This is a genomic window from Reyranella sp., assembly GCF_017305915.1.
In the GTDB taxonomy this organism is placed as follows: domain Bacteria; phylum Pseudomonadota; class Alphaproteobacteria; order Reyranellales; family Reyranellaceae; genus Reyranella.
This window is the reverse complement of sequence record NZ_JAFKJN010000014.1, coordinates 56,774-111,972: the sequence shown is the minus strand read 5'-3', so window position 1 is coordinate 111,972 and position 55,199 is coordinate 56,774. Positions and strand designations below refer to the sequence as shown.

Annotated in this window: 57 protein-coding genes (2 of these 57 running past the window's edge); 32 read left to right on the top strand and 25 right to left on the bottom strand. The window is 68.6% G+C overall.

All coding sequences use genetic code 11. The annotated features are described in order from the left end of the window. On the bottom strand, positions 1 to 445 hold the start of the coding sequence (locus tag J0J01_RS12965) for a D-glycerate dehydrogenase (RefSeq protein WP_296381161.1). 551 nt of this gene lie to the left of the window's left edge; 445 of the gene's 996 nt are visible here — the first part of the coding sequence; it begins with the start codon at positions 443 to 445; the stop codon falls past the left edge of the window. A gap of 121 nt (positions 446 to 566) precedes the next feature. Here J0J01_RS12965 and J0J01_RS12960 point away from each other — a divergent pair, with 121 nt between their 5' ends. Continuing rightward, positions 567 to 1,088 (top strand): SH3 domain-containing protein, encoded by a 522-nt coding sequence (locus J0J01_RS12960; protein WP_296381159.1) that lies wholly within the window; start codon positions 567 to 569, stop codon positions 1,086 to 1,088. Positions 1,089 to 1,139: 51 nt separating this feature from the next. Next, positions 1,140 to 2,267: an energy transducer TonB gene (locus J0J01_RS12955; RefSeq protein WP_296381157.1), complete on the top strand. Its 1,128-nt coding sequence runs from the start codon at positions 1,140 to 1,142 to the stop codon at positions 2,265 to 2,267. A 4-nt stretch (positions 2,268 to 2,271) separates the two neighbouring features. Here J0J01_RS12955 and J0J01_RS12950 read toward each other — a convergent pair whose 3' ends face one another. From J0J01_RS12950 to irrA, 4 genes are all read right to left on the bottom strand, one after another. Continuing rightward, the gene (locus tag J0J01_RS12950) at positions 2,272 to 2,859 is read right to left on the bottom strand and encodes a DUF3501 family protein (RefSeq protein WP_296381156.1); all 588 of its coding nucleotides are present in this window, start codon (positions 2,857 to 2,859) and stop codon (positions 2,272 to 2,274) included. Further along, a complete protein-coding gene (locus tag J0J01_RS12945) occupies positions 2,840 to 4,213 on the bottom strand; it encodes a heterodisulfide reductase-related iron-sulfur binding cluster (protein WP_296381155.1) in 1,374 nt (457 codons plus the stop codon). Before J0J01_RS12945 ends, J0J01_RS12950 begins: the two co-directional genes overlap by 20 nt. A gap of 66 nt (positions 4,214 to 4,279) precedes the next feature. Then, positions 4,280 to 4,699 carry a rubrerythrin family protein gene (locus tag J0J01_RS12940; protein ID WP_296381153.1) on the bottom strand — a complete coding sequence of 140 codons (420 nt, stop codon included), beginning with the start codon at positions 4,697 to 4,699 and terminating at the stop codon, positions 4,280 to 4,282. A gap of 122 nt (positions 4,700 to 4,821) precedes the next feature. Further along, complete coding sequence (irrA, locus tag J0J01_RS12935) at positions 4,822 to 5,235, bottom strand: iron response transcriptional regulator IrrA (RefSeq protein ID WP_296381151.1); 414 nt, start codon at positions 5,233 to 5,235, stop codon at positions 4,822 to 4,824. Between the two features lie 139 nt (positions 5,236 to 5,374). On the opposite strand from irrA, the gene fabA reads away from it, so the two are divergent. The 3 genes from fabA (at position 5,375) to J0J01_RS12920 (ending at position 8,024) form a co-directional block, all read left to right on the top strand. Continuing rightward, a complete protein-coding gene (fabA, locus tag J0J01_RS12930; RefSeq protein WP_296381149.1) occupies positions 5,375 to 5,908 on the top strand; it encodes a 3-hydroxyacyl-[acyl-carrier-protein] dehydratase FabA in 534 nt (177 codons plus the stop codon). Positions 5,909 to 5,910: 2 nt separating this feature from the next. Beyond that, on the top strand, positions 5,911 to 7,146 hold the full coding sequence (gene fabB / locus J0J01_RS12925; RefSeq protein WP_296381147.1) for a beta-ketoacyl-ACP synthase I: 1,236 nt from the start codon (positions 5,911 to 5,913) through the stop codon (positions 7,144 to 7,146). 86 nt (positions 7,147 to 7,232) lie between these two features. Then, positions 7,233 to 8,024, top strand: coding sequence for an SDR family oxidoreductase (locus J0J01_RS12920; protein ID WP_296381341.1), 792 nt, complete (start codon positions 7,233 to 7,235; stop codon positions 8,022 to 8,024). Between the two features lie 122 nt (positions 8,025 to 8,146). Here J0J01_RS12920 and J0J01_RS12915 read toward each other — a convergent pair whose 3' ends face one another. Together J0J01_RS12915 and J0J01_RS12910 are read right to left on the bottom strand one after the other, a co-directional pair. Beyond that, on the bottom strand, positions 8,147 to 8,779 hold the full coding sequence (locus tag J0J01_RS12915; RefSeq protein ID WP_296381145.1) for a protocatechuate 3,4-dioxygenase: 633 nt from the start codon (positions 8,777 to 8,779) through the stop codon (positions 8,147 to 8,149). 42 nt (positions 8,780 to 8,821) lie between these two features. After that, a complete protein-coding gene (locus tag J0J01_RS12910) occupies positions 8,822 to 9,628 on the bottom strand; it encodes a helix-turn-helix transcriptional regulator (RefSeq protein WP_296381143.1) in 807 nt (268 codons plus the stop codon). A gap of 113 nt (positions 9,629 to 9,741) precedes the next feature. Between J0J01_RS12910 and J0J01_RS12905 the strand changes: the two genes are divergently transcribed. Continuing rightward, entirely contained in the window at positions 9,742 to 10,074 is a 333-nt protein-coding gene (locus tag J0J01_RS12905; RefSeq protein ID WP_296381141.1) for a hypothetical protein, read from the top strand. A gap of 46 nt (positions 10,075 to 10,120) precedes the next feature. On the opposite strand, the gene pnp is transcribed toward J0J01_RS12905, so the two are convergent. The 8 genes from pnp to rimP all read right to left on the bottom strand — a co-directional run bounded on the left by pnp (position 10,121) and on the right by rimP (position 19,700). Then, positions 10,121 to 12,262: a polyribonucleotide nucleotidyltransferase gene (gene pnp, locus J0J01_RS12900; RefSeq protein ID WP_296381339.1), complete on the bottom strand. Its 2,142-nt coding sequence runs from the start codon at positions 12,260 to 12,262 to the stop codon at positions 10,121 to 10,123. A gap of 212 nt (positions 12,263 to 12,474) precedes the next feature. Further along, entirely contained in the window at positions 12,475 to 12,744 is a 270-nt protein-coding gene (gene rpsO / locus J0J01_RS12895) for a 30S ribosomal protein S15 (protein ID WP_296381139.1), read from the bottom strand. A 16-nt stretch (positions 12,745 to 12,760) separates the two neighbouring features. Then, on the bottom strand, positions 12,761 to 13,666 hold the full coding sequence (gene truB / locus J0J01_RS12890) for a tRNA pseudouridine(55) synthase TruB (protein WP_296381137.1): 906 nt from the start codon (positions 13,664 to 13,666) through the stop codon (positions 12,761 to 12,763). Then, a complete protein-coding gene (rbfA, locus tag J0J01_RS12885; protein ID WP_296381135.1) occupies positions 13,663 to 14,073 on the bottom strand; it encodes a 30S ribosome-binding factor RbfA in 411 nt (136 codons plus the stop codon). The genes truB and rbfA overlap by 4 nt, the downstream gene beginning before the upstream one ends. 60 nt (positions 14,074 to 14,133) lie before the next feature. After that, positions 14,134 to 16,941: a translation initiation factor IF-2 gene (gene infB, locus J0J01_RS12880; RefSeq protein WP_296381133.1), complete on the bottom strand. Its 2,808-nt coding sequence runs from the start codon at positions 16,939 to 16,941 to the stop codon at positions 14,134 to 14,136. 31 nt (positions 16,942 to 16,972) lie between these two features. Further along, on the bottom strand, positions 16,973 to 17,602 hold the full coding sequence (locus tag J0J01_RS12875; protein WP_296381337.1) for an RNA-binding protein: 630 nt from the start codon (positions 17,600 to 17,602) through the stop codon (positions 16,973 to 16,975). 24 nt (positions 17,603 to 17,626) lie between these two features. Beyond that, complete coding sequence (gene nusA, locus J0J01_RS12870; RefSeq protein WP_296381131.1) at positions 17,627 to 19,165, bottom strand: transcription termination factor NusA; 1,539 nt, start codon at positions 19,163 to 19,165, stop codon at positions 17,627 to 17,629. 25 nt (positions 19,166 to 19,190) lie between these two features. Beyond that, positions 19,191 to 19,700 (bottom strand): ribosome maturation factor RimP, encoded by a 510-nt coding sequence (rimP, locus tag J0J01_RS12865; protein ID WP_296381128.1) that lies wholly within the window; start codon positions 19,698 to 19,700, stop codon positions 19,191 to 19,193. Between the two features lie 210 nt (positions 19,701 to 19,910). On the opposite strand from rimP, the gene J0J01_RS12860 reads away from it, so the two are divergent. Next, positions 19,911 to 21,128 (top strand): MFS transporter, encoded by a 1,218-nt coding sequence (locus J0J01_RS12860; RefSeq protein ID WP_296381126.1) that lies wholly within the window; start codon positions 19,911 to 19,913, stop codon positions 21,126 to 21,128. Between the two features lie 51 nt (positions 21,129 to 21,179). On the opposite strand, the gene trmB is transcribed toward J0J01_RS12860, so the two are convergent. Together trmB and J0J01_RS12850 are read right to left on the bottom strand one after the other, a co-directional pair. Next, positions 21,180 to 21,917, bottom strand: coding sequence for a tRNA (guanosine(46)-N7)-methyltransferase TrmB (gene trmB, locus J0J01_RS12855; RefSeq protein WP_296381124.1), 738 nt, complete (start codon positions 21,915 to 21,917; stop codon positions 21,180 to 21,182). Positions 21,918 to 22,032: 115 nt separating this feature from the next. Then, complete coding sequence (locus J0J01_RS12850) at positions 22,033 to 23,580, bottom strand: acetolactate synthase large subunit (RefSeq protein ID WP_296381122.1); 1,548 nt, start codon at positions 23,578 to 23,580, stop codon at positions 22,033 to 22,035. A 127-nt stretch (positions 23,581 to 23,707) separates the two neighbouring features. On the opposite strand from J0J01_RS12850, the gene J0J01_RS12845 reads away from it, so the two are divergent. After that, positions 23,708 to 24,034: a hypothetical protein gene (locus tag J0J01_RS12845; RefSeq protein WP_296381120.1), complete on the top strand. Its 327-nt coding sequence runs from the start codon at positions 23,708 to 23,710 to the stop codon at positions 24,032 to 24,034. A gap of 79 nt (positions 24,035 to 24,113) precedes the next feature. After that, positions 24,114 to 25,676: an ABC transporter substrate-binding protein gene (locus tag J0J01_RS12840; protein ID WP_296381119.1), complete on the top strand. Its 1,563-nt coding sequence runs from the start codon at positions 24,114 to 24,116 to the stop codon at positions 25,674 to 25,676. A gap of 42 nt (positions 25,677 to 25,718) precedes the next feature. Here J0J01_RS12840 and J0J01_RS12835 read toward each other — a convergent pair whose 3' ends face one another. Next, a complete protein-coding gene (locus J0J01_RS12835; RefSeq protein WP_296381117.1) occupies positions 25,719 to 26,915 on the bottom strand; it encodes a M20 aminoacylase family protein in 1,197 nt (398 codons plus the stop codon). A gap of 69 nt (positions 26,916 to 26,984) precedes the next feature. Between J0J01_RS12835 and J0J01_RS12830 the strand changes: the two genes are divergently transcribed. From J0J01_RS12830 to hutU, 19 genes are all read left to right on the top strand, one after another. After that, the gene (locus J0J01_RS12830; RefSeq protein WP_296381116.1) at positions 26,985 to 28,565 is read left to right on the top strand and encodes an ABC transporter substrate-binding protein; all 1,581 of its coding nucleotides are present in this window, start codon (positions 26,985 to 26,987) and stop codon (positions 28,563 to 28,565) included. 100 nt (positions 28,566 to 28,665) lie between these two features. Next, a complete protein-coding gene (locus tag J0J01_RS12825; RefSeq protein ID WP_296381114.1) occupies positions 28,666 to 29,664 on the top strand; it encodes an ABC transporter permease in 999 nt (332 codons plus the stop codon). Then, a complete protein-coding gene (locus J0J01_RS12820) occupies positions 29,661 to 30,569 on the top strand; it encodes an ABC transporter permease (RefSeq protein ID WP_296381113.1) in 909 nt (302 codons plus the stop codon). Before J0J01_RS12825 ends, J0J01_RS12820 begins: the two co-directional genes overlap by 4 nt. Then, complete coding sequence (locus J0J01_RS12815) at positions 30,566 to 31,528, top strand: ABC transporter ATP-binding protein (RefSeq protein ID WP_296381111.1); 963 nt, start codon at positions 30,566 to 30,568, stop codon at positions 31,526 to 31,528. Before J0J01_RS12820 ends, J0J01_RS12815 begins: the two co-directional genes overlap by 4 nt. Positions 31,529 to 31,539: 11 nt before the next feature. After that, entirely contained in the window at positions 31,540 to 32,016 is a 477-nt protein-coding gene (locus J0J01_RS12810; RefSeq protein WP_296381109.1) for a nuclear transport factor 2 family protein, read from the top strand. After that, a complete protein-coding gene (locus tag J0J01_RS12805) occupies positions 32,013 to 32,486 on the top strand; it encodes a nuclear transport factor 2 family protein (protein WP_296381107.1) in 474 nt (157 codons plus the stop codon). Before J0J01_RS12810 ends, J0J01_RS12805 begins: the two co-directional genes overlap by 4 nt. Next, positions 32,483 to 33,481, top strand: coding sequence for an oligopeptide/dipeptide ABC transporter ATP-binding protein (locus tag J0J01_RS12800; protein WP_296381105.1), 999 nt, complete (start codon positions 32,483 to 32,485; stop codon positions 33,479 to 33,481). The genes J0J01_RS12805 and J0J01_RS12800 overlap by 4 nt, the downstream gene beginning before the upstream one ends. 92 nt (positions 33,482 to 33,573) lie before the next feature. Continuing rightward, on the top strand, positions 33,574 to 33,846 hold the full coding sequence (locus J0J01_RS12795; protein WP_296381103.1) for a hypothetical protein: 273 nt from the start codon (positions 33,574 to 33,576) through the stop codon (positions 33,844 to 33,846). A gap of 523 nt (positions 33,847 to 34,369) precedes the next feature. Continuing rightward, positions 34,370 to 35,101, top strand: coding sequence for a 1-(5-phosphoribosyl)-5-[(5-phosphoribosylamino)methylideneamino]imidazole-4-carboxamide isomerase (hisA, locus tag J0J01_RS12790; protein ID WP_296381101.1), 732 nt, complete (start codon positions 34,370 to 34,372; stop codon positions 35,099 to 35,101). Next, complete coding sequence (gene hisF / locus J0J01_RS12785; protein ID WP_296381099.1) at positions 35,101 to 35,874, top strand: imidazole glycerol phosphate synthase subunit HisF; 774 nt, start codon at positions 35,101 to 35,103, stop codon at positions 35,872 to 35,874. The genes hisA and hisF overlap by 1 nt, the downstream gene beginning before the upstream one ends. A 59-nt stretch (positions 35,875 to 35,933) precedes the next feature. Continuing rightward, complete coding sequence (locus J0J01_RS12780; RefSeq protein ID WP_296381097.1) at positions 35,934 to 36,314, top strand: phosphoribosyl-ATP diphosphatase; 381 nt, start codon at positions 35,934 to 35,936, stop codon at positions 36,312 to 36,314. A gap of 5 nt (positions 36,315 to 36,319) precedes the next feature. Next, on the top strand, positions 36,320 to 36,724 hold the full coding sequence (locus tag J0J01_RS12775; RefSeq protein WP_296381096.1) for an HIT domain-containing protein: 405 nt from the start codon (positions 36,320 to 36,322) through the stop codon (positions 36,722 to 36,724). Positions 36,725 to 36,740: 16 nt separating this feature from the next. Next, positions 36,741 to 37,097 carry an HIT domain-containing protein gene (locus J0J01_RS12770; protein ID WP_296381094.1) on the top strand — a complete coding sequence of 119 codons (357 nt, stop codon included), beginning with the start codon at positions 36,741 to 36,743 and terminating at the stop codon, positions 37,095 to 37,097. Continuing rightward, a complete protein-coding gene (locus J0J01_RS12765; protein ID WP_296381092.1) occupies positions 37,094 to 38,125 on the top strand; it encodes an alpha/beta fold hydrolase in 1,032 nt (343 codons plus the stop codon). Before J0J01_RS12770 ends, J0J01_RS12765 begins: the two co-directional genes overlap by 4 nt. Before the next feature lie 66 nt (positions 38,126 to 38,191). Next, positions 38,192 to 39,055, top strand: coding sequence for a TauD/TfdA family dioxygenase (locus J0J01_RS12760; RefSeq protein WP_296381091.1), 864 nt, complete (start codon positions 38,192 to 38,194; stop codon positions 39,053 to 39,055). After that, positions 39,052 to 40,644, top strand: coding sequence for an FAD-binding oxidoreductase (locus J0J01_RS12755; RefSeq protein WP_296381089.1), 1,593 nt, complete (start codon positions 39,052 to 39,054; stop codon positions 40,642 to 40,644). The genes J0J01_RS12760 and J0J01_RS12755 overlap by 4 nt, the downstream gene beginning before the upstream one ends. A 168-nt stretch (positions 40,645 to 40,812) precedes the next feature. Then, complete coding sequence (gene hutI / locus J0J01_RS12750) at positions 40,813 to 42,009, top strand: imidazolonepropionase (protein WP_296381087.1); 1,197 nt, start codon at positions 40,813 to 40,815, stop codon at positions 42,007 to 42,009. Then, positions 42,006 to 43,520: a histidine ammonia-lyase gene (gene hutH, locus J0J01_RS12745; protein WP_296381085.1), complete on the top strand. Its 1,515-nt coding sequence runs from the start codon at positions 42,006 to 42,008 to the stop codon at positions 43,518 to 43,520. Before hutI ends, hutH begins: the two co-directional genes overlap by 4 nt. A 7-nt stretch (positions 43,521 to 43,527) precedes the next feature. Then, positions 43,528 to 45,189, top strand: coding sequence for a urocanate hydratase (gene hutU, locus J0J01_RS12740; RefSeq protein ID WP_296381083.1), 1,662 nt, complete (start codon positions 43,528 to 43,530; stop codon positions 45,187 to 45,189). On the opposite strand, the gene J0J01_RS12735 is transcribed toward hutU, so the two are convergent. The 7 genes from J0J01_RS12735 to J0J01_RS12705 are packed head-to-tail and all read right to left on the bottom strand — an operon-like array spanning position 45,186 to position 51,777. Further along, complete coding sequence (locus J0J01_RS12735) at positions 45,186 to 45,965, bottom strand: ABC transporter ATP-binding protein (RefSeq protein ID WP_296381081.1); 780 nt, start codon at positions 45,963 to 45,965, stop codon at positions 45,186 to 45,188. The genes hutU and J0J01_RS12735 overlap by 4 nt on opposite strands. Before the next feature lie 13 nt (positions 45,966 to 45,978). After that, positions 45,979 to 46,758, bottom strand: coding sequence for an ABC transporter permease (locus J0J01_RS12730; RefSeq protein ID WP_296381079.1), 780 nt, complete (start codon positions 46,756 to 46,758; stop codon positions 45,979 to 45,981). Further along, positions 46,755 to 47,711 (bottom strand): ABC transporter substrate-binding protein, encoded by a 957-nt coding sequence (locus tag J0J01_RS12725; RefSeq protein ID WP_296381077.1) that lies wholly within the window; start codon positions 47,709 to 47,711, stop codon positions 46,755 to 46,757. Before J0J01_RS12725 ends, J0J01_RS12730 begins: the two co-directional genes overlap by 4 nt. Positions 47,712 to 47,750: 39 nt before the next feature. Continuing rightward, a complete protein-coding gene (locus J0J01_RS12720) occupies positions 47,751 to 49,064 on the bottom strand; it encodes a YncE family protein (protein WP_296381075.1) in 1,314 nt (437 codons plus the stop codon). After that, positions 49,064 to 49,840 (bottom strand): creatininase family protein, encoded by a 777-nt coding sequence (locus J0J01_RS12715; protein WP_296381074.1) that lies wholly within the window; start codon positions 49,838 to 49,840, stop codon positions 49,064 to 49,066. The genes J0J01_RS12720 and J0J01_RS12715 overlap by 1 nt, the downstream gene beginning before the upstream one ends. Positions 49,841 to 49,868: 28 nt before the next feature. Beyond that, positions 49,869 to 50,156: a hypothetical protein gene (locus J0J01_RS12710; protein ID WP_296381071.1), complete on the bottom strand. Its 288-nt coding sequence runs from the start codon at positions 50,154 to 50,156 to the stop codon at positions 49,869 to 49,871. Positions 50,157 to 50,199: 43 nt separating this feature from the next. Further along, on the bottom strand, positions 50,200 to 51,777 hold the full coding sequence (locus tag J0J01_RS12705; RefSeq protein ID WP_296381070.1) for a YifB family Mg chelatase-like AAA ATPase: 1,578 nt from the start codon (positions 51,775 to 51,777) through the stop codon (positions 50,200 to 50,202). Between the two features lie 37 nt (positions 51,778 to 51,814). Here J0J01_RS12705 and J0J01_RS12700 point away from each other — a divergent pair, with 37 nt between their 5' ends. The 4 genes in view from J0J01_RS12700 to J0J01_RS12685 are tightly spaced (at most 30 nt apart) and all read left to right on the top strand, a layout consistent with a single transcriptional unit that may run on beyond the window. Beyond that, a complete protein-coding gene (locus J0J01_RS12700) occupies positions 51,815 to 52,762 on the top strand; it encodes an AraC family transcriptional regulator (protein WP_296381068.1) in 948 nt (315 codons plus the stop codon). Positions 52,763 to 52,771: 9 nt separating this feature from the next. Beyond that, positions 52,772 to 54,106: an MATE family efflux transporter gene (locus tag J0J01_RS12695; protein ID WP_296381066.1), complete on the top strand. Its 1,335-nt coding sequence runs from the start codon at positions 52,772 to 52,774 to the stop codon at positions 54,104 to 54,106. Positions 54,107 to 54,136: 30 nt separating this feature from the next. Continuing rightward, positions 54,137 to 55,093, top strand: a complete 957-nt coding sequence (locus J0J01_RS12690) for a tripartite tricarboxylate transporter substrate binding protein (protein ID WP_296381065.1) — start codon at positions 54,137 to 54,139, stop codon at positions 55,091 to 55,093. After that, a protein-coding gene (locus J0J01_RS12685) for a flavin-dependent oxidoreductase (RefSeq protein WP_296381063.1) crosses the window boundary here: on the top strand, positions 55,090 to 55,199 show its beginning. The gene runs 1,144 nt beyond the window's last position; 110 of the gene's 1,254 nt are visible here — the first part of the coding sequence; the start codon lies at positions 55,090 to 55,092; the stop codon falls past the right edge of the window. The genes J0J01_RS12690 and J0J01_RS12685 overlap by 4 nt, the downstream gene beginning before the upstream one ends.

Sequence of the window (55,199 nt, the reverse complement as noted above, 5' to 3'; positions counted from 1 at the left end):
CGCCCAGCATCGCGGTCGGGCTCCAGCCGGTCCATTTGCCGGCACGCACCAGGCGCTCGCCCGCGCCCATGCGCCGCGCGGTGGCGAGCACCAGCGCCATCGACATGTCGGCAGTGTCCTCGGTCAGCACGCCCGGCGTGTTGGTGACGATGATGCCGCGCTGGCGGGCGGTGTCGAGATCGATGTGGTCGACGCCGGTGCCGAACGAGGCGATCAGCTTCAGCCGCGGCCCGGCCTGGCTCAGCACGCGGCTGTCGATGCGGTCGGTGACGGTCGGCACCAGCACGTCGGCGGTCTTGACCGCGTCGATCAGCTCGGCGGCGGTCAGCGGCTTGTCCTCGGCGTTCAGCCGGGTATCGAACAATTCCATCAGCCGCGTCTCGATCGCACTGGGCAGGGTGCGGGTGACGATCACCAGCGGCTTTTTCTTCGCGACGGTCGGCATTCCTGCCCGGATACCGTTCCGTTCCCCGCTTGTCCAGACGACGACTGGGGGTTCGCGCCAAAAGCGCCGGCTTTTCAAGTGGTTGTCGTCGGGTGTGCGGAAATGCGGTATAAACGTGGCAATGCGAATTCGACCGTCCGCTCCCCTCTGGGCGGCCTGCGTTGCGTTGGTGCTGTTGGTTGGCCCCGTGCTGGCGGCCGAGCCGCCGGCGTCGGCCCAGCGCAAGGGCTCGGGCCTGCCGCTGCCACGCTTCGCCACGCTGAAGTCGGACGAGGTCAATGTCCGGGCCGGACCGGGCCCGCGCTACCCGATCGACTGGGTATTCAAGCGCAAGGGCATGCCGGTCGAGATCGTCGCCGAGTTCGAGAACTGGCGGAAAATCCGCGACTTCCAGGGCGCCAGCGGCTGGGTCTACCAGGGCCTGCTGACTGGCAAGCGTTCCTTCGTCATCCCGACCAAGATGGCCAGCCTGCACAAGACCCCGGCGGCGTCCGCCGAGGTGATCGCCAAGCTCGAGCCCGAGGTGATGGGCGAGATCCGGTCGTGCGTCGGCGACTGGTGCCGGGTGAAGGTCTCGGGCGTCAGCGGCTGGCTGGAGCGCGGCGAGATCTGGGGCGTCTATAAGTCCGAGCCGATCAACTAGGTGCCTTCAGAGGCGCTAGCGGGTGCGGACGGGGGCGCTTAGAACGGTTCCGTGGCCCACGCCGTCAGCGCCTCCTACCAACGCTCCGACCACATGCCGCCGGTGGCCGCGCTGCTCGCTGCCCTGCTGCATGCCGCCACGGCGCTGGCGCTGTTCCTGGTCTCGCCGCTCAACCGGCACGACCTCGCCGACAACGCGATCACCGTGACCTTCGAGGAGCCGAAGGAAGAAGCCAAGCCCCCCGCCCCGCCGCCGGCCGAACCGGTACAGGAGGCCGCCAGGCCGCCGGCCCCGCCGCCTCCACCGGCCGCCGAAGCAGCGCCGCCCCCGCCACCGCCCGCCGCGGCGGCCAAACCCAAGCCCGAGCCCAGGCCGCAGGAACAGCCCCGGTCGAAGATACCCGTCGGCATCTCACCGCCCGCCCCGGACTCGCCAGACCCGCCGGCGCAGAAAGAGACCGCCAAGCCCACCATCCGGGAAGCGGTCGAGCCGCCGAAGCCGGCCGAGCCCGTGGACGCCAAATCCGAACCGCCGCCGGTCACGCCCGAGCCCGAAAAGCCCCCGGAAAAACCCGTCGAGCCGGCGCAGCAGGCCGCCGCCGCGCCGGCGCCCAAGACGCCGCCGCCCGAGCCACCGCTCGAGAAGGCCGTGCCCCCGGTCGAGACACCGCCCGCGCCGCTCACCATGCGCGACTTCGTCAAGGTCCTGCCGCCGCCGCCTGCACCGGCGCCTGCACCGGCCCACCCGCCGCAGCCGCAGCATCAGCAGCCGGCGCCGAGCCAGACGCTGCAGCATTCGCCGCTGTCGACGGCGCCGCCCCCGCCGGTATCGCAGAGCTCGTCGAGCGCATCGGTCTCGACCTTCGTCAATCCGTCCGCCGTCGTTGCCCGCAATCGCACTTTCGACATCTATCGTCTGCAGGTCGCGTCTCGAATCTCGCAGCAGCGCGTCTTCGCCGCGAACAACAGCGAGGAAGGGGCCGTGGAGCTCAGTATCTCGATCGCGCGAGACGGCCGCCTGCTCGACGTCCGCGTCAGCCGGTCGAGCGGCTTTCCCCGGCTCGACTCGGCGGTGCTCGAAGCGGCGCGGGCGGCATCGCCCTATGCGCCGCCGCCGATAGAAATCTCGGGCAATCCGGTGTCGTTCGTTCTGCCGATGGGCTATCGCAAGACGAACTGAGGCGTCAGGCGAAGTCCTGCGCCAGCGCCTGCCGGACCGCGTTGGGCATCACTGCCATGTGACCGTAGTTCGGATGATCGAAGCCGACGATGACGTCGCCCGTGCCACCCTTGAAGGCCGCGATCTGCGCCACGGCGAAGGGGAAGCGGATGAACTGCACCGACGAGGCCTTGCCGTCCTCGCGGCTGCGCTCCTGGTCCTCCTCGGCGACGCCGCGCACGATCTCGCTGCCGACGCGGATGAAAGCCTTGTCCTCGACGCCACCCAGGTTGGCGAGCACGCGGGCGCGGCGGATCGGATCGTCGATCTCGAACATCACCGTCGCCACCAGCTCGGCCCCCTGCGGGATCAGCGGATTGTAGGCCGCGAGCTCGTCCGGCAACTGCTCGGCGCCGCCCTTCTCGATGAAGAGCATCTCGTGCACCTGGTGCAGCATGGTGTCGTAGCTCTCGAAGTAGAAGGTCGCGAACGGCCCGACCTCGAGCCGACGGTTCTTCTTGATCTCGCTGATGCGCTTGCGGCGCTCGGCCCGCTGCGGCGCGTAGTCCTTCAGCGGGATGATGACCGAGGGCTCAATCTTTCGCGGCGTCATCGGAGTCCTCCTTCGGCCTGTAGGCACGCGCGAAGATCTCGATCGGATGATCGGCGCGGAGCGGCTTGGGCCTGGTCTCGCCCGCTTCCTTTTCCATCACCTGCAACAGGTGCTCGGCGGCAAGCGGGCATTCCGAGGCGACGTGGCCGGTGTTGTTCTTCAGCGCCGCCTGCGCCGCCGGCCTGCCGACCTTGACCGCGATGTCGAAGTTCTCGGTGCGGGCGCCCCAGATGCCGCCATGGCCGCTGCAGCGCTCGATCACCGCGACTCGGGTCTTGGGGATCAGGCGCAGCATCTCCGCGCCCTTCGGTCCCATGTTCTGCGCCCGCGCGTGGCAGGCGAGATGCAGGCTGATGCCGCCTTCGACCGGGTTGAGGCCCTCGGCGAGGCCGTGCTTCTTGGCGATGTCGACCACGTATTCGGAGAGATCGAAGGTCGCCCGCGACAGCCGCTCGATGTCGGGATCCTTCGGCAGGATCAGCGGCCATTCGAATTTCAGCATCAGCGCGCAGCTCGGCGTCAGCGCCACCACGTCGTAGCCCTTGTCGACCCACGGCAGCAGCGCCGCGGAAACGGTGCGCGCGGCAGCCGCAACAGTTTCCAGGTCGCCCAGCTCGAGCTTGGGCATGCCGCAGCAAGCCGGATGCACGACCTCGGTCTCGACACCGTTCTGCGCCAGCACGTCGAGCGTTGCCTTGCCGATCTCGGTGTTGTGGAAGTTGACGAAGCAGGTGGCATAGAGCACCGCCTTGCGCTTGCCGAAGGCCGGCGCCGCCGCATTCAGCTCGACCGGCTCGCGATGCGCCATCGCCTCGAAGGTCTCGCCGGCCTGCCTGGGCAGCCGCGCGCCGTGATGGATGCCGGCGTACTTCTCGAGACTGCGCCGCATCGGCTGGTTGGTCTCGTCGGTCGCCCAGTTGATCAGCTCGGCGGCGAAGGTGCCGAGCCGGCCGGCGCGATCGGTGTCGGCGAGCTGGCTCTCGACGAAGCCGATGCCCTTCTTGCGCGCCTGCACCGCGCGATGGCGCAGCATCAGGTGCGGGAAGTCGAGATTCCACGGATGCGGCGGCACGTACGGACACTTGGTCATGAAGCACATGTCGCAGAGCGTGCAGGCCTGCTCGACCTCGGCGAAACGCTCCTTCGGCACGCCGTCGAGCTCGCCGGTCGGGCCGTTGTCGATCATCTCGAACAGGCGCGGGAAGGAATCGCAAAGGTTGAAGCAGCGCCGGCAGCCGTGACAGATGTCGAAGACGCGCTCCATTTCCTTCTCGAGCGCGGCCTCGTCCCAGAACCACGGGTTCTGCCAGTCGAGGGGGTGACGGGTCGGGGCTTCGAGGCTGCCTTCGCGCATGGATCGCTCTGTCGATGGGACGAAAAAGGGGACCCGCAGGTCCCCTTTGCCTGTTCAGGCGGGTGATCAGGCCATCGTGTCCAGGGCCTTCTGGAAGCGCCCGGCGTGGCTCTTCTCGGCCTTGGCGAGGGTCTCGAACCAGTCGGCGATCTCGCTGAAGCCTTCCTCGCGGGCGGTGCGCGCCATGCCTGGGTACATGTCGGTGTATTCGTGGGTCTCGCCCGCGATCGCCGCCTTGAGGTTGGCCGAGGTCTCACCGATCGGCAGGCCGGTCGCCGGGTCGCCGCTCACCTCGAGGAACTCGAGATGGCCGTGCGCGTGGCCGGTCTCGCCCTCGGCGGTCGAACGGAACACGGTCGCGACGTCGTTGTAGCCTTCGACGTCAGCCTTCTGTGCGAAGTAGAGGTAGCGGCGGTTCGCCTGGCTCTCGCCCGCGAACGCCGCCTTCAGATTGCCTTCGGTCTTAGACCCTTTGAGGTTCGCCACTGGTCACTCCTCCTCGGAAATTGCGAGGCGGATACTGGGGACCTGGCACTAAACCGTCAAGCAGTTTAGAATATTTCTAATAATTGAAAACGATTCGCAAGTCGCCCAAGGAATTCGGGGACTTAGCGACGAACCCGTACGATCACATCGACCCGTGAAACCTTCGTGCCCCGAGGCGGCGAGGGCAGGCCGGCGATGGTCACGTCGTCCGACGGGAAGTCGTGCAGCTCGTTGTCGGTCTCGACGAAGAAGTGGTGGTGATGACCGGTATTGGTGTCGAAATACGACCGGCCGGGCGCCACCACGACCTCGCGCAGCAGGCCGGCATCGCGGAACTGGTTCAGGGCGTTGTACACCGTGGCCAGGGAAACCGGGCTCTTGGCCAACCGCACCTCGGCATGCAGGCTTTCGGCCGTGACATGGCGATGACCGTCACCGAACAGCACGCGCGCCAAGGCGACCCGCTGGCGGGTCGGGCGCAGGCCGGCGGCCCGGAGGCGAACCGCAAAATCGGTCTCGGGGATGACGGAAGACATGGCTAACGCGCCATATGTAAGGACGGAATTAAGGCCTGGGAAGGGCCATCCGGGGCTATTTGGGCGGTTTGCGCAAGACGGCCGGCGTCCCTATTCTGCGGCGCGCTCCGCAATGGAGCGACCGGTGGACGGTGATAGAGTGAGCGAACAGAAGCATAGTTACACTTTCGAGGACCTGATCGAGTGCGCGAAGGGGCGTCTGTTCGGGCCGGGCAACGCGCAACTGCCGCTCCCGCCGATGCTGATGTTCGACCGGATCACCCAGATCAACGACAAGGGCGGCAGGTACGGCAAGGGCGAGGTCGTGGCCGAGCTCGATGTGAAGCCCGATCTCTGGTTTTTCGCCTGCCATTTCAAGGGCGACCCGGTGATGCCCGGGTGCCTCGGCCTCGACGCCCTGTGGCAGATGGCGGGGTTCTTCCTTGGCTGGATGAAGGCGCCGGGCCGCGGCCGGGCGCTGGGCGTCGGTGAGGTCCGGCTCACCAGCATGATCGTGCCCACCGTGAAGAAGCTCACCTACCATGTGCACATGAAGCGCGTGATCCTGCGCCGCCTCGTCATGGGCATCGCCGACGGCATCGTCACCGCCGACGACAATGTGGCGTTCGAGGTGAGCGACATGAGGGTCGGTCTTTTCAAGGACGGCGCGCAAGCTGCCGCGGCGGCGAGCTGATCATGCGCCGTGTCGTAGTCACGGGCCTCGGCGTGGTGTCGTCGATCGGCAACAACGCCAATGAAGTCACGCAGTCGCTGAAAGACGGCAAGTCCGGCATCGAGTTCGTGCCGCAGTACAAGGAGCTGGGCTTCCGCAGCCAGGTCGCCGGCACCCTCAAGCTCAATCCCGAGGAGCTGGTCGACCGTCGCCTGATGCGCTTCATGGGCAATGGCGGCGCCTATGCCTATCTCGCAATGAAGGAGGCGATCGCGGACGCGGGCCTCAGCGAGAAGGAGATCTCCAACGAACGCACCGGCCTGGTCGCGGGCTCGGGCGGCCCGACCACGGGCGCGATCGTGCAGGCGGCGCTGACCACCAAGGAAAAGGGGCCCAAGCGGGTCGGCCCGTTCCAGGTGCCGCGCGCCATGTCGAGCACGGTCTCGGCCAACCTCGCGACGGCCTTCAAGATCAAAGGGCTCAGCTATTCGATCAGCTCGGCCTGCTCGACCTCGGCGCATTGCATCGGCAACGCCGTCGAATGCATCCAGCTCGGCAAGACCGACCGCATGTTCGCGGGCGGCGGCGAGGAGCTCGACTGGACGCTGTCGGTGCTGTTCGACGCCATGGGCGCGATGTCGTCCAAGTACAACGACCAGCCGCAGCGCGCGAGCCGCGCCTACGACAAGGATCGCGACGGCTTCGTGATCTCGGGCGGCGGCGGCATCCTGGTGCTCGAGGAGCTCGAGGCCGCCCGCGCGCGCGGCGCCAGGATCTACGCCGAGGTGATCGGCTACGGCGCGACCTCGGACGGCGCCGACATGGTGGCGCCCTCCGGCGAGGGCGCGGTGCGCTGCATGAAGCTCGCGGTCGAGGGCTTCCCCGGCGCGGCCCGGCGCAACGCGCCGGTCGACTACATCAACACCCACGGCACGGCGACGCCGGTCGGCGACATCACCGAGCTCGACGCGATCCGCGCAGTGTTCGGCGACAAGCTGCCGACCGTCAGCTCGACCAAGTCGCTGACCGGGCACAGCCAGGGCGCGACCGGCGCGCACGAGGCGGTCTACTCGCTGCTGATGCTGCACAACGACTTCGTGGCGCCGTCGGTCAACATCGACAATCTCGATCCCGGCGCCGAGGGCTATCCGATCGCCCGCCAGCGGATCGACAATGCCGGCCTGCAGACGGTGATGTCGAACAGCTTCGGCTTCGGCGGCACCAACGCCTGCCTGCTGTTCTCGCGCTACGACCACTAGAGGAAAATATGCCTGACGCCGCTTCGGGGGAGACGACGCCACAACCGTCGTCGAAAACCGGCGAGCTACCCGTCGTCGCCAAGCTGATGCAAGGCAAGCGGGGGCTGGTGATGGGCGTCGCCAACGACCGCTCGATCGCCTGGGGTATCGCCCAGGCGCTGCATGCGGCGGGCGCGGAGCTCGCCTTCACCTACCAGGGCGGCGCGTTCGGCAAGCGCGTGATCCCGATGGTCGAGAAGCTCGGCGCCAAGATCATCCTGGAGGCCGACGTCGAGAACGAGGCCAGCCTCGACGCGCTGTTCGAGCGGCTGAAGAGCGAATGGGGCCGGCTCGACTTCGTGGTCCATGCCATCGCCTTCTCCGACAAGGAGGAGCTGAAGGGCCGCTACGTCGACACCACCAAGGCCAACTTCCAGCGCAGCCTCACCATCTCCTGCTATTCGTTCACCGAGATCGCGCGCAAGGCGCTGCCGCTGATGACCGACGGCGGCAGCCTGATCACGCTGACCTTTGAGGGCGCGACGCGCGTGATGCCGTCGTACAACGTGATGGGCGTCGCCAAGGCCGCCCTCGAGGCGAGCGTGCGCTACCTCGCGGCCGATCTCGGGCCGCAGGGCGTGCGCGTCAACGCGATCTCGCCCGGCCCGATGCGAACCCTCGCCGGTGCGGTGATCGGCGGCGCGCGCTACGTCTATCGCGTGTCGCGCAATGCCTCGCCGCTGCGCCGCAACGTCGAGCTCTCCGACGTGGGCGGTGCCGCGCTCTACTATCTGTCCGACTTGAGCGCCGGTGTCACCGGCACGGTGCATTTCGTCGATTCGGGCTATCACGCCATCGGCCTGCCGCACGACGGCAGCCTCGGCGGTCCGGACGAATAACAGCCGGCTGTGCTCGGGCCATGCGCCCGATCATTGCGAAACTTCTCGTCGGATTGGCCTGCAACGGACGCATCAGCTTCCCGCTGGCGATGCGCGAGCCGGTCAAGTCGCTCAACCGCCGATCAGACGATCACGATGTCCATCGTCGTCGTGAACGCGCCGGCCTCGATGCCGTCGGCGGGCTGCAGGCGCATGTCGATGCGCTCGCGCTGCCGAGCATCGCGCGCCGCGGCGCGATAGACGAAGTCGCGCTCGTTCTGCGGGTCGTCGGCGAGATAGAACTGCGTCGTGAGCTGCCGTCCGTCGGCCGTCGCCACCTTGAGATGGATGTGCGGCGTACGGCCGGGATAGGCGACCGGCTTCAGGGTGCGGAAGCGATAGGTGCTCTGCGCATCGGTCAGCATCTTGCCGTAACCCTGGAACGCCGAATCGCGCCGATCGCGGCCCGGCTGCCGCGGATGGTCGTAGATCCCGTGTGCATCGCATTGCCAGATCTCGACCAGCGCGCCGTCCAGCGGCTTGCCCGAAGCGTCGAGCACGCGGCCCTGCAGATGCAGGACGGTGCCCAGGGCATGCGCCGCCTGTCCGCGCACCTGCACGAGGTCGTTGTCGGAATCGGTCGGGAAGGCCGTCGGGTAGAACGGCCCCTCGGTCTGCGCCGGCGTGGCGACGAGGCCGGCGGCGAGCGAATCGCCCAGCGGCAGGATGGACGTGCCGGCGGCGGCGAGCAGCAGGCGGCGGGAGAAGGGTCGCATGATCATGCCTCCCTATACGCAGGCGGAAGCCGCAGCCTCCCTTTACGCGCGGCGCGTGCGGTGCTTCCGATCGATCAACATTACCAGCTTCAAGTCAATCCGGCTCGCCAGCGTAAAGGCAACCTGCTCGTAGGTCAGCCGGCCCTCGCGCGGGTGCTCGAAGATGCGCTCGCCGCCCAGCGGCACCACCACCTCATGCTCGTCCCAGCACTGGGCGAAGAAATCGCTGCGGCCGCGCAAATCGTCGACCAGCGCGACCAGGGCGGGATCGTCGAGATGGCGGCTCGATTCGGCGCGGAACTCCGCCAGCACGCGGCGCGCCCGCCCATTCCAGTCGGGAATCACCCGCCGCGCGACCGGGTTCAGGAACACGTAGCGCAGCAGGTTGGCCTCCTCGCCATCGAGCCAGCTGACGAACAAGCGCCGCGCCGCCTCGTTGCAGGCGCGCGCGTTCCACAGCCGGTCGAGCACGTAGGCGGGCCCCGAGATCGAGGCCAGCGCATCGGCCAGCGTCGGCGGCACGTCCATGGCGTCGTCCGAGAGCGGCGACGCCGGGTCGATGCGGCCCGCGATCTGGAAAAGATAGGCGCGCTCAGCCGGCGTGAGCTGCAAGGCTTGCGCCACCGAGGCCAGTGCTTGGGGCGAGGCCGCCACGTCGCGGCCCTGTTCCAGCCAGGTGTACCAGGTGACGCTGAGGCCACAGCGCTGCGCCACCTCCTCGCGCCGCAGGCCGGGCGTGCGCCGGCGCTGTCCCGCCGGCAGGCCGAGGCCCGCCGGCGACAGGCGGGCGCGATGGGCGCGCAGGAATTCGCCCAGCGTGCGCTGCTGACGGTCGGTCCGGTCGGTCATGGTGGTAGTTATACCCGTATAACTACCCGCCTTGTACCAGCTTGGCCGGTCTGGTGATTTGAGGCGCGCCAGCCCCCAAGAGAGCCAAGGGGGAGCCACAAGGGAGCCAGCCCATGCGCCGTTTCCACATCGCCATCGCCGTTGCCGACCTCAAGGAGTCGATCGCCGACTACAGCCAGCGCCTCGGCGTGGCGCCGACCGCCGTCGTGCCCGGCAAGTACGCGCTGTTCCGCACCGAGACGCTCAACTTCTCGATCAACGAGATGCCGGCGCGCGCCGGCCAGCTACGCCATCTCGGCTTCGAGGACGACGCGGCGAAGGGCTTCTCCTCGACCCACGATATCAACGGCATCGAATGGGAGCTGTTCTCGCCGGCCGACCAGGACGCCAAGATCCCCGAGGTCTACGGCGACACCGTCGTCTGGGGCCGGCGGGCCGCCGAATGAAAAACGGCGGCCTCTCGGCCGCCGTTCTGCTCGCGGATGAGCGCTCTTACTGAGCCGCCGGAACGGCCGCCTCTTCGCGCGGCTTGTTCGAGATGTCCTCGCCGGTCTGCTGGTCGACCGCCTTCATCGACAGCCGCACCTTGCCGCGATCGTCGACGCCCAGCACCTTGACCTTCACCGGGTCGCCTTCCTTGACCACGTCGGTCACCTTGGCGACGCGGCGCGGCGCCAGCTCGGAGATGTGGACGAGGCCGTCGCGGGCGCCGAGGAAGTTCACGAAGGCGCCGAACTCGACGGTCTTCACGACCTTGCCGCTGTAGATCACGCCGATCTCGGGCTCGGCGACGATGCCCTTGATCCAGTCGATCGCGGCCTGGCCCTGCTTGGCGTCGACCGCAGCGACCTTGATGGTGCCGTCGTCCTCGATGTCGATCTTGGTGCCGGTGGTCTCGGTGATCTCGCGGATCACCTTGCCGCCGGTGCCGATCACTTCGCGGATCTTGTCCTTCGGGATGGTGAACTGGGTGATGCGCGGCGCGTTCTGGCTGACGCTCTCGCGCGCGCCGCCCAGGCCCTTGGCCATCTCGCCCAGGATGTGGATGCGACCATCCTTCGCCTGGCCGAGCGCCACCTGCATGATCTGCTCGTTGATCGAGGTGATCTTGATGTCCATCTGCAGCGCGGTGATGCCGCGCTCGGTGCCGGCGACCTTGAAGTCCATGTCGCCGAGGTGATCCTCGTCACCCAGGATGTCGGTCAGGACGGCGAAGCGCTCGCCTTCCTTGATCAGGCCCATGGCGATGCCCGCCACCGGCCGCTCCAGCGGAACGCCGGCGTCCATCAGCGACAGCGAGCCGCCGCAGACCGAGGCCATCGACGACGAGCCGTTCGACTCGGTGATCTCCGACACGATGCGGATCGTGTAGGGGAACTTGTCCTTGCCCGGCAGCATCGGGCGCAGCGCGCGCCAGGCGAGCTTGCCGTGGCCGATCTCGCGACGGCCGGGCGAGCCCATGCGGCGCACCTCGCCGACTGCGTACGGAGGCATGTTGTAGTGCATCATGAACGCCTCGCGGTACTCGCCCTCGAGCGCGTCGATGATCTGCTCGTCCTGGCCGGTGCCGAGGGTCGCGACCACGAGGGCCTGCGTCTCGCCTCTCGTGAACAGCGCGGATCCATGCGCACGCGGCAGGATGCCGGCCTCGGCGACGATCTGGCGGACCGTCTTGGTGTCGCGACCGTCGATGCGCTTGCCGGTGTCGAGGATGGCGCCCCGCACCACCTCGGCCTCGAGGTTGCCGAAGGCGTCGCCGAACTGGGCGGCCTCTTCCTCGTTGTCGGCGAACAGCTTCTTGGCCTCGTCCTTCACCGCGCCGACCTTCTGCTGGCGCAACAGCTTCTGGGTCTCGGTGTAGGCCTCGGTGAGCTTGCCGGCGAAACCGGCCTTGAGCTTGTCGGCGACCGTCTTGGCGGCGGCCGGCGGCTCGGCGAGCTGGATCGGATCCTTGGCGGCGTGCTCGGCGAGCTGGATGATCGCCTCGATCACCGGCTGGAACGAGCGATGGCCCTCCATCACCGCCTTCAGCATCACGTCCTCGGGCAGCTCCTTGGCCTCGGACTCGACCATCAGCACGCCTTCGGTGGTGCCGGCGACGACGAGGTCGAGGTCACTCTTCTCGGTCTGCTCGAGCGTCGGATTGACCACGAACTGGCCGTCGAGATAGCCCACGCGGGCCGCACCGATCGGACCCAGGAACGGCGCGCCCGAGAGCGTCAGCGCCGCCGACGTGGCGACCAGCGCGACGATGTCAGGATCGTTCTCCATGTCGTGCGCCAGGGTGGTGATCACCACCAGCGTCTCGTTGCGATAGCCCTCGGCGAACAGCGGGCGGATCGGACGGTCGATCAGACGCGAGGTGAGGACTTCCTTCTCCGAGGGACGGCCCTCGCGCTTGAAGAAGCCGCCCGGGATCTTGCCGGCGGCGAACGCCTTCTCCTGGTAGTTGACGGTCAGCGGGAAGAAATCGAGGCCGGGCTTCGGCTTCTTCTCGAAGACGACGGTGGCGAGCACCGTGGTGCCGCCGTAGGTGGCCAGCACCGCGCCGTCGGCCTGCCGCGCGATCTTGCCGGTCTCGAGGATCAGCTTGCGGCCGGCCCAGTCGACTTCCTTGCGGAACACTTTGAACATATCGGTCATATCCATCTTCCTTTCCTACCGGCCGCGCGCCCCCGCCTGGGCGCGACCGCCTACCGGCGCCCTTGCGCCGGCAGGACCGGGACAGGCCTTTGCACTCAGCCCCTGCCTTCCCGGTACCTACGAAGTCGCGACGCCGGCCGTACAAACGGGGACCAGACGACACGACGCGAAAAGGCCCCGCCGCAAAGGACGGGGCCGTGAACTCAACGACGCAGACCCAGACGCTCGATCAACGTGTCGTAGCGCTTGTTGTCCTTGGCCTTGAGATAGTCGAGCAGCCGGCGACGCTGACCGACCAGCTTCAGCAGGCCGCGGCGCGAATGGTGATCCTTCGCATGGCCCTTGAAGTGCTCGGTGAGGTTGCTGATGCGCTCGCTGAGGATGGCGACTTGCACTTCCGGAGAACCGGTGTCGCCCTCGCCCTGGGCATACGACTTGATGAGCTCCGCCTTGCGGTCGGCCGTGATCGACATCGGTGATCTCCTGAAACTAAAGGTTGAACACGCGCACCGGCTGGAGGGCGGCACCGTCGGAACGGACCAGAGCGACCAGCTTGCTGCCCGTCTCGGCACGAACCAAAGTGCCGGAGGGCGGTGCGTCCCGGGTCAAGAGCACCGGCTGGCCATGGCGCAGCCGATCCGCTTGGGTTCCTGTCAGGGCCAGCGCCGGGATGTCGTCCAGCGCGGTCGCGACGGGGACCAGGGCCCCGAGAAGCGGCGGAATATGCCCGAGGGCCTCCAGTTTGGAAAGCGAAATGGCCGCCTCCTCCCGGAACGGCCCGACGACGGTTCGACGCAGCGCCGACAGGTGTCCGACGGTGCCCAGGGCCTGCGCCAGGTCGCGGCCGAGCGACCGGATGTAGGTGCCCTTGCCGCAGGCGACCGCGAAATCTGCATGGTCCGCGTCAGGACGGCCCAGCAGCTCCAGCCGCTCGATCGAGACCTGGCGCGGCTTCAGCTCGACCGTCGCGCCCGCCCGGGCGAGGTCGTAGGCCCGCTTGCCGTCGATCTTCAGCGCCGAGAAGGCCGGCGGCATCTGCTCGATGGAGCCGATGAAGTTGGACAGCGCCGCGTGGATCGCCTCGTCGGTCGGGCGGACGTCAGAGGTCGCGGTGATCTCGCCCTCGCCATCGTCGGTCGCGCGCGCCTCGCCGAAGCGGAGCGTGAAGCGGTACTCCTTGCGGCCGTCCATCACGAACGGGACGGTCTTGGTCGCCTCGCCCAGGGCGATCGGCAGCACGCCGGTCGCCAGCGGATCGAGGGTGCCGCCGTGGCCCGCCTTCTCGGCGGCGAACAGCCAGCGCACCCTGCCGACCGCCTGCGTCGAGCCCAGCCCCAGGGGCTTGTCGAGCACGACCCAGCCGTCGACCTTGTTCTTCGGCCGCTTCAGGCTCACTTGTCCTCGATGTCGCGCGCCACGTCAGGGCGGCGCAGCAGGCTGCCGATCTTGTCCGCCTCGTCGAAGGTCGCGTCGAGCTGGAAGCGGATCTCCGGCGCGCTCCGCAGCCCCGCCTTCTCGCTCACCCGGGCGCGGAACCACGGCGCGGCGCGGCGCAGGGCGGCGAGCAGCCGCGCGCTGTCCTTGCCGCCGAGCGGCATGACGAAGGCCGTGGCGTTGCGCAGGTCGGGGCTGACATCGACCGAGGTCACGGTGATGCGCGCGTCGCGCAGCTCCGGATCGCGCATGTCGCCGCGCTCGAGCAGCTCCGCCAGCAGGTGGCGGATCTCCTCGCCGACTCGCAACTGGCGCTGGCTGTGGCCGCGATCGCTTTTGTCTTTGTCCGAAGAGCGACGCCGGGACATGGCGTTCTTTCCCTCAATTGCTCCCCCTTCGCGCAACTCGCGAAGGGGAGGAAAGTCTCGTTACAACGTCGGCTTCACTTCCTCGACGTCGAAGCACTCGATCACGTCGCCGACCTTGATGTCGTCGTAGTTCTCGAACGCCATGCCGCACTCGAAGCCGTGCTGGACCTCGCGGACCTCGTCCTTGAAGCGGCGCAGCGTCTTCAGCGTGCCCTCGTGGATCACCACGTTGTCGCGCAGCAGGCGGACCTTGGCGCCGCGCTTGACCATGCCCTCCGTGATCATGCAGCCGGCGACATTGCCGACCTTGGTGATGCGGAAGACCTCGCGGATCTGCGCGTTGCCGAGGAACGTCTCCTTGTAGGTCGGATCGAGCAGGCCGACCATCAGCTGCTCCATGTCCTCGGTCACCTTGTAGATGATCGAGTAGTAGCGGATGTCGATCTTGTCGCGCTTGGCGATCTCGCGCGCCTGCGGGTTGGCGCGCACGTTGAAGCCGATGATCAGCGCACCCGACGCCTTGGCCAGCGTCATGTCGGCCTCGCTGATGCCGCCGACGCCCGAGTAGACGACGCGCGTCACGACCTTGTCGTTGCCGAGGCGCGACAGCGCGCCGGCCAGCGCTTCCGCCGAGCCCTGCACGTCCGCCTTGATCAGCACCGGCAGCTCCTTGGCGGTACCCTCGCGGATACCCTTCATCATCTCCTCGAGAGTGCCGCGGCCGCCCGCGGCACGGGCCAGCTCGACCTGGCGGTCGCGCCGGGCGCGGAAGTCGGCGATCTCGCGCGCACGCGCCTCGCTCTCCACGACATGGAACTCGTCGCCCGCCTGCGGCGTGCCGGCGAGCCCCAGGATCTCGACCGGGAAGGCGGGACCCGCTTCCTCGACCTGCTGGCCGCGATCGTCGACCAGGCGACGGACACGACCCCACACCGCGCCGGCGACCAGCACGTCGCCGACCTTGAGCGTGCCCTTCTGCACCAGCACGGTCGCCACCGAGCCGCGGCCCGGATCGAGCTTGGCCTCGATCACCACGCCGTCGGCGGCGCGTTTGGGATTGGCCTTGAGCTCGAGCACCTCGGCCTGCAGCAGGATCGCTTCCTCGAGCTTGTCGAGGTTCATCTTCTTGGTCGCTGAGACCTCGATCGACTGGACCTCGCCGCCCAGCTGCTCGACCTGGATCTCGTCGCGCAGCAGCTCGTTCTGGACGCGGCTCGCGTCGGCGCCGGCCTTGTCCATCTTGTTGATGGCGACGATGATCGGCACCCCCGCCGACTTGGCGTGGGCGATCGCCTCCTTGGTCTGCGGCATGACGCCGTCGTCGCCGGCCACCACCAGCACGACGATGTCGGTCACCTTGGCGCCGCGGGCGCGCATGGCGGTGAACGCTGCGTGGCCCGGCGTGTCGAGGAAGGTGATCTTCTGCTGCGACGGCAGCGTCACCTGGTAGGCGCCGATATGCTGGGTGATGCCGCCGGCCTCGTGCGCGGCCACGTCGGTCGCGCGCAGCGCGTCGAGCAGCGACGTCTTGCCGTGATCGACATGGCCCATGATCGTGACCACCGGCGGACGCGACACCATCGAGTCCTCGGCATCGACCGCGTCGGTCAGGCCGGTCTCGACGTCGCCTTCGTTGACCCGCTTGGGCCGGTGACCCATCTCGGTCACCACCAGCTCGGCGGTGTCGGGATCGATCGCCTGGTTGATGGTCGCCATGACGCCCATGCCCATCAGGGTCTTGATCACGTCGCCGCCGCGCTCGGACATGCGCTGCGCCAGCTCCTGGACCGTGATGGTCTCGGGGATGGTGACCTCGCGATAGACCTTCTGCTGCGGCTCGGCGTCGAACTCGCGGCGGCGTTCGCGCTCCAGGCGGCGGCGCTGCTGCGCCACCGACCGGCTGCGGAAGTCGTTCTCGCCGGCGACGGCACGGCCGACGTCGACCTTGTCCGAACGGCGCTTGGGCGCCTCGCGGCGGGCGCCAGCCGGCGGCGTCGGCGCGCGCTTGGGTGTCATCGGCCCGGGGCGCATCGGCGGACGGCGGATGCCGCCAGGACCGCCCGACGGCGGCGACGAGCCCGGCGACCGCGGCACGATCACCGGACGGCCCGGCATCGGGCCGGACGAGCGCGGCGGCGCGGACGGCGCGCGGGCAGCCGGCGGAGCCGCCGGCGGGCGGACGCCGATCTCCTCGACCTGGCGGGCCATCGGCGTCTGCGGCGCGGCGTCGGCCTGGTCCATCCGCTTCTGGACCAGCGCATCGGCCTTCCGCTTCATCTCGTCGTCGGCCTTCTTGCGCGCCTCTTCCTCGGCAAGCCGGCGCCGGTGCTCTTCCTCGGCGGCGTGGCGCACCTTGTCCTCGGCCTCGCGGCGCTTGGCGTCCTCGGCGGCACGCTGGCGCGCGACCTCGGCGTCGCGGTTGGCGTCGACCAGCGCGCGCGCGCGCGCCTCCTTCTCTTCCTCGGTCAGCGTCTTCAGCACGATGCCGCCGCGACCGGGCTGCTGCGCCGGACGCGTCGACAGGGTCGAGCGGCCACCGCCCGATGGCGCGGGCGCGCGCGCCGCGGTCTGTGCGGGCGCAGCCGAACCGCCGCCCAGTTTCAGCGGGCGACCGGCCGGTGCCGCTGCCGCCGGCGTTGCGGCGGCGGGGGCCGGCGCCGGTGGTGGCGTCGGAGCCGGGCCCGCAGGCGCCCCCGGACGCTTGATGGGCTGCTTCTTGACCTCGACCGTGACCGCGCGCGTGCGTCCATGGCTGAACTTCTGGCGCACCTGCGTCTCACCGCCCTTGCCGGCGGCCGATCCCGAGCGCGCCGGCGTCGAGAGGCTCAGCGGCTTGGTCGGCTTGGTCGATTCTTTCTGATCGGTCATACGCGTGTTGTCCTTGCTCCGCTGCGGCCCGTCAACCGGCGCCGTTCGAGCGGTAGCGACGCCAGCGCGCCGCTCCGCTCGCAATCCGTTGAATGAAGGCGCCGGACGCATCGTCCCGCGCGACTGCCACGTAAACAGCCTGGTCTCGCCCGAACACGCCTCCCAGGTCGGCGACACCGCCCAAACGCTCGATCGGCAAGCCGCTCGCCTGCAGCTTGCCGAGGCCATCGCCGTCGGCTTCGTGCGCGACGACGAGCAACCCGGCCCGTCGCTGGGCGATCATCTGCTCGACCTTCACGAAGCCTGCGACCGCGCGGCCGGCCCGGCGCGCGCGGCTGAGATCCTCGAGCGCCCGATCGAGCAGCAGCTTCTCGATCCGCTGCGGCAAATCGGGCGCGGCCGTCACCGCGGCGCGCGCGGCGCGGGCGAAAGCCTTCTTGGCCACCGCCTGCTCGACGATCGCCCGCTCGGCCGCGAGCCACATCCCGCGCCCCGGCAGCCGCCGCGCCAGATCGGGCACGACGTCGCCGTCCGGCCCGACGACGAAGCGGATCATCCGCTCAGGCGCCATCGTCTCGCCGGTCACGATGCAGGTGCGCAGCGGACCGGTTACGACGGGGGCGGCTTCGGCCGTGGGTTCGAGGGTCATGGCAAGGGCCATGGTCAAGCGATCGGTCTCCTTCCGTCAGGCCTTGGCTTCCTCGCCTGAGGCAGCTTCCTCGGCCGGGAACCAGTGTTCGCGCGCCTTCATGATGATGGCGTTGGCGGTCTCGGAATCCATGGCGCTCTCGCCCACGATCTCGCGCAGCTCGTCGGAAGCGAGGTCGCCCAGGTCGTCGAGCGTCTTGACGCCCTGCTCGGCCAGAGCCACCAGCATCGGCAGGCTGAGGCCCTCGATGGCCCGCACGTCCTCGGACACGCCAAGTTCTTCCAGGCGCTGGGCCAGCTCGGCGTCGCGCTTCTCGATGTACTCGCGGGCGCGGCGCTGCAGCTCGGTGGCGATGTCCTCGTCGAAGCCCTCGACCGTCTGCAGATCCTCGATGGCCGCTTCGGACACGTCCTCGACCGCGGCGTAGCCCTCCGCCACCAGGAGATGGGCAATCACGTCGTCGACATCAAGCGCGACCTTGAACAGCTCGGTGCGCTCGCGCGTCTCCTTCTGGCGGCGCTCGCTCTCCTCGGCCTCGGTCATGATGTCGATCTCCCAGCCGGTGAGCTGCGAGGCGAGCTTGACGTTCTGGCCGCGGCGGCCGATCGCCAGGCTGAGCTGGTCGTCGGGCACGACCACCTCGGCCTTGTTCTTCTCCTCGTCCATCAGCACCTTGCTGACCTCGGCCGGCGCCAGCGCGTTGACGATGAAGTTTGCGACCTCGCCCGACCACGGGATGATGTCGACCTTCTCGCCCTGCAGCTCCTGCACCACCGCCTGGACGCGGCTGCCGCGCATGCCGACGCAGGCGCCGATCGGGTCGATCGAGCTGTCGTGGGAGAGCACCGCGATCTTGGCGCGGCTGCCCGGATCGCGGGCGACCGCCTTGATCTCGATGATGTTGTCGTAGATCTCCGGCACTTCCTGGGTGAACAGCTTGGCCATGAACTGCGGATGGCTGCGCGACAGGAAGATCTGCGGGCCGCGCGGCTCCTCGCGGACGTCGAAGATGTAGGCGCGGACGCGGTCGTTCACGCGCAGGCTCTCGCGCGGGATCGTCTCGTCGCGGCGGATCACGCCTTCGGCGCGTTGCAGGTCGACGGTGATGTTGCCGTAGTCGACGCGCTTGACCACGCCCGACACGATCTCGCCGACGCGATCCTTGAACTCCTCGTACTGCCGCTTGCGCTCGCTCTCGCGCATCCGCTGGGTGATCACCTGCTTGGCGGTCTGGGCGGCGACGCGGCCGAAGTCGATCGGCGGCAGCTCGTCGGTCAAAAAGTCGCCGACCTGCGCCTCGGGATTGCGGCGCTGCGCCTCGGAGACCGAGACCTGGACGTTCTCGTTCTCGACCGGGTCGGCGACCTGCATGTAGCGCAGCAGCTTGATCTCGCCGGTCTTGCGGTCGATCTCGGCGCGAATGTCGTGCTCCAGCCCGTACTTGGCGCGGCCGGCCTTCTGGATGGCCTGCTCCATCGCCTCGAGCACTTCCTCGCGCTCGATGCTCTTCTCGCGGGCGACCATGTCGGCCACCTGCAGCATCTCCAGACGCGGGATATCGGCGGTCGTTGCCATGTTGTCCTCTCGGTTCCCTATTCCTTCAGTGGGTTGGCTCCGCGCCTTCCTGGGCGCGGCGGTGTTCGTCCAAAAGTGCGTCGGTCAATTCGAGCTTGGCCCGCGAGATCTGCGACAGCGGCACATCCGCTTCCGTCCCGTCCTCCAGCTTCAGCCGGACCATGCCGTTCTCGAACCCCAGCAGCGTGCCTTTGAATCGCCGGCGGCCCTCGATCGGTTGCGTGGTCTCCATGCGCGCGAGATGGCCGGCCCAGCGAACGTAGTCTTTCTCCCGGGTGAGCGGCCGATCGATGCCGGGCGAGCTCACCTCCAGCGTGTAGGCACCGGGAAGCGGATCCTCGACATCGAGCACCGCCGAAAGCGCGCGCGAAAGCGTGGCGCAGTCCTCGACATCCATCGGCCGGCCGTCGCTGGGCTCGATCATGATCTGCAGGGTGCCACCGCCCCGGCTCATCGCGACACGAACGACCTCGTAGCCCATGCCGACGACGGTCGGGCTCACGATGTCTTCGATCTTGCGCAGCAGTTCGGTCACGACAGGTGCGACATCTCTACGGTTTGGGCCCGCGGGGATGCCGAGCAAATGAAAAGAGCGGGTTTTCGGCCCACTCTTTTTGTTTGGTTCGTCCCGCGAACCCGTATGAGGATGGCGCGGATATAGGCTCAGTTCCGTAGACTGGCAAGCTTTCTTAATGCATTCCGAAAACCGCCAGCCGGTCGGTCCGGCGCGTGGCAAACCCTCGCTATGAACAAGGTCAGCTCTGCGTACCACGGCTGGTGGGTGGTCTTTTGCGCGTTCGCGATTGCCCTCTACGGGTGGGGGCTCGGCTTCTATGGGCTCAGCCTATATCTGGTGGCCCTCCACAAGGCCCACGGCTGGTCGCCGGCCACCATCTCCTCGGCCATCACCTTCTATTACGTCGTCGGCGCCTTCCTGGTGATGCAGGTCGGCGACGTCATCCTGAAGCGCGGCGCCCGGCTGGTGGTCATCGGCGGCGCTGCCCTGATGGGGGTCGGGGTCCTTGCGCTGACCGTGATCGACCGGCCCTGGCAGCTTTATCTCGCCTTCCTGCTGATGATCCCGGGCTGGGCGGCGATGGGCGGCGGCTCGATCAACACCATCATCGCCCAGTGGTTCAACCGCCGCCGCGGGCTGGCCGCCAGCCTGGCCCTCAACGGTGCGACCTGCGGCGGGCTGCTGTTCGCGCCGGCCTTCGCCTGGGCGATCGACACGATGGGCTTTGCAAGAGCGGGCACGATGGCCGTCGCCTTCGTGCTGCTGACGCTATGGCCGCTGGCCGCCGTCGTGCTGCGGCCGCGTCGCGCCGACGAGCACGATGCCGGCGACGAGACCGCCGCGGCGCACGACGGCGGTGGCGAACCGATGAGCCGTGCCGCGCTGCTGCGCCAGCCGCGCTACCTCACCATGCTGGGCGCCTTCTCGCTCGGCCTGCTGGCGCAGATCAGCTTCATCGCCCACCAGGTCGCCTTCCTCGAGCCGACGCTCGGCCTCAAGGGCGCCGGCTGGGCGGTCAGCCTGACCTCGGTGTCGGCCCTGGCCGGACGCCTGATCATCGGCATGGTGATCGACAGGGTCGACCGTCGCGCCGCGTCGGCGGCGGTGCTGTGCGTGCAGGTCGCGTCGATGGTGGTGCTGCTGTCGAGCACGTCGATCGCCGCGCTCTACCTCGGCTGCGTGCTGTTCGGCTTCGGCGTCGGCAACCTGATCACGCTGCCCGGCCTGATCGTGCAGCAGGAGTTCCCGCGCCGCGACTTCGCCCGCGCCGTCAGCCTGAACGTCGCGATCAACCAGCTCGTCGCGGCGACCGGTCCGTACATCCTGGGCGTCCTGCACGACATCTCGGGCAGCTACCGGACGTCGCTCATGGTGTGCCTCGGCCTGCAGGCCGCAGCCGCGGTCCTGGTCTTGTGGCGTCCCGCCGCCGAGGTCCGGGACGCTTAGACTTCCCACCGACTTCCCACTCGCGTGGGAATAGCAATGATATCAGCGATATCAGAATCGCCGGAGCCGCAGGAAGGTCGGGGTGCCCGCGATCTTCTTCTGCTCGTAGCGGGTCGGCGGCCAGTCGGCGGGCCTGACGCGCCAGTCGGCTGGCCGCTCGGCCAGCCAGTCGAAGGCGCGATGGGTGCAGGCATGCTCGACCATCCAGGGCAGGTAGCTCGGATCGTCGGTCGCAAGCCGCAGCTCCGCGCCGGGCTTCATCAGCCGCGCCAGGATGTCGAGCGTGTCCCTCTGCACGAAGCGGCGCTTGTGATGGCGCGTCTTGGGCCACGGATCGGGGAACAGCACGAAGGCGCGTGACAACGATTGCTCGGGCAGCGCCGCCATCACCAGGCGCGCGTCGTCGGTGAACAGCCGGACATTGCTCACGCCCGTGCGCTCGATATGCGCGAGGCACTTGGCGACGCCGTTGAGATAGGGCTCGCAGCCGATCAGGCCGACATCGGGATGCTGCTCGGCCTGCCACACCAGATGCTCGCCGGCGCCGAAGCCGACCTCGAGCCACACCTCGCGGTCGCCGAACAGCGCGGCCAGGTCGAGCTTCTGCGGTTCGGGCGGAACGGCGACGAGGAGCTTGGGCAGCAGGGTATCGAGCAGGGCTTCCTGCCCGGCCCGCAGCTTCTTGCCGCGACGGCGGCCGTAGAGCGTGCGCGACGGATTAGACGACGGATGAAACTCCTCCCCATTCTGATGGGGAGGTGGCGCGGTAATCCGCGACGGAGGGGTCATAGGTCACGGTGACGGTGGGGCGCATGACCCCTCCGTCGCCACCGCGTTTTCGAACTTCGTTCGAAAAGCGCGCAGACGGCGACACCTCCCCATTTGAACGGGGAGGGTTTGCGCATCACATCACCACGTCGATCAGGTACGGACCCTTGGTCGACATGGCGTAGTTGAGCTGCTTGTTGAACTCGTCGAGGTCGTGCGCCTTGGCGCCGGGCACGCCCATGCCCTTGGCGAGCAGGGTGAAGTCGAGTGTCGGCCGGTCGAGGGTCAGCATGTCGATGGCACGCGGGCCGGGATTGGCGGCGCCGACATCGGCGAGCTGGCTGTAGAGGATCTTGTAGTTGCGGTTGGAGAAGATCAGCACGCAGACATCGAGGTTCTCGCGCGCCATCGTCCACAGCGCCTGGATCGTGTACATCGACGAGCCGTCGCCGATCATGCAGATCACCTTGCGGTCCGGGCAGGCCACCGCGGCGCCGACCGCGACCGGCGCGCCGAAGCCGATCGAGCCGCCCATGTTGTTCAGCCAGTCGTGCGGCGGGGCGCCGACCGAGAACGGAAAGAAGCCGCGGCCGGTGGTGACCGATTCGTCGATCACGATGGCGCCTTCGGGCATCGCCGCACCCAGCGCCTGGCCGAGGCCGTCGAGGGTGAACTTGCCGGTCGGCCGCTCCGGCCGCTTGGCCTCGGCGACGGCAGGCTTCTCGTTCATCGCGCCGAGCTCGGCGGCCAGCGACTCGAGCGAGCCGATCGGATCGCCCTCGACCGGGCAGAGCGTCGTGACCTCGCAGCCCTCCGGCACCAGCACCGACGGCTTGCCGGGATAGGCGAAGAACGCGGCCGGCGCTTTCGCCCCGACCAGCACCATGTGCTTGGTGCCCTTCAGCATCTGCTGCGCCGTCTCGACCACGAAATGCAGGCGCAGCACCGGCACGCGGCCGGCGCCGCGCTCGATGCGCGCCGTGCCGCCCGCCGCCTGCACCTTGCAGCCGGTCTTGGCGGCGATCTTGCCGGCAAGCTCCAGGCCGCGGGCGCGCAGCGCGCGGCCGCCGATGAACAGCATCGCCGAGGCGCCGCCCTCCTTCAGGGCCTTGGCTGCGGCGACGACCTCCTCGTTGGCGGGCTTCTGCGGCAGCGGCGGCTCGGGCGTCTCGGCGGCGGCATCGGCCTCGGTCCACGCGGTGTCGGCCGGCAGGATCAGGGTCGCGATCTGGCCCGGCGCCACGCGGGCCGCCTGGATCGCCAGCGCGCCGTCCTTGGCAACGGTCTTGGAGGTCGGCGAGGTCTTGACCCAGTGCGAGAACGGCCGGGCGATGCCCTCGATGTCGGCGGTCAGCGGCGTGTCGTACTTGATGTGATAGAGAGCGTGCTCGCCGACGATGTTGACGATGCCGGAGCCTGCCTTCTTGGCGTTGTGCAGGTTGGCGGCGGCGTTGGCGAGGCCCGGGCCGAGGTGCAGCAGGGTCGAGGCCGGCTTGTCCTTCATGCGGTAGTAGCCGTCGGCTGCGCCCGAGCACACGCCCTCGAACAGGCCGAGCACGCAGCGCATGCCCTCGACGCGGTCGAGCGCACCGACGAAATGCATCTCCGACGTGCCGGGATTGGCGAAGCAGACCTCGACGCCGCCCTTGACCAGGGTCCGAACCAGACTCTCCGCACCGTTCATGCCGCTCTCCGCCCGCTCGAATTCAAGGGGCGCACCCTATTCGTTCGGCCCACGGCATGCCATGGGCTCGTTTCGCGGCTCATGTTGTTGTTCCTAATCAAGCGCTTACACGCTATACTTCAAGCTAATGAAAAAGCCCCTCGTCGACTTCGAGCAGACTCCGTCACCGGCGCCGCCGTGGAACGAAGCGGGCCACGACGTGTCCGCGTTCGGCGCCGCGCTCGATAGGGTGTTCGGCGAGTCGAGCGACATCCATGTGATCGAGCATTTCACGACGGCCGACGAGTCGAGCCTGCTGACCGACGATCCGCTGGTGCTGCTCGCCAACCTGATGGACGGGCTCGGCCTGCCCGATCCGTCGCCGGCGACGATGCCGGAGCTCGCCGCGGTGTACGACTTCGCACCTGACGGCTTCAATCCGCACGAGCACTGGGTCTACGACGCTCACGCCTGATCGCGAGGCGTCCGGGGTCTTCCTGTCGCGTTGCGTTTCGGTCGAGGCACGCTGAGAGTCGCAGCCCATGCGACGGTGTGTGTTTCTCCTCGTGTGGGCCCTGCTCGCCTTCGCGCTGCCGGCGGCGGCGCAGGAGCTCCGGATCGGGCTCAAGACCGAGCCGACATCGCTCGATCCGCAATTCCATAATGTCGGCGCCAACAACCAGATCGCGATGCACCTGTTCGACACGCTGGTCGCCCGGGATGCGCATCAGCTTGCCGTGCCGGCGCTGGCGCTGTCGTGGAAGCCGGTCGGCGACACGGTGTGGGAGTTCAAGCTCAGGCCCGGCGTGAAATTCCACGACGGCTCGCCCTTCACCGCCGAGGACGTGGTCTTCACCTTCGAGCGCGCGGCCAAGGTGCCCAACAGCCCCTCGCCGTTCACCTGGATCACGCGGCAGGCGACCAGGCTCGAGATCGTCGATCCGCTGACGCTGCGCATCTCGACCGCCGCGCCGGCGCCATTGCTGCCAATCGATCTCTCGGGCCTGCCGATCCTGTCCCATACCGCGGCGGCGGGCGACGCACCCGAAGGCAGGACGACCGCCGAGCTCAATCGCGGCGACGGGCTGGTCGGCACCGGGCCGTTCAAGTTCGTCGACTGGAAGCGCGGCGGCGACCTAGTACTGGCGCGCAACGACGGCTACTGGGGCCCTCGGCCCGCCTGGAACAAGGTCGTCTTCCGGCCGCTGACCGACGGGGCGGCACGCGTGGCGGCACTGCTGGCGGGCGATGTCGACCTGATCGAGGATCCGCCGGCCGCCGAAACAGCCCGGCTGCGGAAGGAGCCCACGATCGCGCTGGCCGAGGCGGCGTCGAGCCGCCTGATCTACGTCGCCCTCGACCAGAGCGAGCCGTCGCCCGGCATTCCCGACACCAACGGCAAGAACCCGCTCAAGACCCCCCGCGTGCGCGAGGCGCTGTCGCTGGCGATCGACCGCCAGGGCATCGTCGACACGATCATGGAGGGCTTCGCCCAGCCCGCGGGCGACTTCCTGCCGTGGCCGGCCTTCGGCACGTCCAAGGACACCCGGCCCGACCGGCACGATCCCGCTGCGGCGAAGAAGCTGCTCGCCGAAGCCAGTTTTCCCGACGGCTTCGCGATCACGCTGGGCGCGCCCAACGGCCGCTACGTCAACGACCTCACGGTGGCGCAGGCGGTCGCAGCGATGTGGACCCGCATCGGCGTCAAGACCGTGGTCGAGGCGACGGCGCCGCCGGTCTTCTTCAGGAACCGCGACGAGTACAGGTACAGTGCCTATCTTTCCGGCTGGAGTTCCGAGTCGGGCGAGATGTCCAATCCCTTGCGTGCGCTCGCCGCCACGCCGAGCCGCGAGAAGGGCATGGGCGGCACCAACCGCGGCCGCTACTCCAATCCGACGATGGATGCGCGCCTCGACGAGGCGCTGCGCACCGTCGACGACAGGAAGCGCGAGACGCTGCTGCAGGAGGCGAGCCGGCTGGTGCGGGCCGACTCCGGCATCCTGCCGCTGTACTTCGAGCTGTCAGTGTGGGCGATGCGCAAGGACCTTAGCTACGCCGCCCGCGCCGATCAGGCGACGCTGGCGCAGTTCGTGAAGCCGAGCGCGGCGATTCGGTAACGCTCATGGGACCGCGCCACTGGAGTGGCGCGGTCCCATGAATCACGCCGCGGCGTTGCCCAGCTCGACCTGCACCAGGTTGACCCAGTAGGCGGCCCCCGTGGTCAGGATCTCGTCGCTGAAGTCGTAGAGCGGCGAATGCACGTTGTGGCAGCCGCCTTCGCCGGTGCCGCCGTTGCCGATCATGATGTAGGCGCCCGGCTTCTTCTCCAGCATGAAGGCGAAGTCCTCGGCGCCGGCGATCGGCGCGGCGTTGGCCTCGACCTTCTCGCGGCCGACGGTCAGCGCCGCCGCCTCGACCGCGATCTTGGTCTGGTCCGCCGCGTTGACCAGCGACGGATAGCGGCGGTGATACTTCGAGACGGCCTCGCAGCCACCGGCCTTGGCGATGCCGTCGGCGACCTCGGCCAGGCGCCGCTCGAGCAGGTCGCGGATCTCGCGCGAGAAGCTGCGGGCGGTGCCCTTGATCAGCACCTCCGACGGGATGACGTTGGGCGAGCCCGGCGTGCCGGCATGGATGTGGCCGACGCTCAGCACCGCGGCCTGGTTGGACGGCACGTTGCGGCCGACGATGCCCTGGACGGCAACGATGAACTGCGCCGCGACGAAGGTCGGGTCGGTGCCGCGGTCGGGCATCGCGCCGTGGCCGCCGGTGCCCTTGAAGGTGACTTCCCAGCTATCGGACGAGGCCAGCATCGGGCCGGTGCGGATCGCGAAGTGGCCCTTCTCGAAGCCCGGCATGTTGTGCATGCCGTAGACGGCGTCGCAGTTGAACCGGTCGAACAGCCCTTCCTCGATCATCACCCGCGCGCCGCCGAGGCCTTCCTCGGCCGGCTGGAAGATGAAGTGAACGGTGCCGGCGAAGTCGGGCTCGGCCGCGAGATGCTTGGCCGCGCCCAGCAGCATGGTGGTATGGCCGTCATGACCGCAGGCATGCATCTTGTTGGGGATCGACGAGGTGTAGTCGAAGTCGTTCTTTTCCTGCAGGTGCAGCGCGTCCATGTCGGCGCGCAGCCCGATCGTCTTCTGGCCCGGCCGCTTGCCCTTGAGCGTGCCGACCACGCCCGTGGTGGCGAGGCCGCGATGGATCTCGATGCCCCAGGAGGTGAGCTTGTCGGCGACGATCTGCGCGGTGCGCGTCTCCTCGAAGGCGGTTTCGGGATGGCGATGGATGTCGCGGCGGATCTTGGTGAGCTCGGTCGCGAGGCCGGCGAGGCGGTCGGGGGTAATGTGGGTCATAGCGGGAGACTAGCGGTCGCCGCGCGGCCTTGCCATAAGGACTGCAACGTGAGTGTTGGAGGGGTTGTTATGAGCAGGATCGGCAAGCTTGCCGCCGCCGCGGCGAGCGCTTTGGTATTGATGAGCCTGTCGGCGCAAGCGCAGGAACTCAAGATCGGCATCAAGACCGAGCCGAGCTCGCTCGACCCGCAGTTCCACACGCTCAATCCCAACATCCAGGTGGCGCAGCATTTCTTCGACGCCCTGGTGCTGCAGGACGAGAACCTCAAGACCAAGCCGGGCCTCGCGCTGTCGTGGAAGCCGGTCGGCGACACGGTCTGGGAGATCAAGCTGCGGCCCAACGTGAAGTTCCATGACGGCTCGGACTTCACCGCCGAGGACGTCGTCTTCACCTACGAGCGCGTGCCGAAGGTGCCCAACAGCCCCGGCCCCTACACGATCTACACCCGCGCGATGAAGAGCTTCGAGATCGTCGATCCGCTGACCTTGCGCATCCACACCAACGGCCCGGCGCCGCTGCTGCCGCTCGATCTCGCCGCCCTGCCGATCCTGTCGAAGAAGGCGATGGCGGGCCCGGCGGCCGAGGGCAAGACCTCGGCCGAGCTCAATGCCGGCAACGGCCTGGTCGGCACCGGTCCGTTCAAGTTCGTCGAATGGCAGCGCGGCAGCCGCATCGTCGGCGAGCGCAACGACACCTACTGGGGCGAGAAGCCGGCGTGGAAGACGGTGATCCTGCGGCCGCTCAGCAACAACACCGCGCGCGTCGCGGCGCTGTTGTCGGGCGACGTCGACCTGATCGAGGATCCGCCGACCACCGATCTCGCCAAGCTGAAGAACGATCCGAAAGTCCATCTCGATAGAGCGGTCTCCAACCGCATCATCTACATCCATCTCGACCAGCACGGCGAGCCGCCGATCGCCATCCCCGACACCAACGGCAAGAACCCGCTGATGGACAAGCGGGTGCGCGAGGCGCTGTCGATCGCGATCGACCGCAAGGGCATCGCCGACAAGATCATGGAAGGCGTCGCGGTGCCGGCCGGCGACCTGCTGCCCTATCCGATGGGCGGCACCCGGAAGGACACGCCGGTCGATCCCTACGACCAGGCCAAGGCCAAGAAGCTGCTGGCCGAGGCGGGCTATCCCAACGGCTTCTCGATCACGCTGGGCACGCCCAACGGCCGCTACATCAACGACCTCAAGATCGCCCAGGCAGTGGCGGCGATGTGGAGCCGGGTCGGCGTCAAGACCGAGGTCGATGCCGCCGCCCCGCCGGTGTTCTTCAAGAACCGCGACAGCTTCAAGTACTCGGCCTATCTCGCCGGCTGGGGCGCCAGCACCGGCGAGCTCAGCAATGCCCTGAAGGCGCTGCTCGCCACCCCCGACCGTCCGAAGGGCATGGGCACGACCAACTCCGGCCGGCACTCGAACAAGGCGATGGACGCCAAGCTCGAGGAGGCGCTGGTCACGGTCGACGACGCCAAGCGCGAGGCGCTGCTCGCCGAGGCGAGCAAGATCGCCATCCAGGAGGGCCACGGCCTGATCCCGATCCACTTCGAGCTCTCGGTGTGGGCGATGAAGAAGGGCCTGACCTACAAGGGCCGCGCCGACCAGAACACGCTCGCCCAGGGCGTGAAGCCGGCGCAGTGATGACACTTGTCATCCTGAGCGGAGCGAAGGATCTCATGCCGGTTGCAAGCGGCGATGAGGTCCTTCGCTTCGCTCAGGACGACAGACTTGGCGCGCTCCAATGATCGTCTACATCATCCGCCGCCTGATGCAGGCGGCGCTGGTCATGGTGGTGATGTCGGTGCTGGTCTTCGCCGGCATCTACCTGATCGGCGATCCCGTGTTGATGATGATCAGCCCCGATGCCTCGGAGCTGGAGCGCGAGGCCGTCCGCAAGGCGCTGCATCTCGACCTGCCGATGTGGCAGCAGTACCTGCTGTTCGTGAACGACGCCCTGCACGGCAATTTCGGCAAGAGCTTCCTCGCCGGCCAGCCGGCGATGGGCCTGATCTTCGAGCGCTTCCCCGCAACGCTCGAGCTCGCCTTCGCCTCGCTGGTGCTGTCTCTGGCGATCGGCCTGCCGCTCGGCGTCTATGCCGGTTTGAGGCCGCACACGGCGGGCTCCAAGACGATCATGACCGGCTCGATCCTGGGCTTCTCGCTGCCCAACTTCTGGGTCGGGCTGATGCTGATCATGGTGTTCGCCGTGCTGCTGCCCGACCTCGTCCCGGGCTGGCCGCGGCTGCCGGCGTCCGGCCGCGGCGCCACCGTCGATGTGCTGGGCGTCAAGCTCTCCTTCCTGACCGGCGACGGGCTGCTGCACCTGCTGCTGCCGGCCGTCACCCTCTCCTTGTACAAGGGCGCGCTGATCGTGCGCCTGGCCCGCGCCACCGCGCGCGAGGTCCTGCCGATGGACTACGTGAAGTTCGCGCGCGCCAAGGGCCTCAGCGAACGGCGCATCGTCGGCGTCCATGTGCTGAAGAACATCATGATCCCGATCGCCACGGTGAGCGGCCTGGAGTTCGGCCAGACCGTGGCCTTCGCCGTGGTCACCGAGACCATCTTCTCCTGGCCCGGCGTCGGCAAGCTGCTGATCGATTCGATCCTGCTGCTCGACCGCCCGGTGGTGGTCGCCTACCTGGTGATCATCGTCTTCTTCTTCGTGGCGCTGAACCTGGTGGTCGACCTGCTCTACTCGGTGCTCGATCCGCGGGTCCGTCTCGAAAGCCGCGCGACGTGACCGTCGCCCTCGAACCCGTCGCGGCGAAGCCGCAGACGCCGTTCCAGCGGATCGTCTCCGACTTCTGCGAGAACCGCCTCGCTGTGTTCGGCCTCGTCCTGGTCGTGCTGTCGATCTTCGTCGCGGCGGCGGCACCCCTGATCTCGACCCAGAACCCGTTCGACATCGCGGGCCTCGACCTGCTCGACGCCAAGTCGCCGCCCGGCACCATGTCGAGCGACGGCAAGATCACCTATTGGCTGGGCACCGACGGCCAGGCGCGCGACATGATGTCGGCGATCTTCTACGGCATGCGCATCAGCCTGTTCGTCGGCTTCGTCTCCGTCCTGGCCGCCTTGGCGATCGGCGTCGTGGTCGGCCTGGTCGCGGCCTATGCCGGCGGCCGCACCGATGCCTTCCTGATGCGCATCGTCGACATCATGCTGTCCTTCCCGGCGATCCTGGTGGCGCTGATCCTGCTGTCGGTGCTGGGCAAGGGCATCGACAAGGTGCTGATCGCGCTGATCCTGGTGCAATGGGCCTACTTCGCGCGCGCCGCGCGCGGCGCCGCCCTGGTCGAGCGCAACAAGGAATATGTCGAGGCCGCGACCTGCCTCGCTTTGCCGCCGTGGCGCATCGTGTTCCGCCACATGCTGCCCAACTGCATGCCGTCGCTGATCGTGATCGCCACCATCACGCTGGCCCGCGCCATCGCGCTCGAGGCGACGCTCTCCTTCCTCGGCGTCGGCGTGCCGGTGACCCAGCCGTCGCTCGGCATGCTGATCTCCAACGGCTTCGAGTTCCTGCTGTCGGGCAGCTACTGGATCAGCTTCTTCCCGGGCGTGGCGCTGGCCATCGCCATCATCGGCATCAATCTCGCGGGCGACCACCTGCGCGACGTGCTGAACCCGCGGAACCTCAGATGACGACGCTCAGCGTCCGCAACCTGCGCACCCACTTCTTCACCAAGGAGGGCGTGGCCAAGGCGGTCGACGGCGTCGATTTCGACGTGGCACCTGGCGAGATCCTGGGCCTGGTCGGCGAATCGGGCTCCGGCAAGACCGTCACCGGCTTCTCGATCCTGGGCCTGATCGATCCGCCGGGCCGCATCGTCGAGGGCAGCTCGATCAGGTTCAACGGCGAGGAGCTGACGGCCGCGCGGCCGGAGCGGCTGCGCGCCATCCGCGGCTCGGAGATCGCCATGATCTTCCAGGACCCGATGATGACCCTCAATCCGGTGCTGCGGGTCGACACCCAGATGATCGAGACGGTGCAGGCGCATCTCAAGGTCAGCGAGGCCGACGCCCGCGACCGCGCCCGCAAGGCGCTGGTCCAGGTCGGCATCCCCTCGCCGGACGAGCGGCTGCGCGCCTATCCGCACCAGTTCTCCGGCGGCATGCGCCAGCGCGTGGCGATCGCGATCGCGCTGCTGCACAAGCCCAAGCTGATCGTCGCCGACGAGCCGACCACCGCATTGGACGTCACCATCCAGGGCCAGATCCTGTTCGAGGTGCAGCGTCTCTGCCGCGAGTCGGGCACCGCGATGATCTGGGTCACCCACGATCTCGCGGTGGTCGCGGGCCTCGCCGACCGCATCGCCGTGATGTATGCCGGCCGCATCGTCGAGACCGGCCGCACCGCCGACGTGATCGAGCGGCCGATGCACCCCTACACCAAGGGCCTGATCGGCTCGGTGCCGTCGCAGAACACGCGCGGCCACAAGCTGGCGCAGATTCCCGGCATGACACCGTCGCTGCTGCGGCTGCCCCGGGGCTGCGCCTTCAAGGCGCGCTGCCCGATCGCCATCGACCAGTGCAACGAGATGCCGGCGCTCGAGGAGCATCGGCCCGGCCACTGGGCGCGCTGCTGGCGCGCCACGGGGTGAGACCGGACACCATGCTACGCCGACGCTCGCTCGCGCCAATCGCTCTCCTCGGCTTCGTCGGTCCGGCGCGCGCGCAGGACCAGCCCGACATCCCGATGCTGCGCGACCAGCTGATGGCGCTCGAGAAGGAGAGCTGGGAGTACCTCCGGACGCACGACCGCGCCGCGATGCGCCGCTTCCTGCCCGAGGACGCCCTGCAGATCTATTCGGACGGCACGCGCTACTTCAAGGACGACGTGATCGCCTACATGCCGAACTACCGGCTCGACCGCTACGAGATCGAGCCGACCTACGGGATGCGGCTGATCGGCCCGAATGCCGCGCTGCTGATCTACTGCGTCACCTCGCGCGGCGCGGCGCGCTTCAATCGCACGGAGACCAGCAAGGTGCTGGCCACCAGCCTCTACGTCCGGCGCAACGGCAAGTGGTGGGCCGTCCTGTACCAGGAGACGCCGTCGCACGCGTCGAACCAGGGGGAGAAACAATGATCGCCAGACGTTCCTTTCTGATCGGCGGTGCCTGGGCGCTGGCCACGGCGTCGACCGCCTTTGCCCAAGCGCCTGCAGGCGCCCAGTCGGCCGACGTCATGAAGCTGCGCGAGGAGCTGATGGCGCTCGAGAAGGGCAGCTGGGACTTCATGCGCGACAGGAACACCGAGGGCATGAAGAGCTTCCTCGGCGACGATGCGCTCCTGATCTTCGGCGACGGCAACCGCTACAACAAGCGCCAGACGCTGGAGCTGATGAAGGACTTGACGCTGCACAGCATCGCCTACGAGCCGACCTACGCCGTGCGCCTGCTGGCGCCCGACGTCGCCACCCTGCTCTACCGCGTCACCTACACCAGCTCGGTCAAGGGCGGGAAGCCCGAGACGATCAAGGTGCTGTCGTCGAGCGTCTATGCCCGCCGCGACGGCAAGTGGTGGAGCGTGCTGTACCAGGAAACCCCGCTCAAATGACGCAACAGCCGCTTCTCTCCCTGCGCGGCATCACCAAGCGCTTCGTCCAGCGGGTCGATCTCGCGGGCAGGATCGCCAACGCCTTCGGCGCCGGCATGCGCGAGACGGTCGTGCAGGCCGTCTCCGACGTCGACCTCGATGTCGCCGAGGGCGAGGTGGTGGGGCTGGTGGGAGAGTCGGGCTGCGGCAAGAGCACGCTCGGCCGCATCGTCGCCGGCATCCTGCCGCAGACCGCGGGCACCATGACGTGGCGCGGCCAGGACGTGGCGGCGATGGGTGCGGGCGACCGGCACGCCTGGCAGCTCGCCGTGCAGATGATCTTCCAGGACCCGTTCGCCTCGCTCAATCCGCGCCTGCGGGTGTCGGAGATCGTCGGCGAGGCGCCGCGGGTGCACGGGCTGGTCGGGCGCGGGCGCCAGGCCGAGTATGTCTCCGAGACGCTGATGCAGGTCGGCCTCGATCCGGCCTATGCCAGCCGCTATCCGCACCAGTTCTCCGGCGGCCAGCGCCAGCGCGTCGGCATCGCCCGCGCGCTGGCGGTGAAGCCGGCCTTCATCGTCTGCGACGAGGCGGTGGCGGCGCTCGACGTCTCGATCCAGGCGCAGGTGCTGAACCTGTTCATGGAGCTGCGCCAGCGGCTCGGCCTCACCTATCTGTTCATCAGCCACAATCTCGCGGTCGTCGAGCATCTCTCCGACCGGGTGGCGATCATGTATCTCGGCCGCCTGGTCGAGATCGCGCCGGCCGACGAATTGTTCGCGCGGCCCAACCATCCCTACACCCAGGCGCTGCTCGCCGAGGTGCCCAAGCTCGAGGCGGCGCAGCGCACCTACAAGCCGATCGCCGGCGAGCTGCCCTCGCCGCTCGACCCGCCGCCGGGCTGCGCCTTCCATCCGCGCTGCCCGCACGCCTTCGCCCGCTGCAAGGCCGAGCGCCCCGCCATCAAGGAAGTGGCGCCGGGCCATTTCAGCGCCTGCCACCTGAACGATCGGTAGTTTTTCCAGCCTGCCAGGCGATCCGCATTCGCCGCCGCTTCCCAGAAGAGGTAGGTTGAAGCCCGGTCCATCCAGGGTCGAGGGAAGCGCGCATGACCTACAGGCTTTGGTGGACCGTCGGCTACGTTTGCACCACCGAAAAGGAATTCAAGGCGACCCGGCATCGGCTGCTGCCGGCCGTCTACGAGGCCCTCGACGACGCCCTGCGGCGGGCCAACCAGGTCGGCCAGGCCGGTGGCGTCGCCTGGCTGATCGAAGGGGACGACAAGACCCGACTGGACCGCGATGCCATCGAGAGCACGATCGGCAAGCGCGGTGCCGAGCTCGCAGTGCAGCTTCCGGTCACCGTCACCGCCCGTCGCTGACCACAAAAGAAAACGGCGAGACCAGTTTCCCGGTCTCGCCGCTTCGCACGCACCTTCGTCGAGTGTTCGTCGCACTCGCCGCGGGGCGCGGCTGGCCACAACCCCTGGCGGGGCCGCGAGTGGCCGGTGAATTGCGGGATCCCCGCCCGCTACCACCATCCTCGGGGCGCGCCCGTTCCATGCGCATGGACCGTTCGCATCGGACCCCCGTACCGGTTTCCCGTCACAGCCCCCTCTCGAGAGGGGGTGCGGCGCTCCGTCGAAGACGATTTCGCTGGAGCACGCCGGAGGTCCATCAGCAGCTTTCGCCACCGCGAGGAACCTTGCGGCCCCTCTCTCCATCCGGTGGTCCGCTCGTCACGGGCACCGAACTTCGTGAGAGCACCATCTGCCTTCGCGCTGCGTGCAGCAAGCGCGGGAATCACCGCCTCCCGGTGAGTCAGAGGGATAACGTGGATGGTTTCGCGCCCCATACCACGGAGGGTGGCGCGCCGGGGCCCAACGCGCTAAATCCCGCGCCGCGATGATCCTTTTTCCTGCCATCGATTTGAAGGACGGCAAGTGCGTCCGCCTGCTGCGCGGCGACATGGCCAAGGCGACCGTGTTCAACGACAGCCCGGCGACGCAGGCCAAGGCCTTCGCCCATGCCGGCTGCGAATGGCTGCACCTGGTCGATCTCAACGGCGCGGTCGAGGGCCATCCGGTCAACCGCGACGCGGTGGTCGAGATCCTGAAGACGGTCGAGGTGCCGGCCCAGCTCGGCGGCGGCATCCGCACCATCGAGAGCATCGCGCAATGGATCGACGCCGGCGTGAAGCGCGTCATCCTGGGCACGATCGCGGTCAAGGAGCCGGGCCTGGTCAAGGCCGCCTGCAAGCAATGGCCGGGCCAGGTCGCGGTCGGCATCGACGCCCGCGACGGCATCGTCGCGGTCGACGGCTGGACCAAGTCGAGCACGGTGCGCGCGCTCGACCTGGCGCTGCGCTTCGAGGACGCCGGCGTCGCCGCCATCATCTACACCGACATCGACCGCGACGGCGCGATGGGCGGGGTCAACATCGACGCCACCATCACCCTCGCCCAGCACCTCACCACGCCGGTGATCGCCTCGGGCGGCGTCAGCTCGCTCGACGACCTGCGCGAGCTCGTGCCGGCCGAGGAGCACGGCATCGTCGGCGCCATCGTCGGCCGCGCGCTGTACGACGGCCGCGTCACCGTGCCCGACGCCATCCGCGTGCTGAAAGGCGGCGACTGATGCTCAAGGTCCGCATCATCCCCTGCCTCGACGTCAAGGACGGCCGTGTCGTCAAGGGCGTGCAGTTCCTCGACCTGCGCGACGCCGGCGATCCGGTCGAGCAGGCCCGGGTCTACGACGCCGCCGGCGCCGACGAGCTCACCTTCCTCGACATCACCGCGAGCCACGAGAACCGCGACACCATCCTCGACGTGGTCGGCCGCACCGCCGAGCAGTGCTTCATGCCGCTGACCGTGGGCGGCGGCGTGCGCACGCTCTCCGACATCCGCCGCCTGCTGCTGGCCGGCGCCGACAAGGTCTCGATCAACTCCGCCGCCGTCGCCCGGCCGGAGTTCGTGCGCGAGGCGGCCGAGAAATACGGCGACCAGTGCATCGTGGTGTCGATCGACGCCCGCCAAACCGCGCCCGGCAAATGGGAGGTCTTCACCCACGGCGGCCGCAAGGGCACCGGCCTGGACGCGATCGACTGGGCGCGCCGCATGACCGAGTCAGGCGCAGGCGAGATCCTGATCACCTCGATGGACAATGACGGCACCAAGTCGGGCTTCGACCTGGCGCTGACCCGCGCCGTTTCGGATGCAGTGACGGTGCCGGTCGTCGCCTCGGGCGGCGTCGGCACGCTCGATCATCTTGTCGACGGTGTGAAACAGGGCGGCGCCTCGGCGGTGCTGGCCGCCTCGATCTTCCATTTCGGTACCTTCACCATCGCGCAGGCCAAGGAACATCTCGCGCGAGCCGGCGTTCCCATCCGTCAAATCTCGCGCAATCGGTGAATTTGGCGTAGGATGCGGCCAGCGCCCCTTGAAGAGGGCGTGTCGAGAGTACCCCTCAGATGGCCAAGAAAAAGAAAGCCAAGAAGGCGCTCAGGAAGCGCAACGATACCGGTGCCGCCAGCGAGCACGTGCTGGATCGTCTTTATGCCGTGATCGACAGCCGCAAGGGCGCCGATCCGGACACTTCCTATACCGCCCGCCTGTTCAGCCGCGGCCGCGAGCAGATCGCCAAGAAGCTCGGCGAGGAAGCCGTCGAGGCGCTGATCGAGGGCATCCGCGGCGACAAGCCCAAGCTGGTCGGCGAAAGCGCCGACATGCTCTACCACCTGCTGACCCTGTGGGCGGCGAGCGGCGTGAAGCCGCGGGCGGTATGGACCGAGCTGGCGCGGCGCGAGGGCCTGAGCGGCATTGCCGAGAAGGCGGCCCGCAAGCGAAAATAGCGGAGATGCCGCCTCGTCTGCCGCCGTACGACCGCACCAACGTCTTCGCCGGGATCCTGCGCGGCGAAGCCCCCTGCACGAAGGTCTACGAGGACGAGTACGCGCTCGCCTTCGACAACATCCATCCGGCCGCGCCGATCCATGTGCTGGTGGTGCCCAAGGGCGAATACGTATCGAACGCGGACTTCAGCGCCTCGGCGCCCGACGCCCTGATCGCCGGCTTCTGGCGGGCCGTCGGCAAGACCGCGGCTCTGCTCGGCCTCGACGAGCCCGGCTACCGGCTGGTCGCCAACCACGGGCCGGACGCCAACCAGATCGTCTTTCACTTCCACGTCCACATCATCGGCGGCCGCAAGATGCCGGGCGTCAGAGGTCAAGCCAGCGGGCTTGCCGAGCAGGCGGAGCGCTAGCACAAATAGCGGCCCCATGCCGTCCCAATCGTCGCCCATCTACGACCGCAACAACATCTTCGCCAGGATCCTGCGCGGCGAAGCGCCCTGCACCAGGGTGTACGAGGACGAGTACGCGCTCGCCTTCAGGGACATCTACCCCAAGGCCCAGGTCCACGTGCTGGCGATCCCCAAGGGCGAGTACGTGTCGCTCACCGATTTCTCGCAATCGGCGCCGCCGGAGTTGATCACGGGCTTCTGGCGCGCGGTGACCCGGGTCGCCGAGACGCTGAGCGTGGCCGGCGGCTACCGCATCGGCTCCAATGTCGGGCCGGGCGGCGGCCAGGTCGTCTTCCACTTCCACGTCCATATCCTGAGCGGACCGCGAACGTGATCCCCCGGCGCGCGCTGATGGGGCGCGCGCTGCTCGGCGGCGCGGCCACGCTTGTCGCCTCTCCGGCCGCGGCGCAGAAATACTACCCGATGGGGACCAAGCAGCAGGCGCTGAGCTTCAAGGGTGTCGGCGGCGTGACGCTGAAAGGCACGCTGCTGCTGCCGACGATCAGCGAGCTGCAGAAGGTGCCCGGCGTGGTGCTGCACCCCGGCAGCGGACCGAGCGACCGGGACGGCAACAACGCGCTGGTGCCGGTCAAGATCGATCTTTTAAAACTGATCGCCGAGCTGCTGGCCGACAACGGCATCGCCAGCCTGCGCTACGACAAGCGCGGCGTCGCCGCCTCGGGCCAACAGACGCCGACCAGCCTCGACGGGCAGGAGCGCTTCTTCGCCTGGGACAACTATGTCGGCGACGTGATGGCCGCCCATGCCGAGCTGTTGCGGCATGACGAGATCAAGCCCTATGCGACGGCGCTGCTGGGCCACAGCGAAGGCGGCCTGCTGTCGCTCGCCGCCGCCGCGGCGATGGGCAAGCGCGCGCCCTACGCCGTGGTGATCGCCGGCACGCCGGGCCGGCCGCTGATCGACATCGTGCGCGAGCAGATCGCGCGCGGCTTGCCGCAGCTCAGCGCCGAGGCCGAGCGGGTGATGAAAGCGACCCTCGCCACCGGGCACGTGCCGGACGACACGGCGGCCGAGCTGCGGCTGGTCTTCCCGGCCTATGGCGGCCCGTTCTTCCGGGGCGCGTTGACCTTCGATCCGGCGCAGGCCGTGCTCGCCTTCGACTCGCCCTGCCTGCTGCTGCATGGCGGCGCCGACGCGCAGATCGTGCCGATGGCGGAGATCCAGCCGCTGGTCGATGCGCTGGCCCGCCGCGACAAGCCCGGCGAGGTGCTGGTGGCCGCCGGGGTGAGCCACAACCTGAAGCCGGTGACGAATGCGACCGATCCCGGCTTCGTCGGACCGATTGCACCTGCGATCCGCGACAAGCTGGCGAGCTGGCTGCGTCACGTGCTGGGCGCTTGAGGGGGCTGGGCGCTTGATCGCCCGCGCAGGCCGGCCGATCATTGCCCGCGACAAAGGGAGGAAACGATGGTTGTGACGGTACGGCCGCTCTGCGACGCGGTCGGCGTCGAGGTGATGGGCGTCGATCTGAGGCGCCTGAGCGATGCCGACTTCCGCGAGGTCGAGCGCGCCTGGCACCAGCGCTCGGTGATCCTGCTGCGCAACCAGCAGCTCGGCGACGACGACCTGCTGGCCTTCAGCCGCCGCTTCGGCGAGCTCGATCCGCCGCCGAACCAGGAGCGCGGCCGCATCAGCCCGCCCGGCTATCCCGACATCTATGTCGTGTCGAACGTGCTCGACAAGAACGGCGATCCGATCGGCGCCCTCGGCTACGGCGAAGCGGTCTGGCACACCGACATGAGCTACCTCGACATGCCCCCCGATGCCTCGATGCTCTATGCGCTCGAGATTCCGCCGAGCGGCGGCAACACCTGGTTCTGCGGCATGCAGGCGGCGTGCGATGCGCTACCGGACGACCTGCGCCAGCGCCTCGGCGATCGCCGCGTGAAGCACGACGGCACCTACAATTCCGGCGGCTACCTGCGCAAGGGCGTGACGCCGACCGACGATCCCTTCAAGGCACCGGGGGCCTGGCATCCGGCGATCCTGAAGCATCCCGCCAACGGCCGGCCGACGCTCTATCTCGGCCGGCGGCGGAACTCCTACATAGAGGGCCTGTCGCGCGAGGAGTCCGATGCGTTGCTCGAGGATCTGTGGGCGCACTGCACGCAGCCGCAGTTCCTGTACGAGCACGTCTGGCGGCTGGGCGACCTGGTGATGTGGGACAACCGCTCGACCATGCATCGCCGCGATCCGTTCGACGGCACGGCCCGGCGCATCATGCATCGAACGCAGATCAAGGGCGCCAACAGACCGGTGGCTTTCACATGAGACGTCAGAAGAAGTTCTACGCCTGGGGCTATGCCGACGAGGACCTGTCGCCCGACGAGATCAAGCCCTGGGAGCAGGAGATCGCTGCGCGCTATGGCCTGAAGGGCTTCGACGTCACGCCGCCGCCCAAGGCGGACGAGATCACCCTGCGCAAACCGCGCATCGACGTGCCGTCGGACCTGCAGGCGATGGTGCGCACCGATCACCTGACGCGGCTGGAGCACTCTTACGGCAAGGCAGGCTTCGATGCCTGGCGCATGTTCATGCGCTCGGTGCCCAACCCGCCCGATGCCGTCGCCTTCCCCGAGAGCGAGCAGGACGTCGTGCGCGTGCTGGAGTGGTGCGACCGGATCGGCGCCAAGGCGATCCCCTACGGCGGCGGCTCGTCGGTGGTGAAGGGCATCGAGCCGCAGGCCTCGTTCGACAAGGTCGTCACCATCTCGCTCCGCCACATGGACAAGATCCTGGAGGTCGACGATACCAGCGAAGCGGCGCGCATCCAGGGCGGCATCTACGGCCCCGCGATCGAGGATGCGCTGCGCAAGACGCCGCTCACCATGCGGCACTACATGCAGGCCTATCGCTGCTCGACGCTGGGCGGCTGGATCGCGACGCGGTCGGGCGGCCATTACGCCACGCTCTACACCCACATCGACGACTTCGTCGAAAGCACGCGCATGATCACGCCGGCCGGCGCGCTGGAATCGCGCCGCCTGCCGGGCTCCGGCGCCGGACCGAGCCCTGACCGTATGGTCCTCGGCTCCGAAGGCATCCTCGGCATCATCACCGAGGCCTGGGTGCGGCTGCGCCGCAAGCCGACCTTCCGCTCCTCGGCGAGCGTGCGCTTCAAGACCTTCTATGACGGCGCCGATGCGGTGCGCGGCATCACCCAGGCGGGCCTCTATCCCGCCAACTGCCGCCTGCTCGAGGCGCGCGAGGCGCTGCCCGGCATCCCGTGGAGCAGCGAGGAGGCGGTGCTCGTCCTGGCTTTCGAATCGGCCGACCATCCGCTCGACGTCTGGATGAAGCGCGCGCTGGAGATCTGCGCCGAGCACGGCGGCATCGCCGACCAGTCCGATCCCGACGACGAGAATGCGCACCGCTCGGGGGCGGCCGGCGCCTGGCGCAACCGCTTCATCCGCGCGCCGCACTATGGCGAGCACGCGGTGGCGCGCGGCATCCTCTCCTCGACCTTCGAGACCGCGATGACCTGGGAGCGCATGCGCGACTTCCATCAGAAGATCACCAAGATCACCAGGGACACGATCAAGCGCGTGACCGGCCGCGACGGCACCGTCACCTGCCGCTTCACCCACGTCTATCCCGACGGGCCGTGCCTCTACTTCACCTTCGGCGGCATCGTCGACAAGGCGAAAGGACTCGAGCAGTTCATGGAGGTGCTGACCGCCTGCACCGCCGCGACCGTCGAGCATGGCGGCACGACCACGCACCATCACGCCGTCGGCCGCTTCCACCGGCCGTTCTACGACAAGCAGCGGCCCGAGCTGTTCGCCAGGGCGCTGCGCGGCGCCAAGCGCGAGCTCGATCCCAAGGGTCTGATGAATCCCGGTGTGCTGATCGACCCATAGAAACACTTCCTCTCTGCGCGAAGCGCGGGGAGGTGGCGCAGTAATCTGCGACGCAGGGGTCAAAGGCCGCAGCGATTCTGTGGCTCATGACCCCTCCGCCCCTTCGGGGCACCTCCCCATGCTCCGCATAGGGAGGAAGATGAGGGCAGAATCGGCTAAGGTCGCGGCATGAAGTGTGATCGCGTCTGGCGCGATGCTCGGCTCGCCACCATGGCGTCCGGCCTTGGCGTCGTCGAGAAGGGCGTCATCGCGTCGAAGGACGGCCGCATCCTTTATGTCGGCGCCGAAGCCGACGCGCCTTCGTTCGATGCCGCCGAGACGATCGACTGCGAGGGTCGCTGGATCTCACCCGGGCTGATCGATTGCCACACCCACATCGTCTATGGCGGCAACCGCGCACACGAGTTCGAGCTCAGACTGGCCGGTGCGACCTATGACGAGATTTCGCGCGCCGGCGGCGGCATCGTCTCGACCATGCGGGCCACGCGCCGAGAAAGCGAGGACCAGTTGCTCGCCAGCGCCCGCAAGCGCATCGAAACGTTGATGCGCGACGGCGTTACGACGCTGGAGATCAAGTCGGGCTACGGCCTCGATACGGAGAGCGAGACGAAGTCGCTGCGGGTCGCGCGCCGCCTTGGCGAAGTCCTGCCGCTCACCGTCGTCACGACCTTCCTCGGCGCCCACGCCTTGCCGCCCGAGGCCAAGGGCGACAAGGACGCCTACATCGCCGACGTCTGCGACCGCCAGATGCCGGCGGTCGCAGAGGCCGGCCTCGCCGATGCGGTCGACGCCTTCTGCGAATCCATTGCCTTCTCGCCCGAGCAGACGGCCCGCGTCTTCGAGACCGCGCGCCGCCTCGACCTGCCGGTGAAGCTGCACGCCGAGCAGCTCACGACCCTCGGCGGCGCCGAACTTGCCGCGCGCTTCGGCGCTCTGTCGGCCGATCATCTCGAGCACGCCGACGAGAAGGGCGTCGCGGCACTGGCCCGCGCCGGCACCGTCGCCGTTTTGCTGCCCGGCGCGTTCTACTTCCTGCGCGAGACGCAGAAGCCGCCGGTCGACCTGTTGCGCAGGCACGGCGTGCCGATCGCGATCTCCAGCGATTCCAATCCCGGCACCTCGCCGCTGACCTCGCTGCTGCTGACCATGAGCATGGCGGCGACCTTCTTCCGGCTGACCGTCGACGAATGCCTGCTGGGCGTGACACGCCATGCCGCGAAGGCGCTGGGCCGGCTCGCCGAGGTCGGCACGCTCGAAGCCGGCAAATCATGCGACATAGCGATCTGGGACATCGAGCGGCCGGCCGAGCTGGTCTACCGCATCGGCTTCACGCCGCTGCACGCGCGGATCTGGAGAGGCCGATGAAGCCCGGCGCGATGAGCCTGCGCGACTGGCGCGACATTTATCGCGGCGCCGTCCCGACTCTCGACCCGGCCTGCGTGCCCCTCATCGAACGCTCGGCGGCGGCGGTGTCGGCGATCATCGCCCGGGGCGAGCCGGTCTACGGCATCAATACCGGTTTCGGAAAGCTCGCGAACGTCCACATCCCACCCGAGGACCTCGCCACCCTCCAGCGCAACATCGTGCTGTCGCATTCGGCCGGCGCCGGCTCAGCCATGCCGGTGCCGGTCGCGCGGCTGATGATGGCGCTCAAACTCGCGAGCCTCGCCCAGGGTGCCTCCGGCGTTCGGCTGGAGACGGTGCGGCTGCTCGAAGCGATGCTGGCCAAGGGCCTAACGCCGGTCGTGCCCTGCCAGGGTTCGGTCGGCGCGTCCGGCGATCTCGCGCCGCTCGCCCACATGTCGGCGACGATGATCGGCACAGGCGAGATGATCGTCGATGGCCGCAGCGTGCCCGCCGACACGGCGCTGGCCGGCGCCGGCCTGAAGCCGCTGACGCTGGGCGCGAAGGAAGGGCTGGCGCTGCTGAACGGCACGCAATTCTCGACCGCCTACGCGCTGGCCGCGCTGTTCGAGACCGAGACGCTGTTCCAGTCGGCGCTGGTCACCGGCGCGCTCTCGACCGATGCCGCCCGCGGCTCGGACGCGCCGTTCGATCGCCGCATCCATCTCCTGCGCCGCCATCGCGGCCAGATCGAGACGGCCGACGCCCTGCGCAACCTGATGCACGGCTCGGCGATCCGCGCCTCGCATCTGGTCGGCGACGAGCGCGTGCAGGACCCCTACTGCCTGCGTTGCCAGCCGCAGGTCATGGGCGCTGCGCTCGACCTGCTGCGCCAGGCGGCGGTGACGCTGGAGACCGAGGCCAACGGCGTCACCGACAATCCGCTGATCTTCGCCGAGACAGGCGAGGCGCTGTCCGGCGGCAACTTCCACGCCGAGCCGGTGGCCTTCGCCGCCGACACCATGGCGCTGGCGATCTGCGAGATCGGCTCGCTGGCCGAGCGGCGCATCGCCATGCTGGTCGATCCGGCGTTGTCGGGACTGCCCGCGTTCCTGACGCCGCGGCCGGGACTCAATAGCGGCTTCATGATCCCGCAGGTCACCGCGGCAGCGCTGGTCTCCGAGAACAAGCAGCGCGCCCATCCGGCCAGTGTCGATTCCATCCCGACCTCGGCCAACCAGGAAGACCATGTCTCGATGGCCGCGCACGCCGCCCGCCGGCTGATGGACATGGCCGACAATTGCGGCACGGTGATCGGCATCGAATTGCTGGTCGCGGCCCAAGGCTGCGACTTCCATGCGCCGTTGAAGTCGAGCCCGTGGCTCGAAGCGGTGCGGACGCTGCTGCGCCGCGAGGTGCCGCATCTCGACGAGGATCGTTCCCTGCATCCCGACCAGCAGGCAGCGACTCGCCTGGTCCGCAGCGGGGCGGTCGTTCAAGCGGCCGGCACCCTGCCCTCTCTTTGCGCCTGAGGCCCTCATGACCCGCATCGACAACAGCCGACAGATACGCTCGCCGCACGGCACGACCCTCACGGCCAAGAGCTGGCTGACCGAGGCACCGATGCGCATGCTGATGAACAATCTCGATCCCGACGTGGCAGAGAAGCCGGGCGAGCTGGTGGTCTATGGCGGCGTCGGCCGTGCCGCGCGCGACTGGCAGAGCTTCGACCGCATCGTCGCCTCGCTGCGCGGCCTAGAAGCCGACCAGACGCTGCTGGTGCAGTCGGGCAAGCCGGTCGGCATCTTCCGCACCCATCCCGATGCGCCGAGGGTGCTGATCGCCAACTCCAACCTGGTGCCGCGCTGGGCGACCTGGGAGCATTTCAACGAGCTCGACCGCAAGGGCCTGATGATGTTCGGCCAGATGACCGCGGGCTCGTGGATCTATATCGGCAGCCAGGGCATCGTGCAGGGCACCTACGAGACCTTCGTCGAGATGGGCCGCCAGCACTATGGCGGCAGCCTCGCCGGCCGCTGGATCCTGACTGCCGGCCTGGGCGGCATGGGCGGTGCGCAGCCGCTGGCGGCCACGATGGCCGGCGCCTCCTGCCTCGCCATCGAATGCCGGCCGAGCAGCATCGAGTTTCGCCTGCGCACCGGCTATCTCGACCGGCAGGCCAAGGACCTCGACGAAGCGCTGGCGATCATCCGTGAATCGACCGCGGCGAAGAAGGCGGTGTCGGTCGGCCTGCTGGGCAACGCCGCCGAGGTGCTGCCCGAGTTGCTGCGCCGCGGCGTGCGGCCGGACTGCCTGACCGACCAGACCTCGGCGCACGATCCCGGCAACGGCTACCTGCCCGCCGGTTGGAGCCTCGGCGAGTGGGAGGACAAACGCGCCAAGGATCCGGCGGGCGTCGCGAAAGCCGCGAAGAAGTCGATGGCCGCACATGTCCGCGCAATGCTGGAGTTCCACAAGCTCGGCGTGCCGACGGTCGACTACGGCAACAACATCCGCCAGATGGCGCTGGAGGAGGGCGTGGCCGATGCCTTCGCCTTCCCGGGATTCGTGCCGGCCTATGTACGGCCGCTGTTCTGCCGCGGCATCGGGCCGTTCCGCTGGGCCGCTTTGTCGGGCGATCCCGAGGACATCTATCGCACCGACGAGAAGGTGAAGGAGCTCTTGCCTGACAACAAGCCGCTGCACACCTGGCTCGACATGGCGAAGAAGCGCATCAAGTTCCAGGGCCTGCCGGCGCGCATCTGCTGGATCGGTTTGGGCGACCGCGACCGCGTCGGCCTCGCGTTCAACGAGATGGTGGCCAAAGGCGAGCTCAAGGCGCCTGTCGTGATCGGCCGCGATCATCTCGACTCGGGCTCGGTGGCGAGCCCCAACCGCGAGACCGAGGCGATGCGCGACGGCACCGACGCGGTGTCGGACTGGCCGATGCTGAATGCGCTGCTCAACTGCGCCTCGGGCGCGACCTGGGTGTCGCTGCATCACGGCGGCGGCGTCGGCATGGGCTTCTCCCAGCATGCCGGCATGGTGATCGTCTGTGATGGCACGCCGGAGGCAGCCACGCGAATTGCGCGCGTGCTGTGGAACGATCCGGCGACCGGCGTCATGCGCCATGCCGATGCGGGCTACGAGACCGCGATCGCCTGCGCGAAAGAGCACGGGCTCAACCTGCCGAGCCTCTAGGCCGCAGCAGCGAGCGCCTCGGCGCGGATCTCCTCGGTGAGCCGCGCCTTGAGCGCGGTGAACTCGGGCGCCGTCTTGATGGTGTAGGGCCGCGGATGGGGCAGCGGCACCGGCAGCTCGGTCTTGACGCGGCCGGGTCGGCGCGTGAACACCACGACACGGCTTGCCATGAAGATCGCCTCCTCGATGTCGTGGGTGACGAACAGCACGGTCTTGCGCTCGCGCTCCCAGATGCCGAGCAGCAGCTCCTGCATCAGCACGCGCGTCTGGTTGTCGAGGGCACCGAAGGGCTCGTCGAGCAGCAGGATCTTGGGGCTGTTGGCGAGCGCCCGTGCGATCGCGACGCGCTGCTGCATGCCGCCGCTCAACTGCTTGGGATAGTGATCCTCGAAACCGCGCAAGCCGATCTCGGCGATGAAGTGATCGCTGATCTCGCGCTGCTCGGCGGCGGCCATGCCCTTCTGGCGCAGGCCGAAGCAGATGTTCTGGCGCACCGTCAGCCACGGGAAGAGCGTGTAGCTCTGGAACACCATGCCGCGATCGGCTCCCGGCCCCGCGACCGGCGCGGAGTCGAGCAGGATGCGGCCGCTGGTCGGCTCCTCGAGGCCGGCCACGAGGCGCAGCAGGGTCGACTTCCCGCAGCCGGAGAGGCCCAGGATGGTGATGAAGTCGTTGTCGGCGACCTCGAGGCTGACCGGCAGCAGCGCCTGGGTCGGCGCGCCACCCGCGACGCCGGGGAAGGTCTTGCCGACGCCCTGGATCGCCAATCTGCTCACGAGGGGCGGCTCACTAGAGGTGGCTCCAGGCGAACAGGCGACGATTGAGCTGCTTGAACGCGACGTCCGACGCCAGCCCGACCAGGCCGATGACGACGATGCCGGAGATGATCTGGTCGGTCGCCATCAGCGCCTGGCTGTCGGTGATCATGTGGCCGATGCCGGACGAGGCGCCGATCAGCTCGGCGACGATGATGTAGGTCCAGCCGATCCCCAGCACCTGGCGCAGCGCCTCGGCGATCTCCGGCGCGGCGCCGGGCAGCAGCACGTCGCGCACGATGCCGCGCTCGCTGCAGCCCAGCGTGTAGGCCGCCTCGACGAGATCGCGGCGCGTGCCGGCGACGATCATGGCGATCATCAGGGTGAGCTGGAAGAAGCAGCCGATGAAGATCACCGCGAGCTTCTGTGTCTCGCCGATGCCGACCCACAGGATCAGCAACGGGATGAACGCCGAGGCCGGCAGGTAACGGGCGAAGGAAACGAACGGCTCGAAGAACGCCTCGACCGGCTTCCACGCCCCCATGGCGATGCCGAGCGGCACGGCGATCAGCGCCGCCAGCACGAAGCCGCCCAGCACCCGCCAGACCGTCATGCCGACGTCGTAGGTGAAGCCGAATTTGGCGAACAGCTCCCAGGCCGCCGCGAGCGTCCGGCCCGGCGAGGCGAGGAACTGCGGCGGCACGGCGCCCGACGCGGTGATCGCCCACCACGCCAGGCCGAACGCGAGGAAGAAGGCGATGCCCAGCCCGATCCGTACCCTGCGCGAGACAGGAACGAACAGGCCGGGTTTCACTTCTGGAAGCTCGTGTCGTAGAGGCTGTCCATATTGGCCGGCACCTGCTTGATGACGCCGATCTCGAGCAGCAGCGCCGCGGCCTCCTTGTTGAAGGCCTGGATCTCGCCCGCGAAGAACTTCTGGTTGCCGGCGCGGTCGGCCCACTTGAGCTTGGACTGCGAGGCCTCGAACTGCTCGGCGGTCTGCTTGACGTCGGCGCCCATGATGCCGAAGGCCTTGGTCTTGTCGGCCGCGATCATGTCGAGCGCCTGGAAGTAGCTGTCGACCAGCGCCTTCACCGCCTTGGGGTTCTCCTTGATGAACTTGGGCGTGCAGCCGAACGAATCGAACACCACCGGCTGGCCGAGCGAATCGACGATGATCTTGCCCGCGTCGGGCTTGTTGCGGACCTGGCTGAGATAGGGCTCGTAGGTCACCGCCGCGTCGAGCCCGGCATTGCCGGCGACGAAGGCGCTGGCGGCCGGCGCGGGCTCGAGGGTGACCAGCTTGACGTCAGCGAGCTTCATGCCGGCCTTCTTGAGCGCCCACGACAGGAAGAAGTGCGGGCTGGTGCCGGGCGCCGACGCCGCGACCGTCTTGCCCTTGAGGTCGGCGACCTTGTCGATTCCCGGCTTGGCGACGATGCCGTCCGAGCCCATGCCCTGGTCCATCTTGAACAGCTGGGTGGTGGCGACGCCGTTGGCGTTCCACACGATCCAGGTCTCGACCGTGGTGGCGGCGCACTGCACGTCGCCCGAGGCTATCGCCAGGTGGCGATCCTTCTGCGGAATCTTCTTGATCGAGACATCGAGGCCGTTCCTGGCGTAGATGCCAGACTCCTTGGCGAGCGTCAGCGGCGCAAAGCCGGTCCAGCCGGAGATGGCGATCGCGACCTTGGTGTCCTGCGCCTGGGCGGACGCCGCGCCGAATGCGAGCGCCGAGGCAATCGACAGCGCTGCCTTGTAGTTCATCGGAAACCTCCTCAGCGGGAAAAGCGTGCTGAGGCCATATCAGCGCAAATTGCCAGTATGGCCCAGCGAATAACGCCCCGGTTGCGGCCACACCGTGAGGCCGTGCGGCTCCTTACCGACCTTGATCTTGTCGATCGCGCCGGACGTGATGTCGATGCGATAGACGACGTCGTCGAAGCGGCCGCTCAGCCAGAGGTACTTGCCGTCGGCGCTGACATTGCCCATGTCGGGGCTGCCGCCGCCGGGGATCGGCCAGGTCTGCTCGACCTTGGCGGTCGCGAAGTCGATCACCGACACGCTGCCCTTGGCGACGCCGGCGCGCACCATCATCTTGTTGGTGCCGCGGTTGGCGACATAGAGCTTCCTGCCGTCGCGGCTGGGATAAAGGCCGTGCGCACCGACGCCGGTCGGAATGAAGCCGGTCTGCTTGAACGAGGCGCCATCGACCACGTGCACGCCGTCGGCCAGCATGTCGGCGACGAAGAAGGTCTTGCCGTCGGGCGAGATCCGCACGTCCTGCGGCATGCCGCGGGTGGTGCAGATCGCGCCGCCGAGCTCGGGCGCGTCCTGCACCAGAACCGGCGTGGGGATGAGGATCTGCGACTTCTTCTTGCGCTCCAGCGCCGCGAGCTGGGCGACCACGTCGGGCCGCGTGTAGTACGGCGTCAGCGTGATGGTGTCGATCACCCGGCGGTTGACCAGGTCGATCTTGGTCACCGCACCGTCGAACTCGCAGGTGAACAGCGCGAAGCTGCCGTCGATCGCGAAGTCGGCATGGTTGATGCCGCCGCAGCGCGGCGTGGCGATCGAGTATTGCAGCTTCAGCGTCCAGGGATCGCGGAAGTCGAGCCGCTTCAGCTCCTCGGCGACGATGATCAGCGACTTGCCGTCGGGCGAGGAATAGACGTTGTACGGGTCGTCGACCGCGATCGCCGGGCCGGGCTTGCCGGTCCAGGGATCGATCGGCGTCAGGCTGCCGTCGGTGCGGCCCTCGGCGTTGTTGGCGACCCACAGCGTCTTGAGATCCCACGACGGCACGACGTGCTGCGGATTGCGGCCGACCTTGAAGGTGTCGATCACCTGCAGCGTCTCCGGATCGATCACCGACACGGTGTTGGAGCGCCGGTTGGGAACATAGACCCGCGGCAGCGCGCCCTGCACGGCGGGGCTGAGCTTGCCCGCGGCGGTCTCGCTGTAGAGGTTGGCCGGATCGGCGACCGCCGGCATGCCGGGCACCGGGGTGATGACGGCGGCGACCGGAGAGGCGACCGACCGGGTCTGCGCCATCGCCCACCATCCGACGACGACCCCGATCCCGGCAACGCAGGCGACGACGACTCGACCCAGCTTCATCACTGCTTCTCTGCCCGCGCTTTGCGAATAGCAGCCACAGTCTGCGACACGATCAGGTCGACGCCAAGCTGGCCCAATGCCGCGCTCGAGGCGGCGGGATCGCCCTGCGTGCCGTCGGCCGGCCCGTGTCCCGTCAGGCGGTCGTTGCGCACCAACGAAGGATCGACCGCCAATGTGAGCGAGGTGTCCGCGGTTCCAGCATGCGTGCCGATCTGGGCGTCGGTGATGCCCTTGCCGCGCAGCGCCTGCGCATAGGCGGCCTCGCTGGCGCGGTAATAGTCCTCGATGAAATGGGCACGCACCTTGCTGCCGGCCCATTCCTTGTTCAGCTCGGTGGCCGCCTGGCGGAGTACCGCCTGGTAGCCGCCATGGTCGCCCAGCAGCACGATGTGGGCGAAGCCGGCCTGGCGGAAGCCGCGCGCGGCGCCCTCGACCGTGGCCTTGAACGCGGCGTCCGGGATAGAGATCGTGCCCGGGAAGCGCATGTGGCCGGCCGGCGGCGAGATCGCGCCCTCGGGCACATAGGCCAGCACCGGCGCCACGATGGTGTCGCCCAGCGCCTGGGCGATGCGGGCCGACAGCAGGCGGGCGCGGACATTGTGTTTGCCCAGCGCCATGTGCGGGCCGTTCTGCTCGGTGCCGCCGGCGGGGATGATGATGGTGGTCGCGCCGGCCCTGATCGCGTCGCGCAGCTCGGTCCAGGTCAGCGCCTCGAGCTCGACGCTGGGCGGCGCGGCACGTGCAGGACCGACTGCGGCCAGCGCAAGAGCAACCATGATTAGAAGCCGACGCACGCCGACGGGCTCAACGACCGAGAAGCTTCAGCGCCGTGAACACCGCCGTCTGACCGACGATCAGCATGACGACCCATTTGAGAAAGTCGATCTTGTCGGCTTTCATCGCCGCCAGCAGCTCACCCTTGAGCAGGGCCATCTCGCCTCTCAGATCGCTCCTGAGGACAGCGATGTCACCCTTGGTTGCCACTTCTTCGCGTAACGCCTGATCGAGCCCGTCGGCCATACCGCGGGCTTGCGGTTCGGTAAAGCCCGCCGCTTTCAGCCGATCGATGTAAGCGAGTTTGTCGAACGTCATTGCGGTCATTCGAAAGCTACTCCCTAAGATAGGCTCGCGCGCCTCACGCCGCCAGCGCCGGCCGCGGCTCCTGGCGGCGGTAGCTCAGGGCTTCGGCAATGTGCAGGCGGCGCACCGACTCGGAGCCGTCGAGATCGGCGAGCGTGCGCGCCACGCGCAGGGTGCGGTGCCAGGCGCGCGCCGACAGGCCGAGCCGCTCGGCGGCGCGCACCAGCAGGGCGCGGCCCTCGGCGTCCGGCTCGGCGATGGCGGCCAGCAGCTTGCCGTCGGTGTCGGCGTTGCAGCGCGGCCGCGACCAGCCGCTCGCCCAGTCGGACAACAGGCCGGCCGTCGGCTCGGCTTCGACGCCTGGATCGGTGCGCAGCCGGGCGAGGCGCTCGCGCTGCACGGTGCGCGCGGCAGCCACGCGCGCGGCGACGTCGGCCGAGCCTTCGGCCGGCGGCGGCAAGGCGAGATCGGCCGCCTCGACCCGCGGCACCTCGATGCAAAGGTCGATGCGGTCGAGGAACGGCCCCGACAGCCGGCTCTGGTAATCCAGGGCGCAGCGCGGCCCGCGCCGGCAGTCCTGGCCGCCGCAGCGGCAGGGATTCATCGCGGCGACCAGTTGGAAACGCGCCGGATAGGTGACGTGGGCATTGGCGCGCGCCACGGTCACGCGGCCGGTCTCGATCGGCTGGCGCAGCGCCTCGAGGGTGGGCCGATGGAACTCCGGCAATTCATCGAGGAACAGCACCCCGTGATGGGCCAGCGACACCTCGCCCGGCCGCGCCCGCGGGCCGCCGCCGACCAGCGCCTGCAAGGTCGAGGAATGATGCGGATCGCGGAAGGCGCGGCGCTTGGACAATCGGCCGTCGCCGGTCTCGCCGGCCAGCGAGCGCACCATGGTGGCCTCCAGCATCTCGTCGGCCTCGAGCGGCGGCAGCAGGCCGGGCAGCCGCGCCGCCATCATCGACTTGCCCGAGCCGGGCGGCCCGATCATCAAAAGGTTATGGCCGCCCGCCGCCGCGACCTCGAGCACGCGCTTGGCCGTCTCCTGGCCCTTGACGTCGGCAAGGTCGGGAGAGGCGCCCAAGTCCTCGGCTGCCGCCGACCGCGGCCGCGGCAGAACCTGCTGGCCGCGCACGTGGTTGATCAGCGCCAGCAGCGACGGCGCCGCCACAAGCTCGAGATGATCGCCGGCCCATGCCGCCTCGCCGCCGCAGGCCGCCGGGCAGATCAGGCCGAGGCCCTGGCGCGAGGCATGCAGGGCCGCCGGCAGGATGCCCGGCACCCGCGTCAGGCCGCCATCGAGCGCCAGCTCGCCCAGGGCGACGACGCCGGCGAGCGCTTCCTTCGGGATCACGCCCATCGCCGTCAGCAGAGCCAGCGCGATCGGCAGGTCGTAATGGCTGCCCTCCTTGGCGAGGTCGGCCGGCGAGAGATTGACGGCGATGCGCTGCGGCGGCAGGGCGAGCCCCAGCGCCCGCAGGGCCGAGCGCACCCGCTCGCGGCTTTCGCCGACCGCCTTGTCGGCCAGGCCGACGATCGGGAAGCCGAGGTTGCCCGGCGCGATCATGACTTGTACGTCGACCGGCACCACCTCCACCCCCTGGAACGCCACTGTCTGTACCCGTGCCTGCATGTTCCCTCCGAAAGGAGAACAACTATGGAACATCACGATGACAAGTAAAGCACGCATAAGTTGCATCCCGTCCTTATCGCATCGCCGCGAGTACGAGCGGCGCGTCAACCGCGTCATGGATTACGTGCAGGCCCATCTCGACGAGGATCTGACGCTCGACAAGCTCGCCGCCATCGCCGCGTTCTCGCCGTTCCATTTCCATCGCGTCTTCTCGGCGATCACCGGCGAGACGCTGTCCGACTTCATCCGCCGCATCCGGCTCGAGCGCGCGGCGGGCGCGCTCGCCATGCTGCACGAGACCAGCGTGCTCGAGATCGCGCTGCGCTGCGGCTTCTCCTCGGCGGCGACCTTCGCCCGCGCCTTCAAGGGCCACTTCGGCATGAGCGCGACGGCGTGGCGCGAGGGCGGCGCCCGGCAATGGCGCGACGGGCTCCGGCAGGCCCGCAAGCCGGGCAAAGTGGATCGCAAGCCGCGCAAAGCATTGCCGCCGCCGGACCGGCAGGGTCACCCCATGACCGTCAGGATCGAAGACCTTCCGCCCTATCGGGTCGCTTATGTCCGCCATGTCGGGCCCTACGGCGAGGGCGGCATCAGCGCGCTGTGGCGCGACTTCGAGCGCTGGATCCGCGCCCACGGCCTGCGCCATCCCGGCACGCTGACCATCGGCATCGGCCACGATGCGCCGACCATCGCCGCCCCCGAGACGCTGCGCTACGACGCCTGCCTGGTGGTCGACGCCGGGTTCAAGGCCGATCGCCGGCTCAACCTGGCCGACCTGCCCGGCGGCACCTACGCCATCACGCCGTTCGACGGCCGGCCGGCCGACCTTTCGACGGCCTGGGAGCGGTTCTGGACGACCTGGCTTCCCGGCAGCGGCTATCAGCCCGAGGATCGGCCCTGCCTCGAGCTGCGGCCCGACTTCGAGACGCCGGCGGCGGCGAACCACGTGCGCTGCCAGCTCTGCCTGCCGATCGCCCCGCTGTAGGCCGCCGTCATGTCGGATTGGCGGGGCGAAGCCCTGCATCTTGCGCGGTCGGGCGGCACGCTCGCCGTCAACCAGCTCCTCCAGCTCGCCGTACCCTTCATCACGACGGCCATGACCGGCCGGCTCGGTGTCGAGGCCCTGGCCGCAGGCAGCATCGTCGGCAGCATCGGGCTGCTGCTGTTCATCACTTCCCTCGGCGCGATGCAGGGCCTGATCCCGCCGCTCAGCGGCAGCCTCGGTGCCGGCGACCATCACGTGGCGGCGCGCACCATCCGAGGCGGCCTGCTGATCGCGGTCGCGATGGGGCTCGCGGCGACGGCGATCATGGCCGGCGTTCCCCGGGGCCTCGCGGCCGCCGGCCTCGACCCGGCGCTGGTGACGGGGGCCGGCTGCTACATCGACGGCTTGCTGCCCGGATACCTGCCGAGCATCGTGCTGATCGCCTTCCGCTTCTTCCTGATCGCGGCGAACGACCTCAGATGGCTGAACGCGATCGTCATCGCGACCACGGCGTTCAATGCGGCGCTCAACCTGGGGCTCGCGGGCGGGCGGTTCGGCCTCGACGGCATGACGGCGATCGGCCTCACCGTCGCGCTGACCCAGTGGCTGGGCCTCGGCCTCCTGCTGCTGGCGACGGCGCGCTCCAAGCGCCTGCCGAAGGATGTACGGGACCGGCGCGCCGGCTTCGCGCTGCGCGATGCGCTGCGGCTCGGGATTCCGGTCGGTGCGGTGTTCTTCACCGAAGCCCTGCTGTTCACCGGCTCGAACGTGCTGATGGGCTATGTCGGGCCGGTCGAAACCGCCGCGCACGGCATCGTCCTGCTGTGGCTCAACGTCGCCCTCATGGTTCCGGTCGGCCTCTCGCAGGCGGCGATGGCGCGCGTCGCCTCGCTGCTCGGCCAGCGCGACCGGGACGCGATGCGACAGGCGGTGCGCGTTGCGCTCGTGGCGGGCGCCACGGCCTCGACGATCGTCGGTATCCTGCTCGCCGCCGGTTCCGACAGCCTCGTTCACCTCACCCTGTGGTCGCGCTCGGCCGCCAGCGAGGACGTCGTCGCGGTGGCCCGCGACTTCTTCCGCTTCTGCGCCGTCACCCAGCTCCTGTCGGGCCTGGTCATCGTCATGGCGAGCATCCTGCGCGGCCTGCGCGACGCCAACGCGGTGCTGTGGCTGGTCATGCTCGGCTACTGGGGCGTCGGGCTGGGCAGCGCCGTGCTGCTCGCCTTCGTCCTCGGCCTCGGCGGGCGCGGCATCTGGATCGGGATCACGCTGGCCTTCGCCTTTGCGGTCACGCTCCTGGCACTGCGATTCCGCCGCGCACTTTACGGGGGTGCACCCCGCTGATTGAATGCGGCCGCCCTCATGGACAAACCAATGCTCAGACGCTCGTTCCTGCCGTTCGCTGCCGCCGCACTCGCGGCACCCGCTGCTTTCGCCTGGCCCGACCAGCCGGTGCGCATCGTCGTGCCGTTCACGCCGGGCACCGGACCCGACATCATCGCCCGCTTCGTGTCGGAGAAGCTGTCGCCCAAGATCGGCCAGCCGGTGATCGTCGACAATGTCGCCGGCGCCTCGGGCAATATCGGCAGCCAGCAGGTGGTGCGCGCCAAGCCGGACGGGCTGACCTTGATGTCCTCGGTCAACACGCTGGTCATGAACGCCAGCCTGTTCAAGAACCTGCCCTACGACCCGGTGACCGACTTCGCGCCGATCGGCCTCACGGCCTGGGGCTCGCTCGTCCTGGTCGCCAATCCGAGCCAGCAGCCCAGTACGCTGGCCGAGCTGGTCACCGCAGCCAAGGCCAACCCGAAGAAGCTGACCTACGGCAGTCCCGGCGTCGGCACGCCGCATCACCTCTCGATGGCGCTGGTCGAGCAGGCCGCCGGCATCGAGCTGCTGCACGTGCCCTACAAGGGCACGGCCGGCGCCGTGCAGGACCTGCTGGGCGGCCAGATCGGCTACATGTTCCTGCCGGTTCATGTCTCGGCCCAGCACATCCGCGCCGGCAAGCTGAAAGCGATCGCCGCCGGCAGCCCCAAGCGCCTGCCGCAACTGCCCGAGGTGCCGACGCTGATCGAGGCCGGCCTTGTCGGCGCCGACGTCGACATGTGGTACGGCCTGTTCGCGCCCAAGGGCACGCCGGCGGAGATCGTCGAGCGGCTCAACAAGGAGGTCGCCGCCATCCTCGGCAGCCCCGAAGCCAGGGCGGTGTTCGAGGCGCAGGGCCTGGTGCCCACCAGCTCCGCCCCGAGCGCGCTGGGCGACATCGTGGTCAAGGACAGGAAGCGCTGGGCCGACGTCGTCGCCAGCCGCGGGATCCAGCCGGAGTGAGCCCCTCTTCCTCTCCCGATGTGCTGATCGTCGGCGGCGGCATCGGCGGCTTGACCCTGGCGCTGAGCTGCCACCAGGCCGGCATCTCCACCCAGGTGTTCGAGGC

Excerpts from the sequence above, each read along its gene's own strand:
- J0J01_RS12960 (WP_296381159.1), top strand. The coding sequence starts at position 567 with ATGCGAATTCGACCGTCCGCTCCCCTCTGGGCGGCCTGCGTTGCGTTG.
- J0J01_RS12950 (WP_296381156.1), bottom strand. The coding sequence starts at position 2,859 with ATGACGCCGCGAAAGATTGAGCCCTCGGTCATCATCCCGCTGAAGGAC.
- J0J01_RS12945 (WP_296381155.1), bottom strand. The coding sequence starts at position 4,213 with ATGCGCGAAGGCAGCCTCGAAGCCCCGACCCGTCACCCCCTCGACTGG.
- irrA (WP_296381151.1), bottom strand. The coding sequence starts at position 5,235 with ATGTCTTCCGTCATCCCCGAGACCGATTTTGCGGTTCGCCTCCGGGCC.
- fabB (WP_296381147.1), top strand. The coding sequence starts at position 5,911 with ATGCGCCGTGTCGTAGTCACGGGCCTCGGCGTGGTGTCGTCGATCGGC.
- J0J01_RS12920 (WP_296381341.1), top strand. The coding sequence starts at position 7,233 with ATGCAAGGCAAGCGGGGGCTGGTGATGGGCGTCGCCAACGACCGCTCG.
- J0J01_RS12915 (WP_296381145.1), bottom strand. The coding sequence starts at position 8,779 with ATGCGACCCTTCTCCCGCCGCCTGCTGCTCGCCGCCGCCGGCACGTCC.
- J0J01_RS12910 (WP_296381143.1), bottom strand. The coding sequence starts at position 9,628 with ATGACCGACCGGACCGACCGTCAGCAGCGCACGCTGGGCGAATTCCTG.
- J0J01_RS12905 (WP_296381141.1), top strand. The coding sequence starts at position 9,742 with ATGCGCCGTTTCCACATCGCCATCGCCGTTGCCGACCTCAAGGAGTCG.
- pnp (WP_296381339.1), bottom strand. The coding sequence starts at position 12,262 with ATGTTCAAAGTGTTCCGCAAGGAAGTCGACTGGGCCGGCCGCAAGCTG.
- rpsO (WP_296381139.1), bottom strand. The coding sequence starts at position 12,744 with ATGTCGATCACGGCCGACCGCAAGGCGGAGCTCATCAAGTCGTATGCC.
- rbfA (WP_296381135.1), bottom strand. The coding sequence starts at position 14,073 with ATGTCCCGGCGTCGCTCTTCGGACAAAGACAAAAGCGATCGCGGCCAC.
- infB (WP_296381133.1), bottom strand. The coding sequence starts at position 16,941 with ATGACCGATCAGAAAGAATCGACCAAGCCGACCAAGCCGCTGAGCCTC.
- J0J01_RS12875 (WP_296381337.1), bottom strand. The coding sequence starts at position 17,602 with ATGGCCCTTGCCATGACCCTCGAACCCACGGCCGAAGCCGCCCCCGTC.
- nusA (WP_296381131.1), bottom strand. The coding sequence starts at position 19,165 with ATGGCAACGACCGCCGATATCCCGCGTCTGGAGATGCTGCAGGTGGCC.
- J0J01_RS12860 (WP_296381126.1), top strand. The coding sequence starts at position 19,911 with ATGAACAAGGTCAGCTCTGCGTACCACGGCTGGTGGGTGGTCTTTTGC.
- trmB (WP_296381124.1), bottom strand. The coding sequence starts at position 21,917 with ATGACCCCTCCGTCGCGGATTACCGCGCCACCTCCCCATCAGAATGGG.
- J0J01_RS12850 (WP_296381122.1), bottom strand. The coding sequence starts at position 23,580 with ATGAACGGTGCGGAGAGTCTGGTTCGGACCCTGGTCAAGGGCGGCGTC.
- J0J01_RS12845 (WP_296381120.1), top strand. The coding sequence starts at position 23,708 with ATGAAAAAGCCCCTCGTCGACTTCGAGCAGACTCCGTCACCGGCGCCG.
- J0J01_RS12835 (WP_296381117.1), bottom strand. The coding sequence starts at position 26,915 with ATGACCCACATTACCCCCGACCGCCTCGCCGGCCTCGCGACCGAGCTC.
- J0J01_RS12830 (WP_296381116.1), top strand. The coding sequence starts at position 26,985 with ATGAGCAGGATCGGCAAGCTTGCCGCCGCCGCGGCGAGCGCTTTGGTA.
- J0J01_RS12825 (WP_296381114.1), top strand. The coding sequence starts at position 28,666 with ATGATCGTCTACATCATCCGCCGCCTGATGCAGGCGGCGCTGGTCATG.
- J0J01_RS12815 (WP_296381111.1), top strand. The coding sequence starts at position 30,566 with ATGACGACGCTCAGCGTCCGCAACCTGCGCACCCACTTCTTCACCAAG.
- J0J01_RS12810 (WP_296381109.1), top strand. The coding sequence starts at position 31,540 with ATGCTACGCCGACGCTCGCTCGCGCCAATCGCTCTCCTCGGCTTCGTC.
- J0J01_RS12805 (WP_296381107.1), top strand. The coding sequence starts at position 32,013 with ATGATCGCCAGACGTTCCTTTCTGATCGGCGGTGCCTGGGCGCTGGCC.
- J0J01_RS12800 (WP_296381105.1), top strand. The coding sequence starts at position 32,483 with ATGACGCAACAGCCGCTTCTCTCCCTGCGCGGCATCACCAAGCGCTTC.
- J0J01_RS12795 (WP_296381103.1), top strand. The coding sequence starts at position 33,574 with ATGACCTACAGGCTTTGGTGGACCGTCGGCTACGTTTGCACCACCGAA.
- hisA (WP_296381101.1), top strand. The coding sequence starts at position 34,370 with ATGATCCTTTTTCCTGCCATCGATTTGAAGGACGGCAAGTGCGTCCGC.
- hisF (WP_296381099.1), top strand. The coding sequence starts at position 35,101 with ATGCTCAAGGTCCGCATCATCCCCTGCCTCGACGTCAAGGACGGCCGT.
- J0J01_RS12780 (WP_296381097.1), top strand. The coding sequence starts at position 35,934 with ATGGCCAAGAAAAAGAAAGCCAAGAAGGCGCTCAGGAAGCGCAACGAT.
- J0J01_RS12775 (WP_296381096.1), top strand. The coding sequence starts at position 36,320 with ATGCCGCCTCGTCTGCCGCCGTACGACCGCACCAACGTCTTCGCCGGG.
- J0J01_RS12770 (WP_296381094.1), top strand. The coding sequence starts at position 36,741 with ATGCCGTCCCAATCGTCGCCCATCTACGACCGCAACAACATCTTCGCC.
- J0J01_RS12760 (WP_296381091.1), top strand. The coding sequence starts at position 38,192 with ATGGTTGTGACGGTACGGCCGCTCTGCGACGCGGTCGGCGTCGAGGTG.
- J0J01_RS12755 (WP_296381089.1), top strand. The coding sequence starts at position 39,052 with ATGAGACGTCAGAAGAAGTTCTACGCCTGGGGCTATGCCGACGAGGAC.
- hutI (WP_296381087.1), top strand. The coding sequence starts at position 40,813 with ATGAAGTGTGATCGCGTCTGGCGCGATGCTCGGCTCGCCACCATGGCG.
- hutH (WP_296381085.1), top strand. The coding sequence starts at position 42,006 with ATGAAGCCCGGCGCGATGAGCCTGCGCGACTGGCGCGACATTTATCGC.
- hutU (WP_296381083.1), top strand. The coding sequence starts at position 43,528 with ATGACCCGCATCGACAACAGCCGACAGATACGCTCGCCGCACGGCACG.
- J0J01_RS12725 (WP_296381077.1), bottom strand. The coding sequence starts at position 47,711 with ATGAACTACAAGGCAGCGCTGTCGATTGCCTCGGCGCTCGCATTCGGC.
- J0J01_RS12720 (WP_296381075.1), bottom strand. The coding sequence starts at position 49,064 with ATGAAGCTGGGTCGAGTCGTCGTCGCCTGCGTTGCCGGGATCGGGGTC.
- J0J01_RS12715 (WP_296381074.1), bottom strand. The coding sequence starts at position 49,840 with ATGGTTGCTCTTGCGCTGGCCGCAGTCGGTCCTGCACGTGCCGCGCCG.
- J0J01_RS12710 (WP_296381071.1), bottom strand. The coding sequence starts at position 50,156 with ATGACGTTCGACAAACTCGCTTACATCGATCGGCTGAAAGCGGCGGGC.
- J0J01_RS12705 (WP_296381070.1), bottom strand. The coding sequence starts at position 51,777 with ATGCAGGCACGGGTACAGACAGTGGCGTTCCAGGGGGTGGAGGTGGTG.
- J0J01_RS12700 (WP_296381068.1), top strand. The coding sequence starts at position 51,815 with ATGACAAGTAAAGCACGCATAAGTTGCATCCCGTCCTTATCGCATCGC.
- J0J01_RS12695 (WP_296381066.1), top strand. The coding sequence starts at position 52,772 with ATGTCGGATTGGCGGGGCGAAGCCCTGCATCTTGCGCGGTCGGGCGGC.
- J0J01_RS12690 (WP_296381065.1), top strand. The coding sequence starts at position 54,137 with ATGCTCAGACGCTCGTTCCTGCCGTTCGCTGCCGCCGCACTCGCGGCA.